The organism is Mycobacterium sp. Dal123C01, assembly GCF_052566995.1.
The window spans coordinates 739,505-796,610 of the sequence record NZ_CP199580.1; the positions used below are offsets into that span (position 1 = coordinate 739,505).

Consider the following 57,106-nt stretch of genomic DNA (forward strand, 5'->3'; position numbering starts at 1 on the left):
CGCGCCGGCGACCTACGCCCACTGATCGTCACATTCGCGAACTCATCAAAGACTGCTGCCGCCGAATCACGCACTACTGCAGAGCGTCTGGCTGAGATACCAGTTGAGTGGCGAAACATGGTCGGACCGATTAGGCGTCACAGCGCGACCGACAAACTACTCCTGCTATTGCCGTCGACGCCGATCGTTTCGTCCGACGACGTCGCATCACTTGTCGATGCACCTCGAAGCAGCGTGTTCGCCGCAATAAAACGACTGCACGACACCGGCGTTCTACGCCCATTGACTGACCGCAAACGAGACCAGGTATGGGGAGCAAGCCTTGTACTCGACGAACTAGACGACTTGGGGCACAGGATCGAGCGAGCGAGCACTTAACTCGGTCCCGGACAACTTGGCGATCGAACGACGAATCGCCGAGGACGCCCGTACCCGGCTTTCGAGCGGTCAGCAACGCCGTCGCTGAGACGTTCAACGGCGCGGCTGGATCAGGTGCCGTAGCGCAGCCAGATCGGCAGGCTTTCATTTAGGTCCCGCATGAACTTCTGCAGTCCGACGCGATACTCCCCGTAGCCCATCGGATCGATCCGATACCCAGGGAAGGCGATGCCGATCCCGAACAGCCCCGGAGCGATGATTCCGTTAGCTGCGTTGTGTTGCAGGCGACCCCACTGCGGCGTCAATGGAAGCGGCCGGCGTTCGAATCCGACGGTGTAGACCACTCGGTCGCATTGATTGAGCAGCTCGTCGCATCCCGCACTGCCAACCAGGCAGCGTTGGAGCCGGCGCGGCAGAGCCCCATCGATGTTCTCGCGGGCCCAACAGGCCGCCTGCCCTTTGAGGCCGCTGTCGTCGAACAGTGTCCAGTCCTCGAATTCAACTGCGTACTTATGGGGCTCGATGTAAAAGTTGACTACTTTCGCCGCCGGTGTCGCCAGTAGGTTTTGCAACACCAATATCGTTGAGTGCGATGAGCCGAAGACGGCAACCGTGGCCGCGTCCAGGGCTTGCCGGGCAAGCTTATTGGGATCCACGGCAACTTCGAGTGGGATTTCCTCAAGACCGGGGTGATCGAGCTTCTTGGGAGTCGCACCAACCGCGAGAACCACGTTTGACGACGTGAGACTGCCCTCCTCGGTGGTCACGATCCAATGGCGTTGGTGGAGACGCAACTCCGTCGCGAAAGTACGATGAGTCTTGACCTGCTCAGCGAGCCTGCCCAATACCCACATGAGCGGATCGGCCACCAGGCCGAGTTGGCATGTCAGCTCGGGATCGAGGTCATGGAGGTCGAAACGCGGCGCCTCGGCGAAACAAAAAGCTGGGGACGCGGCGAAGTAGTTGAGAAACCCCGCGACGCGGGTGTTGCTGGAAACCCCTCGCCAGCGGGTACCGAAGTCACCCACGGTGAACTCTGGATCAACCCAAGCGATTTCGTCAGGTTCGATGCCGTGGTCGAGCAGTCTGCCGACCGTCGCAATCCCGGCGGGTCCCGCACCGATAACAGTCCAGACATACTCGGTCATAATCAAACTCCTCATTGGTCGGCGTCGTTGATCGGCATCAACGCGCACCCTGCTCCTCACGGACGCTGGCACTCGCTGCCAAGTGACGTGAATATGTTGATATTTCTGATGATTCGCCGCTACGCAGCTATTCACTAGCGGCCTTGTCCTTGACGATCCACAAGATTGACTTGTGGCTGACTGCTTGCGAACGGCGCTGATACCCTGGGATGTCGTGCTGAGCGCGCGAATGCCTGAGTTTGGGGCTCTTGAGGTCCTGCTGGCCATTTCGCGCACCGGCAGCCTGGGGGCCGCAGGCCGCGAGTTGGGTCTGTCACAGCAGGCGGTCACGTCACGCCTTAGCTCGCTGGAGAGCCTGACTGGCCTGAGGTTGGTGACGCGCGGCGCTCGGGGATCGACCCTTACCTCGACAGGTTCAATGGTTGCCGAATGGGCCGAACAGCTTCTTGGCGTCGCTGAGCGTCTCGATGCGGGGATCGCGATGTTGCGCCAGGAAAGCCATCGGCGGCTCAAGGTCGCCGCCAGCCTCACCATCGCAGAACAACTCCTGCCGCGGTGGTTGGTGTCTATACGCGACGACGCGAAACAACACGGGACTCGCCCACCTGACATCGTCTTGGTCACGACGAACAGCGATCAGGTAATCCATGCGGTACGGGAAGGTGAGGCCGATCTGGGATTTATCGAAGGGCCGGACGCCCCAAAAGGGTTGCGTAATCGAGTGATAGCCCAGGACGAACTCGTGGTGATCGTCCCCCCGAGCCACAAATGGGCCCGCCGTTCGAGGCCATTGTCACCGGACGAACTCCGCCTCGCCCCATTGGTGTCGAGAGAACCCGGATCGGGGACTCGTGAGTCGCTGTCCGCCGCGCTGCAACGTGGCCTCGGGGCGGCCGCGGAGCAGGCTCCGCCCGCGATCGAATTGCCGTCAACGACCGCTATCCGCGCGGCCGTTCTCGCCGGTGCAGGCCCGGCGGTAGTGAGTCGCCTTTCTGTCGCCGATGACCTCACGCTGAACCGGTTGCGAGTCATACCCGTTGCCGGCCTGGATCTGAGGCGTGAGCTTAGGGCGATCTGGCTCGGTGGCCCGACACCGTCGCCAGGCGCAGCGCGAGACTTGTTGAACCACATCACCCGCCAGCGCATGATTGCGCGGATCTAGGGGCACCGGAAGTGTGAACCAATCGCCGAGGCTCTCGGTGGCTCCGCCGCCCATGCCTTTGTAGACCGGTGGGCGCCCGCAGACTCATCCCTCCGACTACGGCACCTCCCGACCTCGGTGGTGCCAAGATGTCGATATGGGCGACCAACGTGTTCGCTACGCACGCAACGGCTCGGTCCGGCTCGCGTACCGCGAGTTCGGAGAGGGTGAGACGACGCTGGTGTGGAACCCCGGTTGGTTCAGCAACGTCGACCTTGTCGACGAACCCGGAAGTCCCATCACAACCGTCGTCGAACAGCTGGCGGAGGTCACCCGAACCATAGTGTGGGACAAACGCGGCACCGGCCTCTCCGATCCGGCCACCCAGGTGCCTCCTCTCGACGAGCGAATGGACGATCTTCATGCCGTCCTCGACGCCGCGGAGGTCGATCGCCCGGTCCTTTTTGGTATGTCCGAGGGTGGGCCCATGAGCCTCTTATTCGCGGCGACGTACCCGGAACGCGTTCATTCACTGGTGATGTACGGCGTGGCGCCACGGTTTTCTCAGGAGTTGCCGGATTGGCCCTGGGGGTTTAGCGCCCAGGAGAAGGCCGAGCATCTGGAAGCTATCGAAAGTCATTGGGGTGAAGGTGTTCTCGCTGAGCTGTTCTTTGGCGAGATTGCTGACATTCCAGGATTTCACGAGCTCTACGGCCGGTATCAACGGGTGAGCGCGAGCCCAACGATGGCCGCCTGGCTCTGGCAGGCACTCCTCGAGATCGACGTTCGCGGCATTCTTGGTTCCATTCGCGCGCCCACTCTTGTCCTGGCCAGGCCAAATGATCGAATCGCGCCATTTGAGGGCGCGACGGCCTTGGCGGCTGCGATTCCCGGGGCCCAGATCAAGAGACTGCCCGAGGGGCCGCACGCGCTCGTGGATGACGTGGTGGGTTCGGCCATCCTAGAGTTCGTCTGCGGTACATCGAGCACCGCCGTCGACGAACGAATGGTCAAGACGGCGCTGTTCACCGACATAGTCAGTTCCACCGAACTGCTCAGTGCTGGCGGTGATGCACACTGGCGTCGCCAGCTCAATACACACGACAAAGTCGTCGACTGGTTGTTGGAGAAGTACGGCGGCCGCCGGGCAAAACACACGGGTGATGGGATCTTCGCGCTCTTCGACGGGCCGACCAAGGCCACCCGCTGTGCGCTGGAACTGATCCCAGCCCTCGCCACTAGTGGTATCCGGATCAGGGCGGGCGTCCACACCGGTGAATGCGAGCGGCGCGGCGATGAGTGGAGCGGCATGGCGGTGCACACCGGCGCTCGCATCGGCGCGTTGGCAGGTTCGGGTGAGGTTCTGGCCAGCCGCACGGTCCGCGATCTCTCTGCCGGATCGGGCCTGACCTTCGAGAGCCTTGGACCACAACGCCTCAAGGGCCTGCCCGAGGATGTCGAGGTCTACCGGGTCACTACGCCAACGAGCGGGCTAACCTCTTGACAATTCAAGCGAGCGTCAGACGACGATGTGCACGCCCCACCTGCCCAGCAGTGGCTGCACCATGACGAAGTACGTGGTGTTGGGGTCACCCGCGAGCGACGTGGACATCACGATGCCGACCGCTGTCACGGTGCCGTCCGCGTTCTTCACATAACCCGCACCACCGCTGTCACCGGGCTGGGCGAACACGTTGGCTTCGATGACTTCGTCGTCGATGCTTTTGACGGTGCCGCAGGTCTCACCGGTAAACGCGCCGAGCTTGCAGAACGGCATACCCGCCTTGATCTGCGAAGCGCTCAATACGCCCCGGACGCGCTGGCCACCGACATCACCCACCGGTACTCCGACGCCCGGGTCAAGGCGGATGATCGCGGCGTCTCGTCGGTCACCCTCTTCCTCGCTGGAGGTGACATTTCCGAGCGGGACATTCTCTTCGTAGGTGAATGGCGAGCCGTGGTTGCAATGTCCACTGGTAAATAGGTAGTAGCTACCGTCATTTCCTTGGGCCGCGAAACCCGCGGTGCACCTGGTGATTCCATCACTGACCTGGATCCCCGGTGCCGGAGGCGCCGCTGCCAGCGCCGTGCCCGCACAGGCCATCGCGCTCATCGTCATGGCAGCGGCCAGTCCAATCGGTCGAAACCAACGTGCGGCCACACCGTTCTCCTCTGCTGACGACAGACTTCTCCCCGCGCACCATCACGTTGACAGATCAGCCCGCTGTGGCCAAATCGTGACCGACACTTGATCAATTAGTCACGCGCCCTTGCGCTTCCGCAGCTCAGCGCACCTTTACGATCACTATTGCAACTCTGCCAGGTAAAAGGAATTGGGGCCATGAGCGCAGGATTTCGGTGTGCCGTTGCTGTCATCGGGATTGGCGCGAGCGTGGTCGCGGGCAGCGCCATCGTAAGTCTGCCGGTGCCGGCCGATGTGAGTCTGGCAGCGGCGAGCGAGTCGTACGCGTTTCCGATCGCGTCACTTCTACCATCGCGCGGCCAGGTGGTCGGTGTGGCGCACCCCCTGGTGGTGACCTTCCGCGCGCCCGTCGCCAACCGTCGCGCGGCCGAGCGCGCCCTCCAGATCAAGTCGACGCCCGCGATGACCGGCAAGTACGAATGGCTCGACAACAAAGTGGTGCAGTGGACTCCCGACCGGTACTGGCCAGCACACACCACGATCGCCCTAACGGTTGAAGGCCAGCCCACGGAAATCAAAACGGGTCCTGCCGTCATCGGTCTTGCCAGCATCTCGCAGCACACCTTCACCGTGAGCATCGACGGAGCCGAGGCCGGGCCGCCGGAGACACTGCCGGCGCCGCACCACCGCCCGCACTTTGGCGAACAGGGCGTGATGCCGGCCTCGTTGGGGAGGCCCGAGTACCCGACCCCGGTCGGCTCCTACACCGTTCTGTCCAAGGAACGCACAATCACCATGGATTCGAGCAGCGTCGGCATCCCCGTCGACGATCCCGATGGCTACTTGCTGACAGTCAATTACGCCGTCCGTATCAGCCACCACGGCCTCTTCGTGCACTCAGCTCCGTGGGCGGTCAATTCGCTCGGGTTGGACAATGTCAGCCACGGCTGCGTCAGCCTGAGCCCCGATGACGCCGAGTGGTACTACAACAAGGTCAGCGTCGGCGACCCGGTGGTTGTGCAGGACTAGCACCCACGGTCCACGTGCGTCGCAATACCGTTGTCGTAATACCGTTGTCGCACAGGCTTTTCCCTGACATTGATGATCGTGTTGAGATCGCCATAATCTCCTGCAGGGCCCGCGTAGGGCGATTGCGCGCAATGAGATACACACCCCCACAACGGGACAGGCCCGCTGGGTAAACCCAGCGGGCCTGTCAATCCGATCGGGAATCAGCCTCCGTGTACGGGCGAGGGACCGGGCGAAACCGGCTGACCAGCGACCGGCCCACCGGTGGGCGCCGGGCCGGTCGGCGCGTCCTTGACCCCAGACATGTCAATCAGGGGGGCGACCGGGACGCCATCCAGGGCAACCAGCGGAGCCCCGAGCGGCAACGGAGCACCGATTGGAGCACCCAACGGCAAGGGCGCACCCAGCGGCACCGGAGGCGGACCGAGCGCAATCAGCGGGGCGCCAGCCGGAATCGGTACAACTGCCGGCCCTGGCACCGCCATCGGAATACCGGCCATGTCAGTCAGTGGAGCACAGGCTGCCGCTCCCGCGGCTCCTACCGGTCCCCCGGCTGCCGGGGCGCCGGCCTCGCCAGCCTGCCCGTACATGCATGCCCCGCCGCCGGTCATATATGGGACGGCTGCCGCGTCCGGACTCAACGCTATGGCCGCACCGCATAACCCAACGCCAGCAACAACTCCGATGGTGAATCGATCGAAGATCGTCATCAACGTCCAACTCCTTCATTCGTGCAGCAGAACACCTAGCCAAAACCCCAGTCGCCCCTCGGCAACGCCCCCATTGTTAGTGGCGCATGTAGAACACGACGCGCGCCGCACCGCGCCGTGTCCAAACGGTGACGTTTGAAATCCCTTGAAACGGAAAGCGTCACGACGGTGTCACAAGCCGGTAGCGCGAAGACTGCGCCGCGCCAACGAGAACGTGAATCAGCGGGGCACTGGCTGTGAGGGCCGACTGTAGACACGGATCAGCGCCGTGATTCCCGTGAAGACAACGGTGAATAGCGCTGCTGACGCGCATGATTCGTATACATCGGCGATCACAATGGTCTTGCCGCCGCGAACCACGACGCCGTCGGTCGGATGGATCAGGCTGTCGAAGACCTGAGCTGTGGTGGAAAGCCAGAACAGGCAGGGCAGCAGCCAGTAGGCGCGGCTTTGGGTGACGGGGCGGCCGGGGAATCTGGGTTCGATGAGCGCGACGAGCTGAAAGATCACCCAGCCGGTCAGAAGCCAGCCGAGGTAGTTGGTCAGCGGTACCCCCAGCGCGCCGGTCGGATTGTCGTAGGAGTACCAGTTGTGCGCCGTCGCCCCGATCGGGTCGTTGACAAGGTCATAGCCGCCGAGAATGAACGTTGCCACGATGGGAGTCGTCAAGCGTTCGGCGCCACCGACAGCCACGGCGGCGACGGGCCGCATGATCAGCCGAGCCAGTGCCCAGGCCAGCCAGCTGAACATGATCCAGCCGGCGAGGGCCACGAGCGGGACGCCCAGGGGTTTCAGACCGGGCAGGTGGTGGGTGTAGGAGCCGAACGGGAAACCGGTGGCGATGCTGATTGCTTCCAAGGTGAAAGCGACAACGCCGGCGATGACGACGAATGCGGCCATGCCCCGGGCGGTGTAACCCAGCCACGCATGCAAGATGACGAACAGGAGGAGAAGCCCGGTTTGAGCGGCTCCGGCTTGAGTAGCCAGTGATGGCCGCAGCACCATCACCAGCACGGCAAGCAAGGTGAGCGCGAGCAGAATCCAACACAATGCCTTGAGCAGTTTCATGGCGTGCTGCAACCTCTCGCTTGGAATAAACGGCCGCTGCTAGTTTCCGGTGCGGTTGAGAACCTGTTGGAAATCCCCGCCTTTGCAGGAACTACCGGTTGTCTCTTTGTAGCCACGCCCGGTGAGTTGCGCTATCGGGTCTTGGGGTGGGGTGGGCGCGGGGAATACGGTGCTGATCTTGCGGTGCTCGGTGCCATCCCCGCACTTGTAGTCGTCTTCGTTGTTTCGCGTCCAAGCACCGTTGGCAAAAAATAGCAGGATGCCGCCACTGCCATCGGTGAGCACTAAACGGCTTATACAGCGGTCCCCCGTGCGCAGGCAGGCGGTGTCCACCCGGAAATCCTGGTCGGGTGGACTACCGCCACTCGGGAATTTGACCGACGAGTGGTAAACGCCGTGCAGCCCCTGTCCCGCGGATACCACCCGGCCGGGCTGGGCGGCTGGGTCCGGCAGGCTGGCGACGTCGGTGTCGCCATTCCGGGTGAAGGTGACACTTCGCTTGCTGTAACAGTCAATGGCATCCGATATCCATTCGCCGGACATGCTGCCGTCGGGACGTGGTTGGAGCCAGATGAAAGTCCACTCGTCGACGTCGCGGCCCAGACACTTCGTGGGTTGCAGGTATACCGCTACCCAGCGGCCCGCGATGTCATCGAAGGTCATGTCCGCCGCGTGGGCGGTAAAAGGGCCGGCAGTTTTCTTTGCGGTGGCCACGCAGCCGCCGGTGCCGCACGCTGACCGCAGATTCCACGTTTCTTTTCCGGGCGGCGGGGCGTTCGGCACCTCCTTACCCAGAACGTCGAGCTTCGGGCCGAAGTCTGCGGTGTAGGCGCCGGTGAAGGGGCCGCTGTTGGCCGGCTGGGCTTTCGGCGCGGCCGCGTTCGGACCAGGGTTTCCGGTGAGTTTGACCGCCGCGAAAATCCCACCAGCGATCAGCAACGCCACGGCCGCGGCGATGGCAACCACGACGCGGGTGCGCCGGGTCGCCGGCTTGGCGGCAGATGGCGGCGTCGGCGGTGCCGCGGGCATCGACAACGGCGCCAGCTGAGTGGCATCGGCGCCCCGCGGCGCCAGTCGCGTGGTGTCGACCCCCGCGTCCAGCGCACGCTGCAACTCGTGGGTGAAGTCCTGGCACCGGGCGAAGCGATCGGCCGGTTTCTTGGCCATCGCTTTGGCGAACACCGGGTCGAGTCGCGCCAACTCCGGAATGCGTTCGCCGATCGGCGGCGGCGGAGCCATCACATGCTTGCCGATGACGACCGCGGCGCTGGAGTGGTCGTAGGGTTGCGAACCCGTGAGCAAGTGGAATGCGGTGCAGGCCAACGCATATTGATCGGCGCGTCCATCGATCATCTCAATCGTCAACTGCTCGGGCGCCGCGTAGGCAACCGTGCCGACGGCAATGTTGGTCGCGGTCAGACCCGTGTCGTCGACATGCCGCGCAATCCCGAAGTCGGCCAAGAACACCCGCTGCGAGTCCGACCCCGGGTCAGCGATCAAGATGTTGGCCGGCTTGACGTCACGATGCAGCAGGCCCCGCTGGTGCGCGTAGTCCAGTGCGGATCCCACCGCATCGATGATCTGCATCGTCACGCCGACTGGTATCCCGCGCGGATAGTGTTCGTGCAGCAGTTTGGCCGCGTCGGTGCCACGGACGAAGTCGATGGCGATCCAGAACTGGTCGCCGGACACGCCCCGGTCGTGAATGCCAATGATGTTCGGATGCGACAGGGTGGCCGCGATATCGGCTTCGCGCAGGAACCGGGTTTGGAATTGCGGGTCGGTCGTCAGGTCGACCGAAAGCACCTTCAACGCGTCTTGGCGCGGCAACCGCGGGTGCTGCACCAGGTAGACGGTGCCCATCGCACCGGCACCGAGCACCTGCAGGACGGTGTATCCCGCGAATTCTTGGCCGACCGCGAGCGGCATGAGCAAATCCTAAGCCGACCTCGCAGCAAATTCCTGTCGTTTCGCCGAGCGGCGACTCTGGCCGAGCGGCGACGCCGGCTGCGGCCGCCAGACCTTACGGGCACAGCGCGGGACAGGTTAGATCTCCACCATGGGCGAACGTGTCACGTTCCAAAGCTCCACGGGCGCGAATCTGGCCGGGATCATCGAGGTGCCGGAAACCGCGGTGCGCGGCTGGGGGGTGTTCGCGCACGGCTTCACGCTCGGCAAGGACTGTCCGGCCGCGGCCCGGATCTGCAAGCAACTGGCCGCGGACGGCATCGGCATGCTGCGCTTCGACGCGCTGGGTCTCGGTGGCTCAGACGGGAACTGGGGTGACGGGTCGTTCACCGTCAAGGTCGACGACATCGTCCAGGCATGCGAGTTCATGGCCGACCACCAGACTCCGGCCGACATCCTGGTCGGGCATTCATGGGGCGGCTCGGCGGTGATCGCGGCGGCCATGCGGTCGCCGGGCGTGCGGTCGGTCGTCACGGTGGCGGCGCCCGTCGACCCCAGCCACGTCGAAAAGCACTACGACGCAGTGGTCGACCGCTGCTTATCCGAGGGCAGCGTCGAGTGGCTGGTCGGTGGGCGCAAGCTGACCCTCAAGCGGGCATTCGTCGAGGATGTCCGCACGGCTCACCTGCACGACAAGATCAAAAGCTTGCGCCTGCCGTTGCTCATCCTGCACTCGCCCACCGACAACACCGTCGGCATCGAGAATGCGAGTGAGATCTTCCGCTTGGCGCGTCACCCGCGCAGCTTCGTCTCGCTCGAGGGCTCCGATCACCTGCTCACCGCCCGCGGCCAAGCGCATCGGGCAGGCCGGATCATCGGCGCCTGGGCCGACGCCTACCTGGGAGTCGACACGGAAAGCTAGCGACGACTCATTACTAGGACCTCCGGCGACCGACGAACAGTTCGCAGATCCAGTGCTCGCGGATCTGCAATGTCATGTGCCAGCGTGCAACCTCGCCGCGAGAGTGTGATCGCGCGCGATGGCCAAGCCGCGTCCTCACCCGCCGATCAGCTCTGAGGCCCGTTCGGCGATCGCGTAGACCGTCGCGGCCGTGTTGGCCGACGGGATCGACGGCATGACGGATCCGTCGGCGACCCGCAGGCCGCTGATCCCGTGCACCCGCAATTCGCTGTCGACGACCGACATGTCGGTATCGCCCATCGCGCACGTTCCCACCGGATGGAAATACGACTGATACGCGGCCTTCGCGAAATTGCCCAAGGCTTCGTCGTCCTCGGCGTCGGGCCCGGGTGCGACTTCGGCGCCGCGCCACGGGTCGTATGCACTTGCGGCGCCGATCTTTCGGGCCACCCGCAGGCCGGCGACCAGGGTGCGCAGGTCGCGCTCGTCGCCGAAGTAGTTCGGGTCGACGATCGGCAACACGCCGGGATTCGGTCCCGACAGCCGTACGCTGCCGCGGCTGTATGGCTGTATGACCGAAGCCGCAATCACGTAGCCGGCCACGCTGCCGTCGTCGCCCGGCAAGCCGATGCCGGTGGAATCGATGAACAGCAGTTGGACGTCGGGACCCTCGCCGGCGTACTCGGTTTGGATCAATCCGATGGCCTCGCCGTGACCGCCGTGACCCGGCGCTAACGGCCGGGCGCCGCTGTACACCACCGGTGCCATGACGTGGTCGTGAAAATTGGACCCCACGCCGGGCAGGTCGAGCGTGACACCGACGCCGACGTCCCGAAGATGTTGCGCCGGGCCAACTCCGGACAGCATCAGTAGCTGAGCCGAGCCGATCGTGCCCGCGGCCAACACCACTTCACCCGAGCACGCGATCGAGATCGGCGTCCCGTCTGCCGTGCTGTATTCCACCCCGGTGCAGCGACCGTTCTCGATCCGGAGCCGGTGCACCGTGGCCTGGGCGACGAACTCCAGGTTTGGCCGGCTCAGCGCCGGCAGCAGGTAAGCGTCGGCGGCGCTGAGCCGCTTTCCGTCCGCGATGTTGTTGAAGGTGGGGCCGAAGCCGACTTCGGATCCCGCGCTGATGTCGGTAGCCCTGCGGTATCCGCACTGCGCCGCGGCGTCGAGGCCGGCGGCGATGACCGGATGCAGCGGATCGATCGGGGCGATTTTCATCGGGCCGCTATCGCCGCGCAGCGCCCGATCGCCGCCGACGGCGGTTTCACTGCGCTTGAAGTACGGCAGCAGGTCGTCGTATCCCCAGCTTTTGACGCCGACTTGCTCCCACGCGGCGTAGCTGGTCCGGTGTCCGCGGACGAACATCATGCCGTTGGTGGACGAGGACCCACCGATGCCCCGTCCTCGGACCAGCCGCACTGACGACCCGGTCGCCGATTGCACGGTGGTCCAGTCGCCCCAGTCGGCGGGGCCGCCGATCATCGTGGGCCACAACTGCGGAGTCGCGCTGGCCGGCGGCGGAGTCGCGCGGCCGGCTTCGAGCAGTAACACGCGGGTGCTGGGCTGGGCCGATAGTCGGCTGGCGATCACGGAGCCGGCGACGCCGGCGCCAACGACGACGACGTCGTAGGTGCTCGACGGTTTCGATGCTGACGACATGACGGTTCCTTTACGAAGTTCGATTGTTACCAGTGATATCCCAAAACACGATATCACCGATTCGAACCACTGCAACCGGAAATTTGTTAGCATTGGAAACATGCGTGGTGACAAGCCCCGGAACACCGGCGCCGAAGCGGCGGAGAAGGTGCTGGAAGCCGCCGCCGGACTGCTCGGCTCCGGTGGCGTCGACGCGGTCTCGACCAGAGCCGTTGCGTCGGCGGCCGGCGTGCAGCCGCCGACGATCTATCGGCAATTCGGCGACAAGCAGGGCCTGTTGGACGCCGTGACGGCGTACGTGCTGCAGAAGTACTTACAGGACAAGCGGCGCGCCGCCCTCACCGACGACCCCGTGCAGGACTTCCGCGACTCCTGGGACCTGCACGTCGGTTTCGGCCTCACCCACCCCGATTGCTACATCCTCGCCTACGTCCAGCCACATCCCGGCACGATGCCGGTGCTGGCCCGCGAATCGATCGAGATCCTGCAGCGGCTGGTCGCGCGCATCGGCGATCGCGGCCTGCTCAAGATGAGCGTCAAACGTGCCGTCGAATTCGTGCATGCCGCGGCGGTGGGCCACGTGCTGAGCCAGATTCGCGTGCCACCCGGGGAACGCGACCCGCAATTGTCGGCCGTCACGCGGGAGAACGCCATCGCCGCGATTGCGACCGACGGGTCGCGGAAGCCAGCCCCTGCAGACCTTCCCGGGCGGGCGGTTGCATTGCGAGAGGCGTTGCACAGCAACACTAATGGCGTCTTGACGATGGGCGAAAAGGCGATGATGGCGGAGTGGCTGGACCGCTTGGCCGATCAGACGGCCACGTAGCGCCGCCCCTCACCGAAGCGGACGGAACACCGACAGAATCCGGTATTTCGCGGTAAAGCTCGCATCGCGGTATTCGTCGCCGACCTCGCCGTCATGGGCGATGACCGTGGGTCCGTCAACAGCCGAGAAGCTGAATTCGGGCACCTGCAGCTCGTGGTAGAGGGGGCTGCGTTGCAGTCGCCCAAGGGCCAGCGCGGTCAGGATCCTGGCCGTGGTGAACCGGCGACCGGCTTCGAGAATGCGCACATCGATCAGACCGTCATCCATGCGACTACGACGAGACGGGGTGAACCCGGTCGGCAGATACACCGAGTTGCCGACAAAGAACAGCGACGTCAGCAGGGTCTTGTTGTCGTAGCGGATGCGGACGGGTTGGCCGCTGCGCAACGTGTGCAGCATTGCGTAGAAGCCGGCCAGCGGCTTGCCGATGCGTTTCTCGAGCTTTTCGCGCTGCCGCACGAACATCGGATACGCACCGATGCTGGCGGTGTTGATCACTATCTGAGTTTCGTTGAGGCACACCAGATCAACGCGGGCCACACTGCCGCGGCGGATCGCCTCCACCGTCTTGCCCACGGTGTCGCAGCCGATGTCCTTCGCGAAGTGGTTGAACGTTCCGGCGGGAAAGACCGCAAGCGGGAGCCCCGCTTCGACCGCCACCGCCGCGGCCGCGGCCACGGTGCCGTCGCCGCCACCCACCGCGAGCACCTCGGCCCGGGCGGCGGCGCTGCGCAACGCCTGCTCCGGGTCATCGTCGGGGCCGAGTTCGACGATCTCTGCCTGCGGCAGCTCGGCACGGACCTGATCGACAACCCGAGCGCCGTTACCGCTGCCCGATGCCGGGTTGACCACCAGGACCACCCCGGAGCCGTCGGGCCGTTCCGGCGTTTCGATGCGCAGCGGTTCCGATTGCGGCAGAGCGGTTTCCACGACCGGAGGGACGAGCCGGCCGCCCAGGACCGCGATCCCGGCGCCGATCCCCAAGCCCGCGACGACATCACCGGGGTAGTGCGCGCCGGTCGCCACCCGCGACAATCCGACCAGACCGGCCAGCAGCGCCAGCCCTAAGCCCAGCGGCGGATTCTCCAAACCCACGCCGACAGCGAAGGCGGCGGCGCTGGCGGAGTGTCCCGACGGTAGCGAGTTGGACGCCGGGCGGCGGTGGGCTCTTCTGACTACTGGCACCGAGTCGTAGAGCGGGCGCGGGCGCGGCCGAATTCGTTTGGCGATCTGGTTGGTGAACAAGCTGGTGACACCAAGCGTGACGAGGCCACGGGTCGCCCCGCGCTGCGCGGCGGGCTTGCGCGACGCAAGCAGGCCGGCGGCGATGACGAACCACAGCTTGGAATGGTCGGCCGCCCGAGTCAGCGGAGGCATCACGGTGTCGAGCAACGGGGTGGGGGTTTCGGCCACCGCGGTGAACAACTCGCGATCAAGGGTGCCCAGACCGCGGGTGATCTGCTTGATACCGCGCGCGCGTTGCCAGGGCCCCCTGCTCATTCGCTACACCCTAGCCCGAGCTAGCGGCGACTCCAGCAGGCGCGTGACGTAATCAGATGTGACTGATAAGAATTGACGCACCATGACCAGACGGGCGGCAGTGGACTATCACCAGCGGTGGCTGGCCAACGCCGAACGTCTGGGCGTGCCTTCGGCAGTCACCGACGCGATCGCCGCGCACCATGGCATCACCGCGCAGAGCTTTCGGGTCCTGGAAAATATGGCAGAGATCAACGACCCGGATGCCAAGTCGTTCTTCCTCATTCCGCCGGGCACCACCGGCGAGCAGGCGCGCAGCGCGACGCTGATGACCTACATCCTCAACGCGGACACCGGTTATGGCGGCCCGAGCCGGCCGCCCGCGGACTTCCCCCAGACGCCGTACACCGCCGACGAGGTCCAGCGGATTATCGATCGCCAGAACGCCAATAGCTGGAGTTACGACCAGGACGTCGGGTTCGTCGACCGCAATGGCGGGCGCCTGGTCACCACCCCGAACGGCATGCTGATGGGCCTCGGCGGCAACTGGATCCAGCTGCTGTTCAGCCAGCAGGGCGGCACGGCGTGGGGTGACATCTTCATGGTCAACGTCTCGGTTGACGACAAGGACTCCGCCGGCCCAGCCCGACGGCTCCGCCAAATCGTCGAGTCCGGGCATGCGTGGTACACCGACCGCACGGGCAGGTCTTTGGAAAGTAACCTCTCGCTTGATCGCGTGCTGCACCACGAGGAGCTGCATTCCCAGCAGTGGGCCGCCAAAGGCCACGCCCGCATGATCATCGCCTACCTCTGGGAAGCCCTCCGCGACAGGCTCTTTGGCAAGACAAACAGGCTCGAAGCGGAGGCCGGCCTGGCCGATGGGGGCTACCAGTGATCTACAGGGAACGAATTCCGTTGTGCAGCACCATCAAACCGATCAGCACCAAGATTCCCGCCAGCAACGCGGCGTTGTTCTTCTCCATCCAGGTCTTGACGCGTTCCAGAAGATCGTCGAGGCGATGACCCGCGGCCACGTAGGCCAAGATGGGGATCGCGACCGTTGACGCGGACACGGCGACGAAGAAGATGCCGGCCACCAGCTTGTCGACATCGTCGAGGTGGCTGGTACCGATGGCCAAGCCGCCCGCCAAGCACATCAGAAGTACCTCGAGCCGGATCACCGTGAGCACCAGTCCGGTGATGGCCGCGCGCCTGGGGCGCATGGTGGAAAAGGAACGCATCCAGGCCGGCGACTCGGTGTGACCGTGCCGCGTCAGCCACCGGTAAATGCCGAACAGGATCAGTGCGGACCCGAGGACCACCCGCAGCCAGGACGCCCACTTCGGTGGCGCATTGTGCATATCGCCGAGCGCGCCGGAGCCTTCGACGAAGAGCACGGTCTCCGCCACCAGGCCGAACAGCCAGCCGCCGAGGAAGGCCAGCCCAGCAGGCCGCGGCTGCGGCGCGTGCAGCACGAGGACAGCCGGGATGATCGACAGCGGAGAGACGGCGGTGACGAGCGCCAGCGGAATGAGCGTGGGTAACAGCGAGCTCCAGCTTCCTGCCACGGGCAGCAATCCTCTCTCATTAACATCGTCGCCGTGCCACCGAGCGCGAAGCACTCGCTGTCCGGGCGGTCGCCGAACGTCCCCAGGTGGTTGTATGTGAACTGCAGCGCAACCACATTCATCGAGCCCGCCTGGACAGCGGTCGGGTACCAGCAAAATTGGCATGACCGTCGAGGGAAACACTAGGGGAAGATCACGTGGCTCGGATTCACCTTGGGCACATTTTTCACCTTGCCGGCTCTCCGCTGGTGTCCGAAGCCGCCGACGCATTGGTGTCAATCCCGGAAGGCGCGCTGGTCGTCGAGGACGACGGCAAGATCGCGTTCTGCGGTGACCGCGCCGGCGTCCCGCTCAAGTATCGGTCGACGCCGGTGACCGATCACCGGCCCGCGTTTCTGCTCCCGGGCTTCGTGGATACCCACGTTCATTTCCCGCAGACCTTTGCGGGCGACTCGTACAACGGTGGGCAGCTGCTGGAATGGCTGAACTACTGCATCTACCCCTCCGAAGCCCGCTTCGCCGATCCGAACTTCGCGCGGCGGGCGGCGGTCGAGTTCTGCGACCGGCGCATCGCGAGCGGAACCACGGCCGCCATGGTCTTTGGATCCCCGTTTCCCGAGGCCCAGGACGCCTTGTTCACCGAGACGGCGCGCCGCGGGCTGCGGATCGTCAGCGGCCGCGGCATCCAGACCGTCGGACCGCAGCCGGCCAAGCCGTTGATGACGTCGGAAGACGACGCGATCCGGCTGGCCAGAGAAGAGATCAACAAGTGGCATGCGGCCGACACCGGCAATGTGAAGACCGCCCGGTTGCACGTGGCGCTGGTACCGCGATTCGCCATCGCGGTGACCACAGAGACCCTGAAAAAGCTTGGCGAACTGTATGATTCAGTGCGCGATCGCGGGGTTTACTTCCACACCCACCTCAACGAGAACAACCGCCCGGGCACCGGCGAAGTCGACCAAACCAAGCAGACCTATCAGGTCGACTCGTACCTGGACACCTATGACGGCAAATTCCTGCCCGGCTCAAAAGTCGGCGGCCCGAGCATGCTGGGGCGGCGCAGCATCATGGCGCATGCGGTGCACTGCCAGGACGTAGAGCTCGGTCGGATGTCGGAGACGGGCACGTCCATCGCGCACTGCCCCGTGTCGCAACAATTCCTCGGATCCGGCACCATGCCATGGCTTCGAACGGTCGCTTCCGGTGTAAACATCGCCGCCGGAACGGATTTTGGCGGCGGAGACGAGTGGCCGATTCCTCAGGTACTCGCCACGGCCTTCAAGGTGCACATCTCCGAACCGGGCGAAGGGGCCGTGTCCATGCATCCGGCCGAGATGCTGTTCCTCGGCACGCTCGGCGGTGCCCGCGCGCTCGATATGGAGGAGCGTTTCGGCAATTTCGATGTCGGCAAGGAGGCCGACTTCGTCGTCATCGACCCGAACCGCACCCCGGCGCTGCGGGCCGTGATCACCGAGGGCGTGCGATCCGACGACCCGGCCATGGCCCGGGACCAGACCCTGTTCGGGTTGCTGATGCGCACGCGCGAGACGTCCATCGCCGGCACGTACGTGCAAGGGCGCCGGCTTTAGGCCTAGCCCTTTCGGTGCAGCGTCCACGCCGGTATCCAGTGCGTCACGCTTCTTTGCTTGGACCCGTACACGATTGGATAGGTCACCAGTCCCCACCAGTCGCCCTGCTCGCAAAGACCCCAGCAGCTGAGCCGCCCCTCGACGACTTTGTGCAGCTGCAGACCGTTGGGCTGATACCGGCCCGAGCGATGCGGCTCGCGCGGGAAAAGCATGGTCAGGTCGACCAGCACCGCGATCGGCGGGCGCACCACTCGAAACGGGCTGCGGACCGGCTGGCCGTTGTACCCGATCGAAGCGAGCTCACCCATTGTTCGATCATACGTTCGAACGATGGCTCTGGCGGGGCGTGCCCACTTGCCGCCCGGCGGCAACGTCAGATCGATATAGTTCGCCTCGCAACCGACCGATACGACGGGGGAGATCGGCATGATCAGGGTTATCGCGGCCGGCTTGCTGGCCCTGGGCGGGGTGATGACCACCGCGGTGGGCGTGGCCAACGCTGATGAAATTCAGGTCGAGGGCGTCTACTCGACCCTGGACGCGTGCCAAGCCGACGGTCCGCAAGTCGAGCTCGCCCAGAACGATCACTTGTACACCCATTGGGACTGCCGCGAACACGCCGACGGGCTGTATTACCTGTACCTGACCAACTAGCCGATGCGCCCGGCGGAGCCCGGGCTTGCTTCTGGCACCATAACGGGGTGTCACGGCGTCGCGTGCTGGACCCGCTGATCGTTGCGGTGTTCGCTGTCGCGATAAGTCTTGGCGGCGCCGGGCGTCCCTCCTTCTGGTACGACGAGGCCGCGACCATCTCGGCCGCATACAGTCGGTCCCTTGGCCAGCTGTGGCAGATGTTGGGCAACGTCGACGCCGTCCACGGCCTGTACTACCTGCTGATGCACGGCTGGTTCCAGATCTTTCCGCCTACCGAGTTCTGGTCCCGTGCGCCAAGCGGTCTGGCCGTCGGAGGTGCCACGGCCGGAGTCGTGGTGCTGGGCAACCAGTTTTCGTCTCGCACCGTAGCGGTGGCCGCCGGGGTCATCTGCGCGGTCTTGCCGCGCTCGACATGGGCCGGCATCGAAGCTCGCCCGTACGCCGTTTCGATGATGGCCGCGGTGTGGCTGACCGTACTGTTCGTCTACGCCACGCGTCACGGCAAGGCCTGGGTCTGGCTGGCTTATGGTGTTGCCCAAGCAGTTTCGATTGTGCTCGACGTGTATCTCGTGCTGCTGGTGCTGGTCCACTTCGCTTTTGTCTGCGCCTTCCTGCGCAGGCGAATGATCGTAACCTCCTTCGTCATCACATCGGTTCTGGCGGGTTGCGCCGTGGCGCCGTTCTTGGTCGTGGCCGCGGGGCAAGTGCATCAGATCAGTTGGGTCGCGCCGATTGGGCACCGAACGATCGAGGATGTGACGGTTCAGCAATACTTCGAGCGCAGCCCACCGTTCGCGGTTTTGTCGGCGCTGGTGATCGTGGCCGCCATTGCCGTGTGGCGTTGGACATCCACGAAACTCGTTGCGGCAGATCGGCAACTGTTGACCGTGGCGGTCGCCTGGCTACTGATACCGACCGCCGTGATCGTGGTGTGGTCGGCGCTGGTTCACCCGATCTACACGCCGCGTTACTTGTGCTTCACCGCGCCCGCTATGGCACTGGTCCTAGGCATCTGTATCGGCGCACTGGCGGCCAGACCGTGGGTGGCGGCAGCCCTCATTGCTCTTTTCGCTGTCGCTGCGGCACCCAATTACCTTCGAGTGCAACACAATCCGTATGCCAAGTACGGGATGGACTACAGCCAGGTGGCGGATCTGGTCTCCGCGAAGGCAGCACCGGGTGATTGCCTGCTGATTAACGACACTGTGACGTTTATGCCCGCGCCGATGCGGCCGTTGCTGGCGGCGCGCCCCGACGCCTACCGGAAGCTGATCGACCTCACCCTGTGGCAACGGGCAGCGGACCGCCGGGAAGTCTTCGACACCAACCTCATCCCGGAAGTCGTCGCCACGCCGCTCGGCGATTGCCACGTGGTTTGGATCATCACCCAAGCCGACGAGTCGATGCCCGCCCACGAGCAGGGTTCGGCGCTGCCGCCCGGCCCGCGCTACGGCGCGACACCGGCCTTCGCGGTTCCGCACGACCTGGGCTTCCGGCTGGTCGAACGCTGGCAGTTCAACCTGGTTCAGGTGTTCAAAGCGACGCGGTGATCACCAGACGCGGAGGTAGTCGATCAGCATGGACGCCGGGAAGACGCCCGCGGCGGGGTCTCCGGCACCGACGCCGCCCACGGCAAGAGTGAACATCGGCGTCATCCAGTAGCCGGGATTGTTGAACGGCCACCGGAAATCGTCGGGAGCGCCGCCGGCGACGTGAATGGGTTTGTTGCCAACCTTGAAGTACTCGGAGCCGTCCCGCGAGAACTCAAATCCCTCTACACCCCAATGCATTCGCCAGGTGTGCCAGCCGCCGTCGACCAGGCCGGGGATCGATTTGCCTTCCCAGGTTTTGCCATTGGATGCCGCGTGCACCGTGGTACCCGGCGCCCAGGCGCCGTTGCCGTACCACTCGAAGATGTCGACCTCACCGTCAGGCAGCGGGTCTTCGTTGACACCCCAGAACGAGGGCCACAGGCCGGGGAACAGGCAGTCTAGTTTGATCTTCGCTTCCCAGGTCTGGTTGATCATGCTGCGGAAGTTGCCGCGCAGCTTGCCGGTGTAGTAGGTGTTGCTCAGCAAATCGTGGGTGGCACACAGGACGAGGTTGGAGTGGCCGTCCTGGAACACGTTTTGGCGGTCGTCCCGGTAGATGCCCTCGACCGGCGGATAGACGTCGTCCTGCCAAGTCTGGATCGTCCACTTGCCCGGGTCGGGAGGAGAGCCGGCCGGACCGTCGAACTCGTCGGCAAAGATGTACGGGCCGCCACCCCCGGCCGACGGCGGCGCCTCCGGCGATCCCGGGCGCGCCGCGGCTTCCGGGAGGGGCATCGACGCCGCCGCTGCCAGCATGCCGAGCCCGGTCGTCAACAACATGCTGCGACGATCCATATGCAACTACCACCCATCGCTAAAAGCCGGAGTTTCCGACTCGGCACGGTTCCCCCGGACCAACTCCCGCAAACGGTGTTATACAACCATGCGCCGGGATAGCGCGCATCCTGCACCCTGGGGCATCAGAAGACCCGCACCCAGTCGACCAGCATTTCCGCCGGGTAGGCGCCCGACGCGGGGTCGCCGCCTCCCGAACCGCCGACCGCGAGGTTCAGCATCGGGAACAACGTGTAGCCGACGTCGTTGAACGGCCACATCCGGATCTGGTCGTGGAGGTCCTCGATGCCGGTGGCCGGAACGCTGAAGTACGGTTCGGCGCCCTCGGCATAGTCTTCCCAGAAGTACATGCCGCCCGGATTCCAGGTCACTCGCCAGTTATGCCAAGCGCCGTCGACCGCGATGGGGCGGGTCTCGAATGCCGTGCCGTCCGGGTTGGCGTGCACGGTGGTGCCCGAGGGCCACTGCCCGTTGCCGTACCACTCCATCAGGTCGACTTCACCGCTGCGGCCGGGGTCGTCATTGGACAACCACCAGGCCGGCCAGCAACCGGCGGTCAGGCAGTTGAGTTTGATGCGCGCTTCCCAAGTGGTCCCGATTGCTCCCCGCCAGGTACCACTCACCAAACCGCCGAAGTAGCTGCCGCCATCTCGGGTGGCGCGCAGCACGAGATTGGATTTGCCGTCGACGAATACGTTTTGGCGGCTGTCGCGGTACTGCCCGAAGAACTCGGGCCGGTCGAATCCGGTCGGGTTATTGATCGGCGTACGGTGGCTCGCCACAACCCATTTCGACGGATCGGGAGCCGACCCGGCCGGGCCATCGAACTCATCGTGAAACAGGTACGCCCCGGCCGGGCGCGCCGGCGCGGCGCCCGACGTCGCAGAGGGAATGACCGCGGTGAGCGCACCGAATCCCGCCAGCATCATCATCCGGCGACGATCCATCTCAACCTTTCGGCTACGGGGTTCCCGCAGCATAAAGGAGTTGTTTGAGCTGGCTTTGCTGCTCGGCGGTGAGTCGGGTCAAGATCCGTTGGTCGGCCACCTCTACGGCGGTGTCCGCGCGCTTCAGCAAAGCCTTGCCGCGCCGCGTCAGCCGGGCCGGCATCGCCCGTCCGGCGGGAGCCGAGGTCACCCGGCTCAGTGCACCGCGGTCCTCGAGCGCATGCAGTACTTGGTTCATCGCCTGCGCGGAGACGTTGGTACCGCGAGCCAACTCCGCGCTGGTGAGCCCCGGATGCTTGGCGAGGATCCGCATGCACACGAATTCCGGCAGGCCGACCCCCAGCGGTTTCAGCTCCGCGGCGACCTGGGGCCGCAACGACGCCATCACTCGGTACAACAGGAACCCCAAAGGCTCGTCGTCGGATTGACTCATGCTCCACATGCTGGCATGCGCCGAGTCGTTCACCGCACCGAACCATCAACTTAGTTGACATTGCCGGAGTCAGTGGTATCAAGGAGCTTGATGGTCCGATGTGGACTTCATGATCCGATAGGAAAGGAACGACAAGGATGTCTGGTGACGGATTCTTTGGTGGCTTCGGTGGTTTCGGTGGTCCCGGCGGTGGTCCCGGGTTCGGCGGCCCCGGCGGTTTCGGCGGCGGCTTCGGCGGCGGCGGCGGTTTCGGCGGCGGTTTCGGCGGCGGCGGCGGTTGGGGCAATCACGGCTGGGGTCATGGTGGGCCCGGCGGTCCCGGTTTCGGCGGCGGGTTCGGTCCGGGCGGTCGGCCTCCGCTCAAGCGCGCGGCCTTTGTCACCGCGGCGCTGCTGCTCGACGGTCCGGCCGACGCCGCGCAGGTTGTCCAGCGGGTGTCTGATGCGACCGACGGCGCGATAACTCCCCCGCAGGAAATCGCGGAGCTGGCCATCGGCCTGCTCGCCGGCCGCGGCGTGGTGACGGTCGACAACGGCGTGGCAACCCTGACCGAGCTCGGCAACAACCTGCTGGCCTGGCGGGGTGTCAGCAGCGAGACCGCACACGCTTTCCTGGCGCGCGCGGGTCAGTTCGGCGACGTCTTCAAGATCCGCCGGGAACTGTTCGAGATCGCCGGTCTGGCGCGCACGATCACCTGGACCGGCACCGACGAGCAGAAGCAACAGCTCGCCGAGGCGCGGACCAAGGTGCTGGACGCCCTGCGCGAGGCCAAGAAGACGCTGCACCGAGTTCTCGGCGAGGACTAGCCGAAGGCCCGCGGGGCACACTTTGCGCCCGCCTCCGAGCGACAAGCCGTGCCAATAGGCACCCGGCGCATTTGTCGCTCGGAGGTGGGCAAAAGGACAGTCCTAGGCGGGCCCGGGCTCGCTGAGCTTGACCAATGTCTTGCCGATGTTGGCCCCGGTGAACAACCCATTGAGGGCGTCGACGCACGACTCGATGCCATCGAAAATCGTTTGCCGGTGCTGGAGCCCGCCCTCGGCCTCCCACCGACGTAGCGCGGCGAAGGCTTCGTCGAAGCGGCCCCACTGATCGAGCGAGTTGAATCCCTGCATCATCGCGGTCTTCGACAGCAGGTTCACGTAATTGGCCGGACCCGGGTGCTCCCCGGTGAGGTAGCTGGAGATCACGCCGCAGAGCACGACGCGTGCGTTGGTGGCCAGGCGGCCCAGCACCGCATTGAGGATTGGTCCGCCGACGTTGTCGAAGTAGACGTCGACCCGCTTGGGGCAGTGCTGTTTGAGTGCGGCCGGCAGGTCGTCGTTTTTGTAGTCGATGCACGCGTCGAAACCGAAGTCCTCGACCACCGCCCGGCATTTCTCCGGCCCGCCCGCGATGCCTACCACCCGAGCACCGGCGATCTTGGCGATCTGCCCGGCCACCGATCCGGTGGCGCCCGCCGCCGCCGAGACCACCACCGTCTCACCCGCCTGCGGTTTACCGATGTCGGTCATGCCGAAGTAGGCGGTGGCACCGGTCGGGCCGTAGACCGACATGATCGCCAGCTGGTCGTCCTCACCCGGGATGGGTGTGCTGAACAGGTCATCGCGGATGATCACGTACTCCTGGAACCCGGTCAGCGTGGTGATCACGTCGCCGACGGCGTAGGCGTCGCACCGCGACGCGACGACTTCGCCGATCCCGGCCGCCCGGATCACCTCGCCGAGCTGCACCGGCGGAAGGTAGCCCGGCTGGTCGTTCAGCCAGGTCCGGACCGCCGCGTCGAGCCCGACGTAAGTGGTTCGGACCAGCGCTTCGCCGTCGGCGGGCTCGGGTGCCGGCCGGGTGATCAGCTCGGTGTCATCGGGCTGGACCAGCCCGGTCGGGCGGCGACGCAACAGGATCTGGCGATTCGGCATGTCGGGCACGGTGCTGAAACTACCCATTAGACGCCGTGCAGTGGGAGCATCTGTCCATGGAATCGCAGGACGACCCGGAAAAACGGATCCGGGATCTCGAGCGCCCGCTTGCCGATGCCGCGCGCGCGTCCGAAATGGGCGACGCTCCGCAGGGCGGTCATGGCTACCCGCCGCCGCCACCGGGCGCAGTCCCACCACCGCCACCGCCCATGTACGGCTACGGCGGCCCGTACGCCGGACCCGCACCCAAACCTCCCTCGGGCAACCGCATGTGGTGGATCCTGGGAACGATCATCGTCATCGGCGTGCTGGTTCTTGCAGGAGGCATCGCAGCCTTTGCCGCACACCAACTTTCCGGTGTTCGGTCGATCATCAACTCCTCCGGCGTGACCACTACGCCGGTGACGACGTCGCCGCGGACAATCACGCGCACCCCGAGGTCGTCAACCAGTCCGATCCCCAGTTCTGGTCCATCGACGCTGCCGCTGCCGCCGCAGGGCGCGCCGATCGACGTGTCGGGCATCAGCGAGAACCAGACGATTGCCTGCAACGACAACGCGGTCACCGTCAGCGGGATTTCCAACACGATCGTGCTCACCGGCCACTGCGCGAGCCTGACGGTATCCGGCATGAAGAACTCGGTCACCGTCGATGCCGTCGACACCATCGATGCATCCGGCCTCAACAACCAGGTGACGTATCACTCCGGTGCGCCGAAGATCTCCAAGTCCGGGGTCGACAACGTCGTCACGCAGGGCTGAGGTGCGTCAGTCGGCGTCCATCGCTTCGGCCTGCGCCAGATAGCCCTCGAATTGGACGTCTTGCGCCCTGGCCCGAAATCCTTGCAGGAACTGCCGATAGCCGGACTCGTCGCCACGGACTCGGGCCAGCAGCGCCCGCAGCCGCAGCACCGGGATCTCGTGCAACACGAATCCGGGCTCGGTCGGGACGTCCTCGAGTCTGTCGATCGCGCGTTCGGCTGCCTCGACATCGCCGGGGCCGCCGCGCGCTAGCAGTGTTTCGACAAGCGCGGTGGTGGCGGGCGCCCGGAACATCATCGTCCCGGCTTTGAACTGCGCGTTGAGAACCCGAGAAACCAGGTCGATCGCGCCGTCAAGATCACCGGATCGGGCACGCCCACGAGCGATTTCGACGTCGGTCATTCGACGAATCGCGACGATCAGCTTCTCGTCGACGAGCATCTCGCGCGCCTTGGCCAGATATTCGAAGCCCACCCCCGCGCTTTCGTCGTCGCGGTGGATCAGTGCGGTGGCCCGATTCACCAGCGCGTACGCCAGCGCGGCGTTGTCACCCGACCGTCGCGCGATTTCCAGTGACTCGGCCGTCTGCGCCACGTCGTCGGCGTTGGGCAGCACCCCGCCGTTCTGCACAGCGGCCGCGTATTTGTACAGCTGCGCGAACGGGTGGGTGGTCGGGTCGAACGACCGGGCCATCGCGATGCCCTCCTCGAGGTCCTGTCGCCAGCCGGGCCGTCCCAAAAACATTCCGGCTGCGCCCTTTAACGTGATCGCCCAGGCCAGCGGGGAGCCGATCACGAAGTTGCCCATGGTGGGATCGCCGTGTGCGACGTCGATAATCCGTTGCGCCAGCTGCAGGCATTCGGTCGCCTCGCCGACCTCCCACTTGGCCTGGGCGGCGGCGTAGAACAGCCCGGCGGTCATTGCCGGGTCGCCGATCGACTCAACGAGCGTGGCGAACTCCATCGCCATGGCGGCCGCCTCCCGATGCTGGGAGTTGAACGTCAGCGTGGTGAGGTGGCCCGCCATGCCGACCGCCAATGACCTCTTGTCGCCTGCCTGCGTGGTCAGAGCGCGTAATTCGTCGAATCCAGTCTCGTCGGGCGTGCCGCCCACCTGAAACACGCTGCCGCACAGCAGGGCTCGCGGCGCGATGCGCATGGCCAGCCGGTCCGAGTGATCGTCGGGGAGCCGGTCGGCGAATCGCTCGGCCTGTTGCCAACTGGCCCGGGCCGCGCGGATATCCCGTCCGCCATACCAAGTTCCGGCCTGCATGTACCAGTCGTAGGCCTCACGCAAATCCCCGGCCGCCGCGTACTGGGTGGCGACGATCGAGGCCTCCTGGCCGGTGAACTCGCCGTAGGTGCGCTGCAACACCGCCGCCACCCGGCGGTGCAATTCCGCTCTGCCGGCCTTCAATTGGGATTCGTACGCCACCGCCTGAATAAGCGGATGGCAGAAGGCGTACGTCGCGTGTGGTGTGAAGCCGACCTGTTCGACCAGTGCCGCCTGCACCAGTGGCGCCACGTCGACAGCGCCCAGCAGACATTTCAGCAATTCGGTGTCGAACTGCGCGCCGATGACGGCTGCGGCGTTCAGGGTGCGCTTCGCTGTGGCATTGAGCCGATCGATGCGCGCCCCGATGATGCCCTGCAGGCTGGCCGGAACGTGGATTTCGCGTACTTCGCGCACACATGCGTAGGCGCCGGGCGCGCCCTCGAGCTCGCCCCGCTCGGCAAGGTCGCGCACGATCTCCTCGGCGGCGAACGGCAGGCCGGCCGCCCGGTCGGCGATCACTGTCGACAATCCGGCAACCGAAGGGTCGGCCCCCAGCAGCTCGTCGATCAATTCGGCGATGTGCGAATCACACAGTGGCTCAAGGGCGAACAGCTGGGCGCCCGGGATCCGTGCCAGCGGCCCCGAGTATTCGGGCCGATAGGCGACGAGCAGCGTCGCCCGCATTCCGGGTATCGCCCCGGCGAAGTCGACGAGCAGCGATTCGCTCACGTTGTCGATCCACTGGGCATCGTCGATGACGTAGAGCGCGGCCTCGGGCCGCGCCAGCGAAATGGTGTTGATCAGGTCGACCAGCCGGCGACGCCGGGCGTCCGGGGTGATGTCCGGGCAGGGCACATCGGGGTCGCGGATGCCCAGCAGGTCGTCGAGCAGCACCAGGTCCTCGGCACCCGCGCCGGGGATTTCGGCGCGCACCCGTGCGCGTGCCACCTCGAGCGTGAGACCGCCGAGGCCGAACACCGCGCGCAACAGCCGGGAGATCACGTGGAAGGGAATGGCGCGGGTATGGGATTCGCAGTAGGTGACGGACACCTCGAACCCGGCGCTGCGCGCGGTGGCCAGCGATTCACGGACCAGGCGGGTCTTTCCCACGCCCGGACGGCCGGTCACGGTGATCACGGTTCCCGCACCGCGGCTGGCTTGGTCCAGCAATTCGGCGACGGCGTCCTTCTCCCGCTGCCGCCCGACGAGCCGGGACTGCCGGCGCGGCTTGCGGCGTTCACCGTCGGCGGCCAGCAGGCGCCGCGCCGGCACGGTGGTGGCGAAACCCTTGATGTGCACGGTCTCGGGCTCGCCCAGCACGGCCCGGTCCTCGACGAGCCGTGCGGTCGATTCGCTGAGCATCACACCGCCGGGCGGCGCCACCGTCTCCATCCGCTGGGCCATGCCCACCTGTTCGCCCACCGCGGTGTACCCGAGGTGAGTCGCCCCGAGATCGCCGGCGATCACCCGCCCGGAATTCAGTCCGACCCGCAACCGCAGGTCGATCCCGTCCCGGCGGCCCACCTCGACCGCCAGTTGGCGGACCACCTCCTGGATGTCCAGCGCCGCCAGGCACGCGCGAAACGCGTGATCCTCCAACGTGATCGGTGCGCCGAAAAGCGCCATGATGCCGTCGCCGGTGAACTTGTCGACGGTGCCGCCGTAACGCTGGACCACGGTTGCCGACTCATTGACAAGCTCGGTCATCACCTCGCGCAGCCGCTCGGGGCCCAACGACGCGGCGATGTCCATCGAGCGCACCACGTCCGCGAAGAGTACGGTCACCTGCTTGTATTCGGCCCGCTCGACGTCGGGCGCCAGTGGGGCGCCGCAGGCATCGCAGAACCGCGCGCCCTGACGCGGCTCCGTGCCGCATACCTGGCACAGCAACGATGCTGGCGTCACGTCTGAAACCCTAGGCGGATTCCCTGCTAGAGGGAACGCACGGCGATCGGCGGATTACGCCTGTTCTTCCGAATCATCGTCGAGGACGCCGACCGCAATGCCGTAGGGCAGAAAGCGCACCTTGCGCTTCGGATCGACATTGTTCTTGTTGGCCCGCAGCGCGTCGAGCTCGCTGGCATACACCTGTTCGACCTGAGCCCCACCCGCAGCGTCCACGGTGTAGATCGCCCACACGCCGTCGCCGGCCTCGCCGGCGGTCTCCGGGGCGGAACGGGGCCGCCGTGACAGGTCGTCGAAGAGCGTCGACCAACCCGCCCGGGTCCCCGGAGTGACCGCGAACCTGCCGAGCCGCTCGAAGACGTCGCGCAGTCCCTCGCTGCCCTCCCTGATCACCCGATCGAGGTCCTCGGGATCAAATCCGAACCCTCCGTGCTCGCCCACGTGGCCTCCTTGCAGCTCGTAGCGTTACTGACCAGTGTGCGCCCGCGCGCGGTGATCCGCCACGAAGTTTGCTCCGAGCCGAACATCTCCCCTAATAGCCGGGGCCCAGAAACGGGTTCTGGGAGTAACCGCCGCCGGGATACCCACCGCCGTAGCCCGGATACTGCCCGGGATATTGCTGGGGATACTGCGGCGCCGGGTTCGCGGGTGCCTGACTGGCTGGCACTTGGATCGGGATCGGCACCGGCAGCAGCGGAACGTGGATCCACTGCGTGGTCATCGGCGTTTGCGTCGACGTGGTCGGCGGCGGCGGAGGCGTCGTGGGTGGCGGCGGTGGCGGCGGTGGCGGCGTGGTCGGCGTGGTCATCACCGGCGCCGGCGGCTGCGTCGTCTGCGGCGGGCGCGGACGCGGATGCGTGACGACCGGCGGCGGCTCCGGGGCCACCACGACCGGTGGTGGCGGTGGTGGCGGTGGCGGCGGCGGTTCAGGCGGCGGAGGCGGGGGCGGGGGTTCCGAGCTGGGAACCGGCGCCGCGGTGGGCGGCGGCGGGACGGCCGTAGGAGGCGGCGGGACGGGGCTGGGCACCAGGGAGCTGACCGGCGGCAGCGGGATGGGTGCGACGGAGGGCACCGGAGGAGCCTGGTGGCTTTCTATGCCCGTCAACGTGTACGCCACGCCGCCGATCGCCGTCATGGCGATCAGTGCGCACATCCCGACCACCAACTGTGACAGCCGCACACTCCGCCACGCCCGTGCCCGGGGTGGGTCGATCACGTTCAGGCGCATCGACCAGCCGGCGGGATTGTCTTCGTCGAAGGCCTCGGGGGTGTAAGGCACCCGGATGTCGCCGGGGTATTCGGTTTGCGACCAGGCCAGCTCGCGATCGGTGAGTGCTTCCTCGTCGATCACCAGCAGGTCACCGGCGGGAAGTTCGATGACGTCGCTTCCCGACGACGCGGCGAGCACGCTGATGGACGTGCGGGTGCGGATGTCGACGTCTTCGCCACGGGAGGCCAGCAGCAGCGCGCCGGCAGCGGCGGCGGATGCGGGTTGCGATGGCGACACGACCGGTCTACGGCTGTGTACCGAAAGGCGTTCGTTGACAAGCGGAATGCTGGCACCGCCGCCGACGGTGACCACCGCGGCAAGGTCGCACCAACCCTTACGGTGCCGGGACAGCAAGTCGTCGAAGGCGTAGATGAAGCCGGTTAACCGGTCCTGTATCAGGTCGCCCAGCTCGTCACGAGTGAATTTCATGGTGGCGCGGCGTCCGCCGAGCTCGGCGGCGAATTCTGTTGCCTTTTCCGTGGATAGCTGTTCTTTGGCGGTGCGGCACTGCTCCCGCAGCCGCGCGAGTTGCCCGACCGCGGCGGTGCTGGCCGGATCGATACCGCTGCCGTGTCCCAGCTCCTCGAAGACGCAGAGCAACAATGCCTGGTCGATCTCGTCGCCGGAGAAATCCGCGTAACGCATTGTGGCGCTGAGCGGTTTGAAATCGCCCGCGAGGTCGACCAGCGTGGCAGAAGTACCTGAGCCGCCGAAATCAAGCAATCCAACGACTCCGGTTGCCGCGAGGCACAGCTCCGCGTTCGCCGCGGTCAGCGAGGCGATCGCATCCGAAACCAGGCGCGGCGCCATGCCACTTCGAACGAACCCCAGATGTGTTCGCAATCCGTTGCGCAATGCCTGTGTGGTACCGGGTTTCCAGTACGACGGCACGGCGATCGAGATCTCCGAGGAACCCGCGTCCGAACCCGCGGCCAGCACCATCGCATCCAGCGCTTCGACCATCAGCAGTTCCGGGTCGTGAGCGGAGCCGTCGCCCGAGACCAGCGCTACCGAGTCGCCGATGCGCTCGACAAAGCCGCCCAGCCGCATGCCGGGTTCGGTCGGGTTCGGGTCTTCGTCGGGCAGACCAATTTTCGGTGCGCAGTGCGGGTACAGCGTCAGTACCGCACGACGTGAAACCGGGGGGTTTCCGTCGCGCGCAGCGACCAGGTTCGTGGTCCCGATCGACAACCCAAGGGGGTCGTACATAGAGCGAATGCTTCCGTCTATAGGGGTCTTGGCCAGCGTTAACGATAGCCGCGGACACGCGGAAAGCCGATGGCTTGCAATGCCATTGGTATCGCGCCGATGCGGTTGTGTCACCGAAGCGGTATCAAAAACCCCTTGACAAACGCCCTGAGATCACACGACGGTCAGCGGCAGCGAACGCCTCGGCTCGAACTGAAAAGACGCGCCGCCACTGAACTTGACCACTTCCACCTCAGGTAGTTCGGTTGCGGTGGCATCGGTTTCGGTGAGCTCTGCGGTCCAGTCGGTGTCTGTCCCGCTAACACGGACCTCGATATGCGGATCCACCGCGGTAGCGATCGCTTGCAGCGGCTGCACAGAGTCCGGCGAGCACAACGAGATCCAGGACCCGTCGTCGTGCGCCGGCGACCGGTGGACCAGCAGCCGGTTCGATTCGATCTCTGCGGCAACGTAACCCAGCGGATTCAGCAGCGGGTGCAATTCCAGCACCCGCAGCACTCCTTCGATGCCGCCCGGAAGTCGTAGTGCGTGGTGAATGCGCTCGGCGGCCACGCCGGCGATGCCGATCAAGCCGCGGGTGCACACCGAAACGGCTTGGGCCTCGTCGGCGGCACGCGCCCGGACCGCAATGGCGAACGACAGATACAACAGGTGCATCTGCAGGCACACCTCGTCGGCCATCCGGACCAGTGCCGAGTGTGAAAAGGCGGCGAAGTCGAAATCGGACAGCAACGGACCCGAGTAGTCCGCCTGCCCCTCGTCGGAACGGTCGATCGGACCGAGTTCCCATGTTGCGGCCCGGGTTTGGCGAACGATGTCGAACGCCGGGATGCTCTGGGCCTCGGGATAGGACTCGTCGATGATGACGGTCCATGCGCAGTGCGGATGGCGACCGGTGGGCACCCGCGGCGGCCGGTGAATGGGCCGCACCTGGGCGCGTGCGTTGGTCGCCACCGCGGTGGCGTCAAACGTCGGATCCTCGATGGTGTGGCACATCCCGAACACGTACTGTTCGCCCATCGGCTCGACATCGAGCAGGGCGCCGCAGTGGTCGAGGTGGAATTCGCCGTGCCATCGGTCGTGGACGGTGTACCGGAAATCCATGAATTGCGGTGGGGCGCCGATGTCGAGCTGCAGGCCCTTGAAAATGGTGAGCACATCGGTGCCCTCGTACTTCAGCGCCTGCTGCATGCGCCTGGTGTAGATCGGGCTGGCGCCCGCCCACTCTTCGATGGCGATCTGCACCATCTCGTCTCTGCCGAACGAGCTGATACACCAGGCCATTCCGGACCGGTCGATCAGCTGCCCGATCAACAGCAGTTCGGGAACCAATACGGCCAGCTGCTCGCGGGACAATTGCGCATAACGTGAAGGGCTGCTCACAGTATAAAAATAAACTTGACTATGTTATAAAGTCAATAATGTCTATTGCTGCAGGCCAGACGTCCGGGCGCTCCGCCAGCCCGACCCGGCGTACCAGCGCGCCGCGCAAACGCGGTGACGACACCCGGGCAAAGATCATCGACGAGACCGTCCGCTGTATCACCGAGGAAGGTTTCGCCGCCGCGACCGCCAAGCACGTGGCCGAGCGCGCCGGCGTCACGTGGGGCGTCATCCAGTACCACTTCGGCGATCGCAACGGCCTGCTGATGGCCGTCGTCGACGACGGGGTGGACAGGCTGATCGAGAGCCTGTCGTCGGCCGACGTCAGCGAGCTAGCGCCGCAAGAGCGCATCGAAGTCGTCATCGACACCGCGTGGAGTTGCTATAGCAGTCCCACGTCGATGGCCGCCTTCGAAATCCTGCGGGCAACCCGCGGCGGCCTGGGTGAATCGTCGCGGCGGCACCTGCTCGAAATGAACTCCGCGATCGGCCAGCTCGGCCGGCTGATCACTACCGATTCAGCGAATGCAGGTGTGGCCGAGGTGATTTGGGCAACACTGCGAGGGGTGGTGCTGGCGCAGATGGTCACCGGCACGGCCATCGATTGGAGCCTGGAGCGACGTGCCCTGATCGACATGGTCACCCTCTACTTGTCCAACGGTCGCGGATACCGCGACACTTAGACCACGCACACGACACGCCGTAGAACGTGACCGAGGTTTATGTCTCGGCGATGTCGGTCGTCTGATGCGACCGCAGTTGGTACATCACTATGTGTTGCAATGACGGGATGACCCCCCAAGATCTCGCCGACATCGAAGCAATCAAGCAAGTCAAATACCGGTATCTGCGCTCGCTGGACACCAAGCGCTGGGACGACTTCGCCGACACGCTGGCCGAGGACATCAAGGCCGACTACGGACCATCGATCGGTAACGAGCTGCACTTCACCACCCGCGCCGACCTGGTCGAGTACATGCGCACCTCGCTTCCGGCGAACGTCATCACCGAACACCGAGTGACGCATCCGGAGATCATCGTGACCGGCGATACCGCAACGGGCAGTTGGTATCTGCAGGACCGCGTCATCGTCGCCGAGCTCGACTTCATGCTGATCGGTGCGGCCTTCTACCGCGACCAGTATCGGCGCACCGACAACGGGTGGAAGATCAGCGGCACCGGTTACGACCGGACCTACGACGCCACAATGTCGTTGAAGGGCATGGACTTCAACGTCAAGCCCGGTCGCGCCATCCACGGCGTCGACTGAAGACTATTTGCCGATCGCGATGACCGCGCCGGGCCGCAGCCATTTCATGATCGACACCAGCTGAGCATCGTCGACCGCCACACAGCCCTCGGTGGGCGCGCCGTCGGTGGTGTGGAAGAAGAACGCCGCTCCCCCACCGGGGGTCTTGTTCTTGTTGACGCCCATCACCACGGCGTGCTTGTACTGCGGGATCTGCAGGTTCTCACTGTCGGCCGTGTTGAACGGGCACTGCGCCTTCGGGCACACCTGCATCGAGTTGAAGGTGGGGCTGTGGTCGTCGCCGCTCCACCAGTAATTCGAGCCGCCGACTTGGGTGTAGGGCAGCCCGGTACCGGGATTCGGCGCCGTGCCGAACGCGGAGTCGAGGCTGTAGACGCCCATCGGCGTGGCCGGAACCCCACTCTTGGCCTGCGGTGCCATGCCCGCCGAACCGACGTGCGTCGGAACACCGGTGCGCAGCGCCTGCCAGCCGGCGGCGGTGTGCTGGTAGATATCCATGGTCGCGTTCGAGCCGCCAGTGCTGACAACCGAAACCACTTGTGTGGCATTGCCAACCGCGTTGGCAAACCATGGAGTGCCGGGCGTGGTGCCTGCCGGAGCGGCGCTTCCCATCGGTGCGAGCACAAGCGATACCCAAGCGAAGCACGCCACGGCACATACTGAAATTAGCAGTCGGCGCATACATTCCATCGTCCGGTGACACCGGCCTCAGGGTCAAGTCAAGCTTTAGCGCCAGTTGGGTCACAGCACCGTGATCAACGGAAAACCCAGCGCGGCAAGGGTTTAGGCCGAAGTACCCACAGGCACCCGAGGGCGTAGAGGTATCCCAGCGACCAGCCGGCCAACACATCGGACGGGTAATGCACGTTCAGGGCGACCCGGGAAACCCCGACCAAGACCAGGATCAGCGCGCTCACCGCGATCGCGACACGGCCCATCGCCCGACTCATCATCGGCAATACGAAGGCCAGCAGGGCGAGCAAGGCAGCCGTCGTCTCGAGCGCATGCCCCGAGGGAAACGACGTCTGGGGTGTGGCCACCAGCATGGTCGGCGGTCGCGGCCGATTGGCCAGCGCCTTGGCACCCAGCGTCACGAATCCGTTCAGCAGCCCGCAGGCCAACAACAGCAGCGCCACGCGCACATTGCGTCTCACCAACGCGGCCACCGCCGCCACCGTGTCCAGTAGCCGCAGTGGGTTGGGGCCCAGCACAACCGACAACACCTCCCAGAATCGCACCCACACCGGATGCTTGACCGCAATGTCGTGGGAGGCATTCAGCAACGACCAATCGAGGCCATGCAGCCAACCCCAATTCTGGCGGTAACCCACCCACATCACGGCATAGACGACGGCGGCCACCAAAGCGACGTAAACAGCCGCGGTGGGCCGGGGGCGGGTCATCCCCTAAGCGATACCAGGACCGCCAGCCCCGACACTCGACGCCCCCAGGAAGGGCCATACTGGCGTCATGGCGGTCTTTGTCCGCAGATTGCTCGGCATCGGCAAGTTACCCGAGGATCTGCATACTCAGGTCGAGGCGGAGGGCCTGCTCTATCTCGCCGATTACGTCGCGGTGACCAGGCGGTTCAGCGGCGTCGTCCCCGGTGTGCGGTTGCCGCACAGTGTCGCCTACTACACCGGTTCGCTGGTGCTCACCAAGCACCGGGTGCTGGCGACGCTGTCGATGCTGCCGAAGCTGGCCGGCGTGACCGTCGACGCGCGCTGGGATGCACAGGCCGGCGCGGCCAGGGCCGAGATCTCGTCGGCGGGTTTAACGGTCGACGTCGACGTCTCGCAGGTCGACGACAAGTTCAGCGGCGAACTCTCGCTGCTCTACAAGGCCACCATCCCGGCAGATGTGCTCAGCGGGCTACCCGCGCGGTCCTTGAGTTTCGACATGGCGCCGGACTGCGTGGTCCGCGCGGTCGGCGTTACCTATAGTCCGTGATCGTGATCCGCGGCCACGGTGGCTGCCGGAGCACCGCCAGGCTGCCGATCACCGCCGCGAGCAGGCCGGTGAGCACTCCGATCAGCGCGACGCGATTGGAGTCGACGGCAGGGACCCAGGACGCCTCGCCCGCGCTGATCACGAAGACGCCGACCGGTTTTTCGACCGGGATCACGGTGGCACCGCCCGCGGTCTCGTAGGGCTCGCCGTAGACACGCCGGGGGCCGCGGTCGATGGGCAGCTGGTCGAGCACGTCGGAATACTTCACTACACGCTCCCTTTGCTCGTGTTGTGGGCCTGCACCGTTGATAGATTGACGTTAATGCCATTCTCCTCCGGCGAGTTCTCCGACGGCGCTGTGAGCGAACATGCGTTCAGCTCATCGGACCGCCGCGTCGTCTACCGGGTGATCGCCGAACGGCGAGACATGCGCCAATTCGTGCCCGGCAGCGTCGTGCCCGAGGAGGTGCTGGCCCGCTTGTTACAGGCCGCGCACGCCGCGCCCAGCGTCGGCCTGATGCAACCGTGGCGTTTCATCCGGGTCACCGATGACGGGCTGCGCCGGCGCATCCACGCGCTCGTCGACGAAGAACGCCCGCGCACCGCGCAGGCACTGGGGCAGCGGGGCGAGGAGTTTCTGCGGCTGAAGGTCGAGGGCATTCTCGAATGCGCCGAACTCCTCGTGGTGGCGCTGGCCGACAATCGCGACGCCCACATTTTCGGCCGGCGCACGTTACCGCAGATGGATCTGGCGTCGGTGTCCTGCGCGATCCAGAACCTGTGGCTGGCCGCCCGGGCCGAAGGACTCGGGGTCGGCTGGGTTTCGCTGTTCGATCCGCAACCCCTGGCGGACCTGCTGGCAATGCCCGCCGGCGCTGAGCCGGTGGCCATCCTGTGCGTCGGCCCGGTGCCCGAATTTCCGGATCGGCCGGCGTTGGAGCTGGACGGGTGGACCTCCGCGCGGCCCCTGTCGGAGTTCGTCTCGGAAAACCGCTGGGCTCAGCCGCCGGACCCCCGGCCCGGCCAGCCCGCGCCGGGAACCAGCACCGGAACGGCCAGCACGGTGCCATCCCATTCGGTGTGATGCATCAAGTTCTGCGGGCCGGGCCAATGCGCGGCAACCACGAACAGGGTGCGGCGATCGTTCCCGCCCAGCATGCAGGCGAATGCCGCGCGGTCGAGTTGAACCCGATCCAGCACCTCGCCGCCCTCGCGGACTCGCACGCAGCAGCGATCGGCGACGTCGGCGTACCAGGCCGCGCCGTCGCGGTCGAGGCAGATGCCGTCGGGTGAGTGATCCCCGACGTCCGCCCACACCCGGCGGTTCGACAGCGACCCGTCGGCGCCGATGTCGAAGGCGGTCAGCCGGTGCCGGTACGACTCGGCCACGATCAGCGTGGCGTTGTCCGCGGTAACCGCCATCCCGTTGGGAAACGCCAGGTCGTCGGCGACCACCCGGGCGCTTCCCGCACTGGCCAGGGCCACGAACCCGGGAGCCGGGTCACCGGCGGGCGGCCCCGCGGCGAAGTCGAAGTTGACGTTGTTGACGTAGGTGTTGCCGCGACCGTCGATCACGACGTCGTTGGGGCCGTGCGGCGACAGCACCGACAGGTCGGCATATTGCGACAGCGTGCCGTCTGCGGACAACCGAAGCAGCGCCCGCTGCGAACTCGATGTCAGCACCAGCCCGCCGGCTGCCGGCAGGAAGTCGAAACACATTGGCAACGACTGGTGTTCGAGCACGACGTCGGCCCGTCCCGCCGGGTCAATGGCGCGGATCAGGCCGGCAGTCCAGTCAGCCACCCACAATCGCCCGCTCTGCCAGCGCGGCGACTCCAGCAAACCCAACCCGGTGATCAGAGCATCCATAGCGCGTGCCTCCCGACTTCTGTTCGCGGAGATCGTTTCCACCAGCCGGCCATCTGCTGTTGTCTGACTGGGCGACACACCCAGATTCATCGCAGGTAGCTGCGGTATCGTCGCCGGTCGCAAGGCAACGTGAATAAGGTGACGGAAATGACCGGCGACAACGTACTGATCGTGCACTGGCACGACCTCGGGCGCTATCTCGGTGCCTACGGTCATCCGGACGTCTGTAGCCCGCGACTGGACCGGCTCGCCGCCGATTCCATCCAGTTCACCCGGGCCCATGCCACCGCACCGCTGTGCACGCCGTCGCGGGGATCGTTGTTCACCGGCCGCTACCCGCAAAGCAACGGGCTCGTCGGCCTGGCCCACCATGGCTGGGAGTACCGGGCCGGTGTCCAGACCCTCCCCCAGATATTATCCGAATCTGGCTGGCATTCAGCACTTTTCGGTATGCAGCACGAGACGTCCTACCCAAAACGGCTGGGCTTCGACGAGTTCGACGTGTCGAACTCGTACTGCGACTACGTGGTGGACAAGGTCGGAGACTGGCTACGGGCGCAAGCCCCGCAATCCGACGGGCAACCGTTTCTGTTGACGGCGGGATTTTTCGAAACCCACCGTCCCTATCCGCGGGACCGCTACGAGCCGGCCGACAGCGCGGCCGTCGAGCTGCCCGACTACCTGCCCGACACTCCGGAGGTACGCGGCGATCTCGCCGACTTCTACGGGGCCATCACCACGGCCGACGCCGCGGTCGGCCAGATACTGGACACGCTGGCCGAGAGCGGGCTGGATGCCAGCACCTGGGTGGTGTTCTTCACCGATCACGGTCCCGCCCTCCCCCGCGCGAAATCCACCTTGTACGACGCCGGAACCGGCATTGCACTGCTCATCCGCCCACCCACCGGCCGGGCCACGGGGCCCCAGGTCTACGACGAATTGTTCAGCGGCGTCGACCTGGTCCCGACGTTGCTGGAGCTGTTGGGCCTCGAGGTGCCGGGCGACATCGAGGGTGTGTCCCACGCGCACGCCCTGCTCGCAGCGGATACACCGCCAGCCGATCCGGTGCGTGAGCAGGTGTACACGATGAAGACCTACCACGACTCGTTCGATCCGATTCGGGCAATTCGCACAAAGGAATACAGCTACATCGAGAACTACGTGCCGCGGCCGTTACTGGACCTGCCCTGGGACATCGAGCAGAGCCCGTCGGGTTTGGCGGTCGCGCCATTCGTCAAGTCGCCACGTCCGGAGCGCGAACTCTACGATCTGCGAACCGATCCCACCGAGACCACCAATCTGCTGGCCGACGGCGACCCCCGCATGGATGCGATCGCGGCAGATCTCGCTGTCCGCCTTAATGATTGGCGACAACGCACCGGCGACGTCATCCCGTCGGACTTCGCCGGCAGTCGCGTCGCGATGCGCTATACCGAAACCTATCTACAGATCCATCACACGACGCCGACAAGCCGGTCGGCGATCGCCGCCGACCGCGGCGTCGAAGAGTAAGCAATCCCCGGCTACCCACCGGTGCGGCGGGCACCGCCGACCTCGGCGACGATGAACACCCGCCGGAACGGGAAGATCGTCGTACCGTCGGCCCGGGCCGGGTAGGCATCGTCCAGCAGCGGGATGAGCTCCTCGCGGAACTGCGCCCAGCCCGCGTCATCGAGCCGCTCGCGCACCGGAACCAGCGCGGTGCCGGTGATCCATTCCAGCACCGGATGCTCCCCGGTCAGTTGGTGCAGGTACGTCGTCTCCCAGGCATCGACCCGGCAGCCCGCGTCCATCAGTAGATTGGCGTAATGCGCCGGCGGCTGGACCACAGCACCGACTCGAAACGGTATGTCCTTCAGCGTCTTTGCGTAATGCTCGCGGCGTGCCACCGCCCGCACGGCGGCGTGCGACGGCGTTTCGAAGTTGCCCGGGATCTGAACCGCGATCCAAGACCTTTCCGGTAGTTCGCCGGCCCAGCGGAGCAGCAGGTCGGCGTGTTCGGGGACCCAATGCAGGGCCGCGTTGCTGACTACCACGTCGGTGTCGGGTTGCGGCTTCCAGTCGCGCAAGTCGCTGACGGAGGCATCGATCCCGCGTTCCCGGGCGGCGGCGACCATCTCCGGCGAGGTGTCCATCGCCTCGATGACCGAGCCGGGCCAGCGCTTCTCCAGGTACTTCGTCAAGTTGCCGGGTCCGCAGCCCAGGTCGACCACCCGGCGCGCCCGTTCGGCCCCCACCCTCGACACCAAATCGTAAAACGGCCGGCTGCGATGGTCTGCAAATGCCAGGTAGACGTCGGGATCCCACATGTCGGTCCTCCTGATCAACATCGCCGCTAGTCGGCCATCTAGACAAAACCGTATTACCGCATGCTGTCAAACGCGCGAGATCGGCCGGTCCGGCGGGATAACATCGGCATTCGTGGCGACCGACACAGATCCCATCGATCCGCCCATTCCCGTTCCCGACGTTCCCGGTGCCGACGTAGCGGCCGGTGCAGACGGATTGCCACCACTCTCGACGTTGTCGCCGCATGAGCGCAGAGTGGTCGCGGCATCGGCGGTCGGTGATCTCGCGTTGCGCACCTGGGTCTCGTCGCTGCTGGCCGCGACGGCGGCGCCCGCCGTTGTCGCCACCTCGTTGCGGCACACCAAATCCGGCACCGAGCGCAGCAACCTGAACTTCTACGCCGAGCTGGCGGCCGAGCACGACCCGGCAAAGTCGTTTCCGGCTCCCACCGAGCTGCCCCGGGTGTCGTCGCGGCCGGCGGGACCGCTCGCGAGATGGATCGCGCGCGGCACCGTCGACAACATCTCGTTCGACAGCAGCTTCGCGGCGATCAATCCCGCGATGCGCCAACGGTGGAATGCGTGGGGATCCAATAACATCGTGCGCGCTCAGCATTGGCGCCACGACGACGGACCGCGTCCCACGCTGTGCGTCATCCATGGGTTCATGGGGTCGTCGTATCTGGCCAACGGTCGCTTCTTCTCGCTGCCGTGGTACTACCGGTCCGGCTACGACGTCTTGATGTACACCTTGCCGTTCCACGGCCAGCGCGCCGAAAAGTACTCACCGTTCAGTGGTTTCGGCTACTTCGCCGGTGGGCTCAGCGGTTTCGCCGAATCGATGGCCCAGGCCGTGCACGACTTCCGGTCCATCGTCGACTATTTGCGTCACACCGGTGTTGACCGTATTGCGCTGACCGGTATTTCGCTGGGCGGCTACACCTCCGCGCTGGTGGCCTCGGTCGACGACCGGCTTGCGGCCGTCATTCCCAACTGCCCGGTCGTCACGCCGGCGACGATGTTCGACCAGTGGTTTCCGGCCAACAAATTGGTCGGCCTGGGGCTGCTGTTGTCCAATATCAACCACGACGAATTAAACGCCGGGCTGGCCTACCACTGCCCGCTGAACTACCAGCCCCTGCTTTCCCAGGACCGCCGGATGATCATCACCGGCCTCGCCGACCGGATGGCTCCCCCGGGGCAGGCCGAAATGCTGTGGGAGCACTGGGATCGCTGCGCGCTGCACTGGTTCCCCGGCAGTCACGTGCTGCACGTCAGTCAACTGGACTATCTGCGCCGGATGACCAGCTTCCTGCACGGATTTATGCTGGAGTAGCCGCCTCGGTTCGCGCCGTCCGATGGGCCCCCGCCACTGGAGTCGGCCAGTCCAGGCTCGCCAGCACGTTGGCGGGCGCGTCGGTGTGACCGTCAAGTCGTTGCGTAGACAACAGATCCAACGCCGCCAGCGCCGGCCCCTGGTTGCCGCGCTGCGGAATCAGTCCGCCTACTGGCGGCGCAGCTTCCGGCGGCGCATCGGTGAGGAATGCGCACGCGGCCGCGATCGTGTTCTGGTCTCCCGATCGCGGGGCGGCGATCTCGAGTGCGGTGCACGTCTCGCGCGCCGGATGCGACCGGATGGCCTCCAACGTCTCGGCCAAGGCCGAGTCGACGACGATCTGGTATGCCGCAACATAATCCGAGGTGCCGCGCTGCACAGCACCCCACGTCTCGCGGGCCTTGGCAGTAAGCCAGCGCGGCACGTCGTCGGATGCGACCGCAGTGGCTTCCCAGCCGATCTCGCGAAGGTGGTCGGCAAGCCGCCGCGCGGCGACCTGGGCCGTCTCCTGCAGCGGGATCGCCGACGTGCGCGCCTGCAGCGCCGGCAGGTTGTCGGCGGCCGACACCGTAATGCCGATCCATGTCTCGCGTCGCGAGGCGTCAGATGCGTTGTCGCGGCTCGTGATACGGACCCTGTCGGCGCGGATGCCGTAGCGGTCCAGGTACCCGGCGATCAACTCCAGGGGGAGCACCGCGCCGTCGGTGGTGGACGGCCCGATCCGCACCAACGCGGTTGTCTTTACGGCAATAGCGGATTCAGTGACGGGTTCGTTGGCACGGTTGGAGCCGCGGCCCATGATGGCCAGCCGACGCCTCAGGATCGTGGTGAAGTGCAATCCACGCCACCAGCCGAACAACACGATCACCACCACACCGGCGATGCCGAGCAGCCAGTAGTCGCGAGTCGAGTGCCAGGGGTAGGCCAGCGCCGCGGGCACCACCGCCAGCGCCGCCAAGGTAATTCGGGCACTCCCTGGGATCGGGATCGAGCTCACGAGGTGGTCTCCTTCCGTCGGCGCGCGGCGATTGCGGCCGACGCGGCAGCAGCCGCGACAACCAAAGCCAGCGCGGCAGTCCCGGCGAACGCGACGGTTCGCGGGGTGTTGTCTTTCGGCGCCGGTGCCGGGGGAACGGCGACCGGCTTCGCCGGCGTTCCGGCCGGTCCGGTACTAGCGGGCAGTTCCCAAGTCAGGGCTGCCAGTGGGTCCACGCTGCCGGTGCCGACGATGTTGGAGGGCGCGCGGGCGCCGTTGTGCGCGGTCGCGGTGATCCGGCGCACCACCTCGGTCGCGGACAGGGTGGGGTACTTACTGCGCACCAGTGCCGCTACTCCCGACACGTAACCCGCCGCGTAGCTGGTCCCGCTGAGCGCCGCCAGTTGCTGATGCTCGTCGGGCAGGCCGTTGGCGAGACCGCCGCCGTCGCGATTGCTCACCGACACGATCCTTTCGCCCGGGGCGGCGATACCGACCCACGGCCCCGACATGGTGAATTTCGACGGCTGCCCATCCGGTGTCAAGGACGCCGCCGACAGCACGTAGGGCTGCCACCACGACGGGGTGGAGACCGAGGTGACGCCGGCCCAATTCCGCGCATCGTCGGGGTGGCCGAGATCCGTGAGCGCGTTTGACTCACAGGACGTTCCGCCGCCAACCGTTCCGGTCGACCCGGTGTTGCCCGCCGCCGCCACGATCACCGCGTCCTTCTCCACCGCCGCGTAGCGGATCGCCGCGCCGAGCGCGGCCTGATCGACAGGCCGATCGGCGGGCACACAGGTGACGTCCGAGATATCGATCACCCGGGCACCCAGATCGGCCGCGTGCACGATTGCCCGACCCAGCGTCGCGACCTCGAGGGACACCCGCGCGACCATCGGATCGCCACCCGGCGTGCGTGGGGAGAACTTGCCCGACGCCGTGCGGATCGACAACACGCGCGCCGCGGGCGCGACCCCCGAGAAACCGTCCTCACCGGACGGCTGGCCGGCGACGATTCCGGCGACCAGCGTTCCGTGCCCGTCACAGTCGGTCAGGCCGTCGGTCGTCTCCACAAAATCGCCACCGGGATCGACATTGGGTAGCCGAGGCCCCGGCCGCACGCCGGTGTCGAGCACCGCGACCAGCTGCCCTTCACCGCGGGAAAACTGCCACGCCGCAGGAAGATTCAGTGTTCCCTGGCTTGGCGTCACCGCCGCGGGATCGCTACCGGGGATCACACCGGAGGTAGTACAGGGCCCGCGCTGCTCCATCGGCTGCACCGGTCCCGCCGTCCCGCTTGGCGGTTGCACGCCCGGGTCGACCACCGGCTGGGTGATCGCGGACGCCGGCGGACAAGCCCACGGCGCAACGGCCTGCGAGAAAATCAAAGCCGCTGTGAGGCAGGCGAATCCGACACGGATCATCGATTGAGCACCCAGGCGAACAGACCGACCAGATAGGCGATGACCGGAATCAGCGAAGCATCCAGTCCGGTCGCCACGAAACCCAACAGCCGGCGCAGCGGCAACGAATAGGTTTCCGGCGAAGCGATGCCCGGGTTCAGCGCCACCATGGCCCACGCCAACACCAGCACGACGAGCACCGCCGCCGCGATGAGTGCGGCGAGGTAGCGCCCGGTCGAGGCGTAGAACACCAGCAGGACACCGGCGCCCAGGTAGGGCTGAGCCAGCAGCCAGGCCTTGCACGCGGCCGAATCCCACACGCGGGCCCGCAAGACGGACGTAGCCGCAGTTGCCGCTACCACATACCATCCCCAACCGCTCAGCGACTCGGGGCGCAGCCCGATCGCCACCGATCCCAGGACACTGAGCAGCACGGCACCGGCGATGAAGCCACTCTGATGGGCGTCGCCGATGCGCACCCGCCGGGGCAGGTCCTCGAGCACCCGAAGCGCCGGCGCCGATGGGGTCGGATCACCGGGTGCCGGAATGACCGGCAACGGGAAGCGCGCCCACAGTGCAGAAAGCTGCGCGGCCTCGATGGTCACTAGCAGGGCCGCCACGATCAGACCAGCACCAATGCTCAATATCGGTAGCTGCCAAAGCAATTCGGCACCAGCGGCCAACAACACCCCAGCCCCGACCACTGCGGTCGCGGTGAAGATACCGACAATCCGCTCGCGCTCGGTGCTCGGCACCATCAGGGCGATCAGCGACCAAGCGGTGACGCCGGCAGCGGCCAGCACCAGCTGCGCCGCCCCGAACTTCCCGGGCACCGCCAACGCCAGGGCGGCGGCAATGGGCACCAGCGCCGCCACCGACAGCGCCATCCCGCTGCGTTCGGAACGCAGCGTGACGAACAAGCCGGCGATCGCGGTCACCGCCGCGATCACGCTGACCGCGACCAGTCCGGTCAGTCCACCGGTGGCTACCCGGTAGGTAACTCCCAGGCCCGTCGCCAGGAAAGCCACGACGATCGCGGCGACCAGCGCCCCGCGCTGGATCTGCGCTATGCCCCATGGCTTCAGACGGGAGGTCGAGAAGATCATCGCGGCGTCAGCGATGTCCTCCACGATGCCGGGCGCGGCCGGGCCGATCGGAACCGGCTGCAACGCAAGCAGATCCCCGTCGACGACGCCGACGGTGTCCAGGCTGGCATCCAGGCTGAACGGCGCTCCCCCGATGGGTGCCAGGCTCAGGTGCGAAACTCCGCCGGTGCCCACTGCGCCGTCATTGAGGTCACCACCATCGCCGTTCTGGGCCGTCGGGACCACCAATCGCTGTACCGCGGGCAGGATTTCGCGCAGCGGCAGTTCGGCGGGCAGCGCAATTTCAGTCAGCCTGCTGTGCGCGAGGATAGCCACGCGAACGATGGGCATGACGGCGCCGGAGGTCACCGGACCCTCGAATTGGACTGGGGCCGTTCCTGGGACATCGTGCTCTCTCTCTATCTCGTTGCGGTTACGCGTATTGGGTGGACAAATCTCGGGACAGCCGCTGGGTGGGGAACCAGTGGCCGTCGGGCAGGGAGGCGGTCAAGTGCTCGATGGCGACGCCAATTGCGAACGGGGTTCCCGGGCGAAACGTCGAGACCCATTCGCCGTCGAACGCGCGGGACGGGCTGACCAGGATCCGGCCGGCGGCGGTGTCCACGATGCTCACTCCGACTTCGGTGGTGGCATGCTGCCCGTCGCGATGGCAGCCGGCGACGACTTCGACGTAGCTGCGTGGACCCGTGAAAACCGATTCCACCACCGATCGCGCTGATTCCGGAATCCCCAGGTAGTCAAGGACTTCCGCCAGCGACGCACCGGAGCGCAGTCGCTCGTCGGCCCGGGCTCCGACGCGTGTCGGCATGCTGAATTCCGCGAACTGAGCGGGCGGCCGCTGGGCCAGCCCGGCACCGAGGACCGGAACCAGCGCCCGGGCGTCATCGATGTTCATCGCGGTAAACGTGACCAGCTGCGCGCTGCGCAGCGCGACGATGGTCACCGACGACTTGCCGGTGGTCCCGGCCCGCCGCGCGACCACGCCGCGCAGCAGCTCGCCGGCACCGCTGGCCGCGTCGGAGCCCACGTAGCGCAGATCAAGCCATTGGCCGGGGAAACACACCACTTTGATCCAGTCGGCGACCGCCGGATTGACGACACCGTCTGGCGACATCAGACCCATCCGGGTCAGTTCTTCCTTCTGATCTTGGAAGAACGCGGCGCGTTGCGCGGCGTCGCGGTAAGGCGTCGTGATCGCCAAAACCCATGGGAAGCTGCCCGCTCCAATGGTTTCGGCGATGAACCACGCGTTTTCGACCGTCAGCTCGACGGCATTGGGCTCGACACTCATCGAGGAGGGACTAGCCGCCCCACTTGGCGGCTTCGGCCGTGTCGCGGGCATACATGGCCAGAGTGTTGGAGTCGTGCGTGCTGGCCATCGACTGGTAGGACCGCACCAATGCCTCCATGGCCTGGTTCCACTGGGCCTGCCAGAGCTGGTAGCTCATACCGGTGTCACCCTGCCAGCCGTTCTGCAACGCGGCCTGCTCGGTGGCGATATCGGCGCCCAGCCCCTGCATCGTGCCGGCGTAGCCCGACATGTCGGCGGCGTGGCTCAGCATCGCCGGGTAGTTGTACATAATCTGTGACATCACAAGTCCTTTCGCGGTTATTGGTGGTCGGCTCAGAACCCGTTGTAGCCGGACGCGGCAGCGGCGTCGGCGGCCACATAGGTACCCGCTGCATCACCGAGGTTGGCCTGGGCGATATCGAGCAGGGTGTTGACTCGTGCGGCCATCTCCACGAACCGGGCGTGCGCGGCCTGAAACGCCGCCGAGGACTCACCCTGGTGGAATGCCTGGGCCGACATCGCTTCCTGCTCGGCTTGGTTGATCGTGCTGCGCAACACCGCCGCCTTGGCGCTGAACGCCGACTGCGAGGCCACCAACTGTGGAATGTGAGCATCCAGAAGACTCATAACGTTTCCTTTCTCTTCTGTCCCTTATGATTTCGATTACTGGCTGACATGTGGCTAACTGTCTTGCTAACTTTCGGGACCCCCTCCCCCCGCTTCACCGGGCTCGCCCGCGGTCTCGCCGTTGTGATCCCAGGTGCCCGGCACCATGGGCATCCTTGGGCCGCTGCCGAACTCATCGCCGGCCAGCTTGGTCAACCCCGAGGCCTGTAGATCCGCGTCTTTGTGCGCGGTTCCGGCGAATCCGAGCCTTCCGGCCCCACTGCCCGAAGCCGTCGCGGCGGCCAATAGCGCCTCTTCATCGGCCGGGCCGCCCCAGTCCGGGTCGACGTCGACATTCATGTCCAGGAACTCATCGCCGTGGTCATGCATGTCGGCCCGCCGGCGCCGCCGCGCCGCAGCCGCCCGACCCGGCACCGCCGCGGCCGCCGCCGGGATGGTCGCGGCCGGGGCTTTGAGCCCACTACGGCCACCCACCGTCGGCGAGAAGCCACCTTCTGGGCCACCGCCGAGGGCCACGGCATAGGGAAAGGCCCATGGCGCCGGCGCCGGTGCCGCAGCGGCGGCCGCACTGGCAGCCGGGGCCGGGGCAGTCGCCGGAGCCGAAGCGGGCGCCGGCGCCGGCGCCGGCGGGGCCATGGCGGCTACCGGTGGCATCGAGGGAGCTTGAGTCGCGAGAGCGGGTGCCGGTGGCAGCTCCACATCCGGTAGATCCCCGAGAGTCTGCAAAAGGAAGTAGGCACCGAGGCCGATAACGAGCGGTATCAGCAGGAACGGTGCGGTCAACAGCACGGTCCAGAACGTAGTACCGAACGGAATGAAAAACGCCTCGTAGGCGATGAAGAACAGCAGCGGGCCGTTGGCAACCAGCCAGGGCCCCAAGGCCTCCATGAACTGCTGAAGCATGTTGGACAGGTTCTGGAAGAACTGCTGCAGTTGCTGGAGCAGGTTGTCCCACCAGTTGCCGGAGTCAGAGTCGTTCGACGCGGCCAGGGTCGAGAAGTTGTTCGTTTCGGCACCGGGACGCAGCACGTTGGGCGCCGGGTCCGTCTGTGGCGCCGACATCAGCGCCGCATCGGAGACGACCTGATACGTGCTCATTGTGGTGGCGGCCTGGACCCACATCCGCGCGTAGTCGGCTTCGTTGACCGCGATCGGAATTGTGTTGATACCAAAGAAATTCGTTCCCACCAGCACCCCGTGGATGGTGTGGTTGGCGGCCAACTCGCCAAGCGTCGGCATTGCCGCCAGGGCGCCGGTGTAGGCCGCCGCCGCGACCTCATGTTGTGCAGCCACACCCGCGCTGTTGGCACTGGCCTGCATCAGCCACGCCAGATACGGCACGTGCGCGGCCGCATACTGCGCAGCGCTGGGCCCTTCCCAGACCCCCGCTTGCACTTCCCCCAGAAGCCCACTGAGTTCGGCTGCCGCGTCGGCGTATTCGGTGCTGAGCGCGGTCCATGCGCCGGCGGCCGCCAACAGCGGCCCCGGTCCCGGACCGGCGGTCAGCAACGCCGAATGCACTTCCGGCGGAGCAGCCATCCAGATGGGCGCGGTCATTATCAGGCGCCGCCTACTCCGTACGTCGCGGCCGCCGCGGTGTCACCCACGAGATAGCTTGCCCCGCCCTGGCCCACGCCTACACCGGCACGGCCCAGTTCCTCCACGCCTTCGGCGGCCACCGCGGCGTGCATCTGGCCTTGGGCGCTGAACCCGGCGGCCGTCGTCAGCGACACCGGATCCGCCGCGGGCGGCACCACTGCGGTGATCGCCGGAGCGGCCGCCGCATGCACGGCCGCCAGCCGCGCCGTCAGCGCCTCTACCGCAGCACTGGTCGCCACCAGTCCTTCAGGAACTACTCGCAACGTCATAACCCCTCCTTCTGTGGTCCTTCAGTTGCTGTTTCACTAACCATCAGCGGGCGAAACCATCGTCGGCTCCCCCTACAACAGACTCGCCAACCAACGGGTTGACCAACTGCACGTACGTCGGGCTTTCACTGTCTCCCAACAGAATTGCCCGTCCGGCAGGCAACCGGCCAAATCGTTGTCCCCGGATCTTGCCGCTGTCTTGCGGATTACCCGCCAGCATCAACGTGGTTGCCTGCAAGTCGTTGAAGCGGCGCAGCAACGGACTGGTCATCAGCGCGTGCCCCGACCCCGTGGCGCGGGCCGTGACGATCACCCGCAGCCCCAGATCAGCAGCCTGGCTGAGTTCCGGGATCAGGCTGGTCCATGGGCGCTGTCCAATGTACGGGCCGCTCATCGCCGGTGCATCCGGAATCTGGTCCACGTCGTCGATGATCAGGTAATGGGTGTGGCCCTCGTAGCTCCACCGGGCCAACTCCGCTGCCGACAGGCCCGCCGGCGGGCGCCGCGATTCGATGATGTTGGACAACCCGAGCATCGCCGGGAAGATCCGGTCGATGTTGGCGGTGTATTCGTTGTCGGCGAAGAGTGGCTCCTCGACGAGATGTAGCCGACGATCCAGCACCGTGAAGGCCACCTGGTCCGCGGTGGAATGCTCGCGGATGGTGCGGATGATGTGGCGCAGCAGCGTGGTCTTGCCCGACTTGCTGTCACCGAACACCATCAGCAACGGGTTCTCGGTGAAGTCGAGCACGACCGGTGCCAGGTCCTCTTCGCGCTGACCGATGACCACTTGCTCCAGTCCCCGATACAACGGCCCGAGAGCATCGGGTGCCAGGTTTTTCGGCAGCAGCCGAACCGGCGGTGCGGCCACGTCCGGGTAACGGGCGTTGATCGCGGCCACTGGGTTTGTTTCCGCGTCCAGCTCGGGAGCCGCGAACAGGAAGTGCTCGGCGGCCATGGTCAACCCGCGACCCGGCTGGTCGGCCGGCACGGAATCGGCCGGACGGCGCAGGGCCCCGACCACCCGCACATTGCTGTCCCGCGCGTCGTGCAGCTTGAGCTCGAGTCGCAGCCCGAGGCCGTCACGCATTGCCAGCGGCACCTCCAGCCAGCTCGGGGTGGTGACGATCACGTGGATGCCGTATGCGAGACCGACATTGACGAGTTCAGTCACTTTGGCCAGCAATGGGTTACGCGTATTGAACTGGTCGGTGTTGTCCCGGGCGAATGCGTAGAGGTTGTCGACGACCAGGAACACCTCGCCGAAGCCGTCGTCGTGAGTCGAACCATGCTTGTCCCGGAAGGCCTCGCGCTGCTGCCGGGAAAGCAGCAGCTGCTCCAGCTCGCCGAAGGTGCGGCGAATGCGTTCGGGCTCCAGCGGCGACGCGACGCTGCCGACGTGCGCCAGATCTTCCAGCGCGCGTAGCTGCCCGCCGCCGTAGTCCAGGCAGTAGAACGTCACATCACGCGGCGAGTGCAGGCTGGCTGCCGACAGGATAAATGTCTGCAGCGCAGACGATTTGCCGGACTTGGCGCCCCCGTGAATCACCATATTGCCGGACGCCGACGTGGCGTCGAACACCAGCGGGTCGCGGCGCATCTCGAATGGCTTGTCGATCTCACCGAGCGGCCAGCGCCACTGCCGGTCCGGCACTCCGGCGTGGGCCAGCACCGTGGTCAACGGGATCGGCTCGTCCAGCGGCGGCAGCCACAGCTGCGGCGCCCGCGGCCCGTAGCCGGCGAGCTGCTCGCCGATGGTGGCGATCAGCTTGCGCGGCGGTCCGGCCAGGTCTTGTTCGTCGGCTCCGGTGATCACCGTGCCCTGATCGGGCTCCACCCTGCCGGCAGTGAACAGCTTCGGCTGCGGGACAGAGTGCACCACAAGGGTTTTAGCGGTCTGCGGCGGCTCGTAGATGCCGTCGACATAGGTGCTGCGGAACTTGATCGGGGCCGCACCGGGAGCGGGGACCAGGAAGCCGATGCCCTTGTGCTCTTTGCCCGATTCGATGTGGTAGGCGTCGTCCACGCCGATGATCTGGCGAGACACGCTGGCACTGGCCACCTTCAACCCGATGCGGTACGAGGTGTTCTTGTCGATGTCCTTGATCTTTCCGACATCCAGCGTCTGGGACGCGAACAGAATGTGGATGCGGAACGAGCGGCCCTTGCGCGCCACGTAGTCGAACAGTTCCGCGTACTCCGGGTAGTCGGCCAGCATCAGCGTGAATTCGTCGGCCACCACGAACAGTGTCGGGATCGGCGGTAGATCATGCCCGGCGGCGATGGCGTTCTCGTACTCGACCACTGAGTTGAACGCACTGCCCTGAACCCGGCGGCCGGCCTCGCGGAGCAGCGTTTCGCGTCGGGCCACCTCGCCACGCAGCGTGTCGGCGAACCGGTCGGCCAGCGACTTCTTCTCGGCCATGTTCGAGATCACCGCGACGACCTGCGGGAAGTTCCGGAAGCTGTCGGCACCGGCCTCACCCTTGAAGTCGGCGTAAATGACGATCAGCCGATCCGCCGAATGAGTTGTCAACAGCGACAACAGAATCGACATCAGGGTCTGCGACTTGCCGGAACCGGTCATACCGATCATCAGGCCGTGCGGACCCATGCCGCCCTCGGCTTCGTCCTTGAGGTCGAAGAACAGCGGCTCGCCGGTGGCGGTGACACCGATCGGCACCCGCAACTCGTCGTCGCGGCGACGCGGTGCCCACAGCGTCGGCACATCAAGCTGCGATGCGTCCGGTACACCCAGCAGCGTCGTAAACGTGGCGCCACGAGTTGCCGCCGAGCGCAGCCCGGTGTGGGTGGGGTTGGAGTCCCAGCGCGACAACTGACGGGCCAGGTGGGCGGCCTCGTCGACGCCGAACTGATCCGCGTTGTCAATGTAGGGCTGCCAGCCGCCGGTCTGCCAGCGTTGGATGGCCCCGTCCGCAATGCGCAGAATCGGCTTTTCCGGGTCCGAATACTGTTCGCGGTTCGGCGCCGTGCTGCTGCGATGCACGACGGTGACTCCGGCCCGGCCGATCGCCAGCGCCGAGGCGTTCACGTCGTAGTCCGGGTCGTCGACGATGATCAACAGGTGCCGCAACGCATCTGACGGCCCCCCGGTGAATACCGGGCGGTCGGCCAGCGCGGGGCCCAGCATCAAGACCAGCTCATCGGGGTTGGCGGCCAGGAACCGGGCCGGCCCCACGCCATCCACCTCGCCGGGAATGTCGATGTGGGGCAACCACTTCAGCCAGGACCAGTCGTGGTTCTCCACATCGCGGGTAGCGAGCGCCACCCCCAGCACCGTCGGGTCGTGCCAGGTCACCGCCTGAGCGACCCAGGCCCGCAACGCCCCTTGCACCTCATCCGGCTCGCCGAGGACGGTGATCCGGGAGACCTTGGTCAAATCGATTCCGGTGGGCACATCACGCACCGTGCGCTGGGTGTCGAGCAGGCTGCGTAATGCGCTGTGCGACACCGGTTCCAGATCGATCTCGTCGGCGGCATCCTGGACCCGCACCGCGGTGGCCAGTGGAACCTGGTGACGCCCGGCCCGCAACACCAAGAAGTCGGGGTCGCGCGGGTCACGTTCCCACTGACGGCGAGATCCGGGCACCGTGGCCAGTGCGGCCGGCTCGGGATGGGACCACTGCGCGGCAGCCCGCTGCTGGGCGGCCTGGGTGCGGATGTTGTCCCGAACCACCGACAGGTAGCGCAGGTAGTCGGCGCGTTCGGCGTCGACGTCCTCGGTGCGCATCTTGTTGTCGTTGCCGCGATAGAGCGCGGTTGCCGCCAACAGCAACACGAATGGGAAGAACAGGGTCTGCGGGGAAATCACCTTCATCCCGGTGGCGACCAGCGCGACGATCATGCCGACGATCAGGATCACGATCACAAAGGGCATCGCGCGCCGCAGAAATGACGGCGGAATCACCCGGGGCAGTTCGGGAGGCGCCTCGATGCTGATGGTGCCCTGGCGGGTGCTCGGTGGCGCCAGCCGCCGGCGCGCTTCGAAGATCAGTCGGCTCATCGGGGTCCTCCTTCGGCCGACACCGGACGACCGGGCCTGCTGTCGGGCGCCAAGCCGTCGTGTGCGAGCAGCGCGTCGGCGCGCGATAGCGTCGGGCCCGCCGCGAACAGCGACAGGATCGACCAGGGAATAGGAACGGGGGTTGGGGTTAGGCCAAGGGCCTCAACGGTTTTGCCGCGTCCGGCGGCTCCGTTCTCGGCCTCGTTGTCGATGCCGTAGCGCACTCCAGTGTCGGAGACCCAAAACAGCGAGCCGGTGCCGGGCGAGGTCGCACTACCGCCCACGGTCTGGGTGAAATAGCCGGTGCCCGGTGCCAGGGCGACGCGGGTGGCTATCCCTTGGGAGCCAGCGCCGATCAGGTTCACGGTGCGAACCGCGTCGGGTACCGGCAGCCCCGAGCCGGCCAGCAGGCTCAGCGAGCTGCTCGCGGCACCGGCCGGCTTGCCCCAGTAGGCACACGTGACGGGATCTTTGGCCGCGTCGACGAGGGACACCTGGCGGTCGGGAAAGCGCGTGGTGTCCAGCATCCGTGACACCGGCAGCTTGGCCACCTCGTCGGCGCCGAGCCGCGGCGGCTGGTCCAAGCCATAGGAATTGGTGTTCCGCAGGATTGCGGCGAGCACCGGCGAGATCGGTTGCAGGCCGTCCGGCAACACCGCGTAGTGCCGCAGGCTGCCCGGATCGACGGCGTAGGAGGTCACCACCGCCCCGATCGGGGCTGGGACTCCGTAGTTCGCCGGGGTGCCGGCGTTCGGAATGCCCGGCGCGGTCAGCGACGGCGCTTCGGGTATCGCATTGAACAGCCCCGCTGCGATGGGCCGCGGTGTGGGCACGTCGGCACCGAGGCCAAGTGCGGTGGTGACCGCGTGGTTGGTCAGGTCGATCTGGCTGCGCTTGCCATCCCACAGCAGCCAGGTGCTGGGGCCCTTGTCGCCGGTGAACTCGACCAGGATCGCCTGGCCGGACGCGATCGCGGCGGCACGGGCGCCGCTGCTGTCGGGCGTGCCGGCGATCACGGTGACACCGGTGCTGTGCACAGCGTGCGAACCCTGGGCGGCCTCGTTGACCGCATCGCATACCGTCCAGTTCGCGTCATGAGAGGTGTTCTGCACCATGCGTTCTGGCGCGCCCGGAATGCCGATCAGGTTGCCACGCGGAAACCGGTCCAGCTCACTGCTTTTCACCGTGGCGGGGTTGACCGGCTTGCCGACGATCAACCGGGCCGAGGTCAGATTCAACACGGGGTGCAGGTCGTCACCCACCCGCACGTACAGTGCGGCGGTCGACCGATCGGCAAGCACCGCGTTGCTGCCCGCCTGCCCGTTGGGCCGGATCATGGAGAACACGAAGCAACCCGCCAAGCCCGTGATCAGAATGACCGCGCCCATCAGCACCGCACGCGACTGGGTACGCAGCGGGTCGACCAGCATCCTGGTGTCGTGCAAGGCGATTCCCGCAGCGATACGCCGCATCACGAAGCGCCAGCCGGTCACTTGGTGCCGGGTGACGAAACCGCGGCGATAGACCACCTGGTCGGGATTGTCGTTCACAGGGGTGCGTGAGGAAAACGAACGTCGTTCGTCCTGCGGCTCCGGGTTGGTCATGCCGGCACCGAGAGCCCCAGGCCGCGCAGCAGCGGCTCTACCGAATTACTGACGTCCCGGTCGGTGATCGTCATCAGCTCCTCATCGGTGAACGCACCGGTCCCCGCGTGTTCGGAATGGTCCAAACGGAATTCGCGCTCCTCCTCGGAGCGCTCGACGATGTTTCGGACGAAACGGCCGTTACCGGCAATGTCGAGGTTGCGACGCTCGATTCCGTTGGAGTCGGGAGTGCTGGCCGTGGCCAATTTGGCGAACAGCGCCTCCATGTGGTCGAGCGCGGATTTTTCGAAGATGCTGTCTCGCTGCTCGGCCATCGTGTGCGCGATCTCCACCAACTCGTGGGAGTTGTACGACGGGAAGGTGATGTTGCGGGTGAACCGCGACCGCAAACCCTCGTTGGTGTCCAGGAACTTGTCGAGGTCTGCCCGGTAGCCGGCGATGATCACCACCAGCCGGTCGCGGTCATTTTCCATGCGGGCCAGCAGCGTGTCGATGGCCACCAGCCCGAAGTCGTTCTTGGCGCCGGTGGCCACCAGGGCGTAGGCCTCGTCGAGGAACAACACCCCGTCCAGCGCGCTGTCGATGATCGCGTTGGTCTTGGCTTCGGTCTCGCCGATGTGCTGACCGATGAGGTCGGCGCGGTGCACCTCTCGGATGTTTTCCCGCTTCAATAAGCCGAGGCCGCAATAGATTTTGGCGACCACACGCGCAATGGTGGTCTTACCGGTCCCGGGTGGTCCGGCGAAGACCAGGTGATGGGCGCGCTGCGCAACCTGGAGCCCGCGCTGCTTGCGCACCAGCTCCATGGCCACCGAGCTCTTGAGCCGAGAAACCTGGTTTTTCACTTCGTCGAGGCCGATGAACTCGGTGAGCTGGCGTTCGGCCTCGTGCAGCAACACGGCCTTGCGTTCGTGGGCAGCAGGGTCGACAAAGTCCTCCGCGCTGGGCTCGGTTTCTACGTCCCACGGATCGGTGCGGGCCTCGATGCGGGCCGCATTCGTGGTCACAATCCCAAAACTGGTGTCGGACAGCGCCTTTTCGACCTGTTCGTTCTCGGGGTGTGCGGCATACAAGTCCTGCAGGACTTCACTCGCCGAGTCTTCGTCGACGTGCACGCGCAGGACGAGCGCCTTCGCCAGCGCCCCATCGATCGCGGCCACCTCGACCGGGCCGTCGGGTTCCTCGAGATACGACAGCGCGGGGGCGAACATGCCCAGCCGGGCCAGCGCAGTGCCCAGAGCGATCTTGGCCGCGTGCGCGTAGGCCTCGTCGAGATCGGAGTCGTTGACGATCGGGGTCAGCAGTTTGACGACGTCGGACCACCGCTCGGCGCGATAGTTGATGACGACCGAGATCCACCGCGCCTCACGCCAGCTCGGGCGGCGCGCGGTGAGCTCGGTGACGATCTCGTCCGCTTCGACAAACCGCCCCTCCGTCGCCAGCGCCGCGGCATAGGCGAGATGGAAATCGTCGGGGTTGGTGGCGCGAAACTGCAGATACAACCCGCTGTCGTAGCGGAAGCCCAAGGCGCCGGGCGCCAAGTCGACCTGCCGCTGCAGCACGCCCGAGTTGGCCGCGGTGCGCGAAACCGCCTCGAGTACCCGGAAGGACGCATCGCCGGCGGCCGCGAGCCCGGTCCATGCGTCGCACTGGTCATGGGCGACTCGGGTCAGCGCCGTGAAGCCGGAACGGGCGGCGGCGAGATCGGCGGGACGCTGGCGTTGGTAAACCGAGATACCCAGTGCCCGCAGACACGTAGCAAATCGGCTGACGACGTCGCCGTCGACTCTGCTGTCCAAGCGCGAAGTGCCCGGCTGGACTGCGAGGGCACCACTATCACCGCGTTCCACGGCCGCCAATTTCCATGAAGATAGTCTCCCCTAACTTAATTTGCTGAAGTTAGCATTGCATAAGCTAACTGTCGAGGTTCTCGGGCCCGTGCGACGGACCACTCGGCGGCCCTCGCGGGGGCTCTGACCACGGTTTTCTGCGTGATCACCGGCCCACCTCTCCAGTTATGGCGTTGGCCGCACTCCCCTTGGCGGCGAAGCCGACTGAAATCAGTTTCATGAGAAAACTTGTCGCTGCGCAGCTGAGCGGAGTGGCCTCCATACCCGGCGCGGTCATCGCAACGACTCCTTACCGATCGGGGTGAACGTGTGATACCCGCCGAGACTGGCGGACGGCTCAGCAAGCACGCACGTACTAGTCGGCTACTGGAGCGGAAAAGTTCCCGGCCAGCAGGTTTCGCCACCGCTACGGATCCCCCAAACACGCTCAATATTGCTTTCATTCAGAAAACTAGTCGGGCTCGGTGTGGTGCGCACGGCCCTTGGCAGATTCGTCACCGGGCTGCCAAGTGCCAGGCAGCATCGGGACAGCCGGTCCGCCGCCGAACTCGTCACCGGCTAGCGTGGCCAACCCCGCGGCCTCGGCGGCGCCCTTGTGGACCGTCCCAGCAAACCCCAGACCACCCGCCCCCCGGTCGGAGGCTGCGGTCGTTGCGGGCTCGGCGACTGACGGGCCGGCCCCTGCCCCAACGTCGGCGTCCAGGAATTCGTAACGGTAGCCGGGCTGGTGGCCCCTCATCGCCGTCCGGCGGCGCCGGCGCGCCCTACTCTCGTCCCTCGCTGCTGCCGCTGCTCCTGCGAGGGCCGCGGCCGAATCGGGCTCCGAAGCCTTGCGCTGTGCGCCGCTGCTCATCCCCTCGCCGGTGCCAATGCCGGGCCCTCCTGCCAGGTATGGGTATGCGGCTGCCTCGATACCGGCGGGCGGCGGTGGGGATCCGGCTGTCGGCGTCGAGGCCGGCGCGGATGCCGGAGTCGAAGCTGGGGCAGAAGACGGCGTCGGGGCCGCGGCGCTCGCCGCAGGAGGGCCACTTGTCACCGCCAGTGCCCTGGGCGCCTCGGGCAGTGGTGCGGCCGCCACGGCCGGGGCCGCGGGTTGGATCGCGGCCAGCGATGCCAGGCTCGCGAGGGCTCCAGCAAACCCCAGGGTGGAGGTCGCGACGAGGATCGCGATTTGGGGCGCAAAGGCTTGAATGGCCTCGAGGGCGTGGCCGAGCTCATCAGCGATGAGGGGCCCGATGTCGGCCAACAGGTGGGTGATCGCCCCGATCGGGTCCGTCTGAAAATCCTTGAGGTCGCGCGCGAAAGTCTTGAATATCTCCAGGAATCGGTTTATCCACCAACTCAGTTGGTAGGGGTTACCGGAGTCATCGTCGACGATGTCGTCATCGCCGCCGTCGCCGCCACTGTCGTCGTCGGCGTGCAGGATCACCGGCGCCGGATCAGCCTGCGGTGCCGCGGCCAGTGCCGTCGCGGAGACCGCTTGATAGGTGGACATCGTGGCGGCGGCCTGGACCCACATCCGCGCATAGTCGACCTCGTTGACCGCAATCGGGATGGTGTTGATCCCGAAGAAGTTGGTCGCCGTCAACACGCCGTGGACGACGTGGTTGGTGGCCAGCTCCGGCAGGGTCGGCATTGCGGCCAATGCAACGGTGTAGGCGGCGGCGGCCGTCGCGTGCTCGGCAGCCATCGACGCGCTGTCGGCGCTGGCCTTCATCAGCCACGCCAGGTAGGGCGCGTGTGCGCTCACATACGCCTCGGCGCTCGGACCCTCCCACGCGCCGCCCTGTACCGCCGACAACGTCGCACTGAGTTCGTCTGCGGTGTCGGCATATTCGGCACTCAATGAACTCCATGCACCGCTGGCCGCCAACAGGCTTCCGGGCCCCGGCCCGCTGCTTAGCAACGCGGAGTGAAC

At 66.0% G+C, this 57,106-nt stretch carries 52 protein-coding genes (2 of these 52 cut by a window edge); 18 read left to right on the top strand and 34 right to left on the bottom strand.

The window, feature by feature from the left end:
* Positions 1-378, top strand: the final stretch of a protein-coding gene (locus ACTXG5_RS03565) for a Fic family protein (protein WP_445162384.1). 717 nt of this gene lie to the left of the window's left edge; 378 of the gene's 1,095 nt are visible here — the last part of the coding sequence; the start codon falls outside the window, past its left edge; it ends in the stop codon at positions 376-378.
* A gap of 110 nt (positions 379-488) precedes the next feature.
* Here ACTXG5_RS03565 and ACTXG5_RS03570 read toward each other — a convergent pair whose 3' ends face one another.
* Positions 489-1,526, bottom strand: a complete 1,038-nt coding sequence (locus tag ACTXG5_RS03570; RefSeq protein WP_445164244.1) for an FAD/NAD(P)-binding protein — start codon at positions 1,524-1,526, stop codon at positions 489-491.
* Positions 1,527-1,755: 229 nt separating this feature from the next.
* Here ACTXG5_RS03570 and ACTXG5_RS03575 point away from each other — a divergent pair, with 229 nt between their 5' ends.
* Positions 1,756-2,688: a LysR family transcriptional regulator gene (locus tag ACTXG5_RS03575; RefSeq protein ID WP_445162385.1), complete on the top strand. Its 933-nt coding sequence runs from the start codon at positions 1,756-1,758 to the stop codon at positions 2,686-2,688.
* Between the two features lie 136 nt (positions 2,689-2,824).
* Positions 2,825-4,171, top strand: coding sequence for an alpha/beta fold hydrolase (locus tag ACTXG5_RS03580; RefSeq protein WP_445162386.1), 1,347 nt, complete (start codon positions 2,825-2,827; stop codon positions 4,169-4,171).
* Between the two features lie 15 nt (positions 4,172-4,186).
* Here the strand turns inward: ACTXG5_RS03580 and ACTXG5_RS03585 are convergent, their stop codons facing one another.
* The gene (locus ACTXG5_RS03585; protein WP_445164245.1) at positions 4,187-4,786 is read right to left on the bottom strand and encodes a S1 family peptidase; all 600 of its coding nucleotides are present in this window, start codon (positions 4,784-4,786) and stop codon (positions 4,187-4,189) included.
* 222 nt (positions 4,787-5,008) lie between these two features.
* Between ACTXG5_RS03585 and ACTXG5_RS03590 the strand changes: the two genes are divergently transcribed.
* Positions 5,009-5,839 (top strand): L,D-transpeptidase, encoded by an 831-nt coding sequence (locus tag ACTXG5_RS03590; protein ID WP_445162387.1) that lies wholly within the window; start codon positions 5,009-5,011, stop codon positions 5,837-5,839.
* Between the two features lie 203 nt (positions 5,840-6,042).
* On the opposite strand, the gene ACTXG5_RS03595 is transcribed toward ACTXG5_RS03590, so the two are convergent.
* The 3 genes from ACTXG5_RS03595 to ACTXG5_RS03605 all read right to left on the bottom strand — a co-directional run bounded on the left by ACTXG5_RS03595 (position 6,043) and on the right by ACTXG5_RS03605 (position 9,546).
* Positions 6,043-6,549 carry a hypothetical protein gene (locus ACTXG5_RS03595; RefSeq protein WP_445162388.1) on the bottom strand — a complete coding sequence of 169 codons (507 nt, stop codon included), beginning with the start codon at positions 6,547-6,549 and terminating at the stop codon, positions 6,043-6,045.
* Between the two features lie 219 nt (positions 6,550-6,768).
* Positions 6,769-7,617, bottom strand: coding sequence for a carotenoid biosynthesis protein (locus ACTXG5_RS03600; RefSeq protein ID WP_445162389.1), 849 nt, complete (start codon positions 7,615-7,617; stop codon positions 6,769-6,771).
* A 39-nt stretch (positions 7,618-7,656) separates the two neighbouring features.
* Positions 7,657-9,546, bottom strand: a complete 1,890-nt coding sequence (locus tag ACTXG5_RS03605; RefSeq protein WP_445162390.1) for a serine/threonine-protein kinase — start codon at positions 9,544-9,546, stop codon at positions 7,657-7,659.
* A 130-nt stretch (positions 9,547-9,676) separates the two neighbouring features.
* Here ACTXG5_RS03605 and ACTXG5_RS03610 point away from each other — a divergent pair, with 130 nt between their 5' ends.
* Complete coding sequence (locus tag ACTXG5_RS03610) at positions 9,677-10,447, top strand: alpha/beta hydrolase family protein (protein WP_445162391.1); 771 nt, start codon at positions 9,677-9,679, stop codon at positions 10,445-10,447.
* 135 nt (positions 10,448-10,582) lie between these two features.
* Here ACTXG5_RS03610 and ACTXG5_RS03615 read toward each other — a convergent pair whose 3' ends face one another.
* Positions 10,583-12,115: a GMC family oxidoreductase gene (locus tag ACTXG5_RS03615; RefSeq protein WP_445162392.1), complete on the bottom strand. Its 1,533-nt coding sequence runs from the start codon at positions 12,113-12,115 to the stop codon at positions 10,583-10,585.
* A gap of 100 nt (positions 12,116-12,215) precedes the next feature.
* Here ACTXG5_RS03615 and ACTXG5_RS03620 point away from each other — a divergent pair, with 100 nt between their 5' ends.
* The gene (locus ACTXG5_RS03620) at positions 12,216-12,941 is read left to right on the top strand and encodes a TetR/AcrR family transcriptional regulator (RefSeq protein WP_445162393.1); all 726 of its coding nucleotides are present in this window, start codon (positions 12,216-12,218) and stop codon (positions 12,939-12,941) included.
* Positions 12,942-12,950: 9 nt separating this feature from the next.
* Here ACTXG5_RS03620 and ACTXG5_RS03625 read toward each other — a convergent pair whose 3' ends face one another.
* Positions 12,951-14,441, bottom strand: a complete 1,491-nt coding sequence (locus tag ACTXG5_RS03625) for a bifunctional phosphatase PAP2/diacylglycerol kinase family protein (protein WP_445162394.1) — start codon at positions 14,439-14,441, stop codon at positions 12,951-12,953.
* Between the two features lie 82 nt (positions 14,442-14,523).
* On the opposite strand from ACTXG5_RS03625, the gene ACTXG5_RS03630 reads away from it, so the two are divergent.
* Positions 14,524-15,315 (top strand): hypothetical protein, encoded by a 792-nt coding sequence (locus ACTXG5_RS03630; RefSeq protein WP_445162395.1) that lies wholly within the window; start codon positions 14,524-14,526, stop codon positions 15,313-15,315.
* 1 nt (position 15,316) lies between these two features.
* Here ACTXG5_RS03630 and ACTXG5_RS03635 read toward each other — a convergent pair whose 3' ends face one another.
* Positions 15,317-15,988 (bottom strand): GAP family protein, encoded by a 672-nt coding sequence (locus ACTXG5_RS03635; protein ID WP_445162396.1) that lies wholly within the window; start codon positions 15,986-15,988, stop codon positions 15,317-15,319.
* Between the two features lie 197 nt (positions 15,989-16,185).
* Between ACTXG5_RS03635 and ACTXG5_RS03640 the strand changes: the two genes are divergently transcribed.
* Positions 16,186-17,580 (top strand): amidohydrolase family protein, encoded by a 1,395-nt coding sequence (locus tag ACTXG5_RS03640; RefSeq protein ID WP_445162397.1) that lies wholly within the window; start codon positions 16,186-16,188, stop codon positions 17,578-17,580.
* A 2-nt stretch (positions 17,581-17,582) separates the two neighbouring features.
* Here the strand turns inward: ACTXG5_RS03640 and ACTXG5_RS03645 are convergent, their stop codons facing one another.
* On the bottom strand, positions 17,583-17,888 hold the full coding sequence (locus tag ACTXG5_RS03645; protein ID WP_445162398.1) for a hypothetical protein: 306 nt from the start codon (positions 17,886-17,888) through the stop codon (positions 17,583-17,585).
* 118 nt (positions 17,889-18,006) lie between these two features.
* On the opposite strand from ACTXG5_RS03645, the gene ACTXG5_RS03650 reads away from it, so the two are divergent.
* Both ACTXG5_RS03650 and ACTXG5_RS03655 read left to right on the top strand, forming a co-directional pair.
* Entirely contained in the window at positions 18,007-18,234 is a 228-nt protein-coding gene (locus ACTXG5_RS03650; RefSeq protein WP_445162399.1) for a hypothetical protein, read from the top strand.
* Between the two features lie 47 nt (positions 18,235-18,281).
* Positions 18,282-19,784, top strand: coding sequence for a glycosyltransferase family 39 protein (locus ACTXG5_RS03655; protein WP_445162400.1), 1,503 nt, complete (start codon positions 18,282-18,284; stop codon positions 19,782-19,784).
* Here the strand turns inward: ACTXG5_RS03655 and ACTXG5_RS03660 are convergent, their stop codons facing one another.
* From ACTXG5_RS03660 to ACTXG5_RS03670, 3 genes are all read right to left on the bottom strand, one after another.
* Positions 19,785-20,621, bottom strand: coding sequence for a glycoside hydrolase family 16 protein (locus tag ACTXG5_RS03660; RefSeq protein ID WP_445162401.1), 837 nt, complete (start codon positions 20,619-20,621; stop codon positions 19,785-19,787).
* 125 nt (positions 20,622-20,746) lie between these two features.
* Positions 20,747-21,601 carry a glycoside hydrolase family 16 protein gene (locus ACTXG5_RS03665; protein WP_445162402.1) on the bottom strand — a complete coding sequence of 285 codons (855 nt, stop codon included), beginning with the start codon at positions 21,599-21,601 and terminating at the stop codon, positions 20,747-20,749.
* Positions 21,582-22,001 carry a MarR family winged helix-turn-helix transcriptional regulator gene (locus ACTXG5_RS03670; protein ID WP_445162403.1) on the bottom strand — a complete coding sequence of 140 codons (420 nt, stop codon included), beginning with the start codon at positions 21,999-22,001 and terminating at the stop codon, positions 21,582-21,584. Before ACTXG5_RS03670 ends, ACTXG5_RS03665 begins: the two co-directional genes overlap by 20 nt.
* Before the next feature lie 137 nt (positions 22,002-22,138).
* On the opposite strand from ACTXG5_RS03670, the gene ACTXG5_RS03675 reads away from it, so the two are divergent.
* Positions 22,139-22,807 (top strand): hypothetical protein, encoded by a 669-nt coding sequence (locus ACTXG5_RS03675; protein ID WP_445162404.1) that lies wholly within the window; start codon positions 22,139-22,141, stop codon positions 22,805-22,807.
* A gap of 102 nt (positions 22,808-22,909) precedes the next feature.
* Here the strand turns inward: ACTXG5_RS03675 and ACTXG5_RS03680 are convergent, their stop codons facing one another.
* Entirely contained in the window at positions 22,910-23,929 is a 1,020-nt protein-coding gene (locus ACTXG5_RS03680) for an NADP-dependent oxidoreductase (protein ID WP_445164246.1), read from the bottom strand.
* A gap of 47 nt (positions 23,930-23,976) precedes the next feature.
* On the opposite strand from ACTXG5_RS03680, the gene ACTXG5_RS03685 reads away from it, so the two are divergent.
* Positions 23,977-24,681, top strand: a complete 705-nt coding sequence (locus ACTXG5_RS03685) for a DUF3060 domain-containing protein (protein WP_445162405.1) — start codon at positions 23,977-23,979, stop codon at positions 24,679-24,681.
* A 6-nt stretch (positions 24,682-24,687) separates the two neighbouring features.
* Here ACTXG5_RS03685 and ACTXG5_RS03690 read toward each other — a convergent pair whose 3' ends face one another.
* From ACTXG5_RS03690 to ACTXG5_RS03705, 4 genes are all read right to left on the bottom strand, one after another.
* Complete coding sequence (locus ACTXG5_RS03690; RefSeq protein ID WP_445162406.1) at positions 24,688-27,861, bottom strand: adenylate/guanylate cyclase domain-containing protein; 3,174 nt, start codon at positions 27,859-27,861, stop codon at positions 24,688-24,690.
* A gap of 54 nt (positions 27,862-27,915) precedes the next feature.
* Positions 27,916-28,302 carry a hypothetical protein gene (locus ACTXG5_RS03695; RefSeq protein WP_445162407.1) on the bottom strand — a complete coding sequence of 129 codons (387 nt, stop codon included), beginning with the start codon at positions 28,300-28,302 and terminating at the stop codon, positions 27,916-27,918.
* Between the two features lie 91 nt (positions 28,303-28,393).
* The gene (locus tag ACTXG5_RS03700; RefSeq protein WP_445162408.1) at positions 28,394-30,340 is read right to left on the bottom strand and encodes an Hsp70 family protein; all 1,947 of its coding nucleotides are present in this window, start codon (positions 30,338-30,340) and stop codon (positions 28,394-28,396) included.
* A gap of 153 nt (positions 30,341-30,493) precedes the next feature.
* On the bottom strand, positions 30,494-31,723 hold the full coding sequence (locus ACTXG5_RS03705) for a hypothetical protein (RefSeq protein WP_445162409.1): 1,230 nt from the start codon (positions 31,721-31,723) through the stop codon (positions 30,494-30,496).
* Positions 31,724-31,761: 38 nt separating this feature from the next.
* On the opposite strand from ACTXG5_RS03705, the gene ACTXG5_RS03710 reads away from it, so the two are divergent.
* On the top strand, positions 31,762-32,406 hold the full coding sequence (locus tag ACTXG5_RS03710; RefSeq protein WP_445162410.1) for a TetR/AcrR family transcriptional regulator: 645 nt from the start codon (positions 31,762-31,764) through the stop codon (positions 32,404-32,406).
* Positions 32,407-32,495: 89 nt separating this feature from the next.
* A complete protein-coding gene (locus tag ACTXG5_RS03715; protein ID WP_445162411.1) occupies positions 32,496-32,993 on the top strand; it encodes a nuclear transport factor 2 family protein in 498 nt (165 codons plus the stop codon).
* 3 nt (positions 32,994-32,996) lie between these two features.
* Here the strand turns inward: ACTXG5_RS03715 and ACTXG5_RS03720 are convergent, their stop codons facing one another.
* The gene (locus tag ACTXG5_RS03720; RefSeq protein WP_445162412.1) at positions 32,997-33,674 is read right to left on the bottom strand and encodes a L,D-transpeptidase family protein; all 678 of its coding nucleotides are present in this window, start codon (positions 33,672-33,674) and stop codon (positions 32,997-32,999) included.
* Between the two features lie 74 nt (positions 33,675-33,748).
* The gene (locus tag ACTXG5_RS03725; RefSeq protein ID WP_445162413.1) at positions 33,749-34,396 is read right to left on the bottom strand and encodes a phosphatase PAP2 family protein; all 648 of its coding nucleotides are present in this window, start codon (positions 34,394-34,396) and stop codon (positions 33,749-33,751) included.
* Positions 34,397-34,463: 67 nt separating this feature from the next.
* Between ACTXG5_RS03725 and ACTXG5_RS03730 the strand changes: the two genes are divergently transcribed.
* Positions 34,464-34,943, top strand: a complete 480-nt coding sequence (locus ACTXG5_RS03730) for a hypothetical protein (RefSeq protein ID WP_445162414.1) — start codon at positions 34,464-34,466, stop codon at positions 34,941-34,943.
* On the opposite strand, the gene ACTXG5_RS03735 is transcribed toward ACTXG5_RS03730, so the two are convergent.
* Positions 34,927-35,211, bottom strand: coding sequence for a hypothetical protein (locus ACTXG5_RS03735; RefSeq protein WP_445162415.1), 285 nt, complete (start codon positions 35,209-35,211; stop codon positions 34,927-34,929). The genes ACTXG5_RS03730 and ACTXG5_RS03735 overlap by 17 nt on opposite strands.
* Before the next feature lie 54 nt (positions 35,212-35,265).
* Between ACTXG5_RS03735 and bluB the strand changes: the two genes are divergently transcribed.
* A complete protein-coding gene (gene bluB, locus ACTXG5_RS03740; RefSeq protein ID WP_445162416.1) occupies positions 35,266-36,027 on the top strand; it encodes a 5,6-dimethylbenzimidazole synthase in 762 nt (253 codons plus the stop codon).
* On the opposite strand, the gene ACTXG5_RS03745 is transcribed toward bluB, so the two are convergent.
* On the bottom strand, positions 35,943-36,812 hold the full coding sequence (locus ACTXG5_RS03745) for an SMP-30/gluconolactonase/LRE family protein (protein ID WP_445162417.1): 870 nt from the start codon (positions 36,810-36,812) through the stop codon (positions 35,943-35,945). The genes bluB and ACTXG5_RS03745 overlap by 85 nt on opposite strands.
* Before the next feature lie 147 nt (positions 36,813-36,959).
* Here ACTXG5_RS03745 and ACTXG5_RS03750 point away from each other — a divergent pair, with 147 nt between their 5' ends.
* Positions 36,960-38,324: a sulfatase family protein gene (locus tag ACTXG5_RS03750; RefSeq protein WP_445162418.1), complete on the top strand. Its 1,365-nt coding sequence runs from the start codon at positions 36,960-36,962 to the stop codon at positions 38,322-38,324.
* A gap of 11 nt (positions 38,325-38,335) precedes the next feature.
* On the opposite strand, the gene ACTXG5_RS03755 is transcribed toward ACTXG5_RS03750, so the two are convergent.
* Entirely contained in the window at positions 38,336-39,121 is a 786-nt protein-coding gene (locus ACTXG5_RS03755; protein ID WP_445162419.1) for a trans-aconitate 2-methyltransferase, read from the bottom strand.
* Positions 39,122-39,233: 112 nt separating this feature from the next.
* Between ACTXG5_RS03755 and ACTXG5_RS03760 the strand changes: the two genes are divergently transcribed.
* Positions 39,234-40,436, top strand: coding sequence for an alpha/beta hydrolase family protein (locus ACTXG5_RS03760; protein WP_445162420.1), 1,203 nt, complete (start codon positions 39,234-39,236; stop codon positions 40,434-40,436).
* Here the strand turns inward: ACTXG5_RS03760 and eccE are convergent.
* From eccE to ACTXG5_RS03820, 12 genes are all read right to left on the bottom strand, one after another.
* A complete protein-coding gene (eccE, locus tag ACTXG5_RS03765) occupies positions 40,423-41,433 on the bottom strand; it encodes a type VII secretion protein EccE (protein ID WP_445162421.1) in 1,011 nt (336 codons plus the stop codon). The two genes, ACTXG5_RS03760 and eccE, sit on opposite strands and share 14 nt — an antisense overlap.
* The gene (gene mycP, locus ACTXG5_RS03770) at positions 41,430-42,839 is read right to left on the bottom strand and encodes a type VII secretion-associated serine protease mycosin (protein WP_445162422.1); all 1,410 of its coding nucleotides are present in this window, start codon (positions 42,837-42,839) and stop codon (positions 41,430-41,432) included. Before mycP ends, eccE begins: the two co-directional genes overlap by 4 nt.
* The gene (eccD, locus tag ACTXG5_RS03775) at positions 42,836-44,254 is read right to left on the bottom strand and encodes a type VII secretion integral membrane protein EccD (protein ID WP_445162423.1); all 1,419 of its coding nucleotides are present in this window, start codon (positions 44,252-44,254) and stop codon (positions 42,836-42,838) included. The genes mycP and eccD overlap by 4 nt, the downstream gene beginning before the upstream one ends.
* Positions 44,255-44,336: 82 nt before the next feature.
* Positions 44,337-45,215, bottom strand: coding sequence for an ESX secretion-associated protein EspG (locus ACTXG5_RS03780; RefSeq protein ID WP_445162424.1), 879 nt, complete (start codon positions 45,213-45,215; stop codon positions 44,337-44,339).
* A gap of 10 nt (positions 45,216-45,225) precedes the next feature.
* Positions 45,226-45,516: a WXG100 family type VII secretion target gene (locus ACTXG5_RS03785; RefSeq protein WP_313861646.1), complete on the bottom strand. Its 291-nt coding sequence runs from the start codon at positions 45,514-45,516 to the stop codon at positions 45,226-45,228.
* A gap of 32 nt (positions 45,517-45,548) precedes the next feature.
* A complete protein-coding gene (gene esxG, locus ACTXG5_RS03790) occupies positions 45,549-45,842 on the bottom strand; it encodes a type VII secretion system protein EsxG (protein WP_313861645.1) in 294 nt (97 codons plus the stop codon).
* Positions 45,843-45,908: 66 nt separating this feature from the next.
* Positions 45,909-47,399, bottom strand: coding sequence for a PPE family protein (locus tag ACTXG5_RS03795; RefSeq protein ID WP_445162425.1), 1,491 nt, complete (start codon positions 47,397-47,399; stop codon positions 45,909-45,911).
* A gap of 2 nt (positions 47,400-47,401) precedes the next feature.
* On the bottom strand, positions 47,402-47,710 hold the full coding sequence (locus ACTXG5_RS03800; RefSeq protein ID WP_445162426.1) for a PE family protein: 309 nt from the start codon (positions 47,708-47,710) through the stop codon (positions 47,402-47,404).
* A 43-nt stretch (positions 47,711-47,753) separates the two neighbouring features.
* The gene (eccCa, locus tag ACTXG5_RS03805) at positions 47,754-51,734 is read right to left on the bottom strand and encodes a type VII secretion protein EccCa (RefSeq protein WP_445162427.1); all 3,981 of its coding nucleotides are present in this window, start codon (positions 51,732-51,734) and stop codon (positions 47,754-47,756) included.
* A complete protein-coding gene (eccB, locus tag ACTXG5_RS03810) occupies positions 51,731-53,338 on the bottom strand; it encodes a type VII secretion protein EccB (RefSeq protein ID WP_445162428.1) in 1,608 nt (535 codons plus the stop codon). Before eccB ends, eccCa begins: the two co-directional genes overlap by 4 nt.
* A complete protein-coding gene (gene eccA, locus ACTXG5_RS03815) occupies positions 53,335-55,188 on the bottom strand; it encodes a type VII secretion AAA-ATPase EccA (protein ID WP_445162429.1) in 1,854 nt (617 codons plus the stop codon). The genes eccB and eccA overlap by 4 nt, the downstream gene beginning before the upstream one ends.
* Before the next feature lie 451 nt (positions 55,189-55,639).
* Positions 55,640-57,106, bottom strand: partial view of a PPE family protein gene (locus ACTXG5_RS03820; RefSeq protein WP_445162430.1) — the 3' portion only. Its footprint extends 36 nt past the window's final position; the window shows 1,467 of its 1,503 coding nt (coding positions 37-1,503); its start codon lies beyond the right edge, outside the window; the stop codon is at positions 55,640-55,642.

Coding starts and splice junctions, on each gene's coding strand:
- ACTXG5_RS03570 (WP_445164244.1), bottom strand. CDS start 1,526: ATGACCGAGTATGTCTGGACTGTTATCGGTGCGGGACCCGCCGGGATT.
- ACTXG5_RS03575 (WP_445162385.1), top strand. CDS start 1,756: ATGCCTGAGTTTGGGGCTCTTGAGGTCCTGCTGGCCATTTCGCGCACC.
- ACTXG5_RS03580 (WP_445162386.1), top strand. CDS start 2,825: ATGGGCGACCAACGTGTTCGCTACGCACGCAACGGCTCGGTCCGGCTC.
- ACTXG5_RS03585 (WP_445164245.1), bottom strand. CDS start 4,786: ATGACGATGAGCGCGATGGCCTGTGCGGGCACGGCGCTGGCAGCGGCG.
- ACTXG5_RS03590 (WP_445162387.1), top strand. CDS start 5,009: ATGAGCGCAGGATTTCGGTGTGCCGTTGCTGTCATCGGGATTGGCGCG.
- ACTXG5_RS03595 (WP_445162388.1), bottom strand. CDS start 6,549: ATGACGATCTTCGATCGATTCACCATCGGAGTTGTTGCTGGCGTTGGG.
- ACTXG5_RS03600 (WP_445162389.1), bottom strand. CDS start 7,617: ATGAAACTGCTCAAGGCATTGTGTTGGATTCTGCTCGCGCTCACCTTG.
- ACTXG5_RS03605 (WP_445162390.1), bottom strand. CDS start 9,546: ATGCCGCTCGCGGTCGGCCAAGAATTCGCGGGATACACCGTCCTGCAG.
- ACTXG5_RS03610 (WP_445162391.1), top strand. CDS start 9,677: ATGGGCGAACGTGTCACGTTCCAAAGCTCCACGGGCGCGAATCTGGCC.
- ACTXG5_RS03615 (WP_445162392.1), bottom strand. CDS start 12,115: ATGTCGTCAGCATCGAAACCGTCGAGCACCTACGACGTCGTCGTCGTT.
- ACTXG5_RS03620 (WP_445162393.1), top strand. CDS start 12,216: ATGCGTGGTGACAAGCCCCGGAACACCGGCGCCGAAGCGGCGGAGAAG.
- ACTXG5_RS03625 (WP_445162394.1), bottom strand. CDS start 14,441: ATGAGCAGGGGGCCCTGGCAACGCGCGCGCGGTATCAAGCAGATCACC.
- ACTXG5_RS03630 (WP_445162395.1), top strand. CDS start 14,524: ATGACCAGACGGGCGGCAGTGGACTATCACCAGCGGTGGCTGGCCAAC.
- ACTXG5_RS03645 (WP_445162398.1), bottom strand. CDS start 17,888: ATGGGTGAGCTCGCTTCGATCGGGTACAACGGCCAGCCGGTCCGCAGC.
- ACTXG5_RS03650 (WP_445162399.1), top strand. CDS start 18,007: ATGATCAGGGTTATCGCGGCCGGCTTGCTGGCCCTGGGCGGGGTGATG.
- ACTXG5_RS03660 (WP_445162401.1), bottom strand. CDS start 20,621: ATGGATCGTCGCAGCATGTTGTTGACGACCGGGCTCGGCATGCTGGCA.
- ACTXG5_RS03665 (WP_445162402.1), bottom strand. CDS start 21,601: ATGCTGCGGGAACCCCGTAGCCGAAAGGTTGAGATGGATCGTCGCCGG.
- ACTXG5_RS03670 (WP_445162403.1), bottom strand. CDS start 22,001: ATGAGTCAATCCGACGACGAGCCTTTGGGGTTCCTGTTGTACCGAGTG.
- ACTXG5_RS03675 (WP_445162404.1), top strand. CDS start 22,139: ATGTCTGGTGACGGATTCTTTGGTGGCTTCGGTGGTTTCGGTGGTCCC.
- ACTXG5_RS03685 (WP_445162405.1), top strand. CDS start 23,977: ATGGAATCGCAGGACGACCCGGAAAAACGGATCCGGGATCTCGAGCGC.
- ACTXG5_RS03700 (WP_445162408.1), bottom strand. CDS start 30,340: ATGTACGACCCCCTTGGGTTGTCGATCGGGACCACGAACCTGGTCGCT.
- ACTXG5_RS03710 (WP_445162410.1), top strand. CDS start 31,762: ATGTCTATTGCTGCAGGCCAGACGTCCGGGCGCTCCGCCAGCCCGACC.
- ACTXG5_RS03715 (WP_445162411.1), top strand. CDS start 32,496: ATGTGTTGCAATGACGGGATGACCCCCCAAGATCTCGCCGACATCGAA.
- ACTXG5_RS03720 (WP_445162412.1), bottom strand. CDS start 33,674: ATGCGCCGACTGCTAATTTCAGTATGTGCCGTGGCGTGCTTCGCTTGG.
- ACTXG5_RS03725 (WP_445162413.1), bottom strand. CDS start 34,396: ATGACCCGCCCCCGGCCCACCGCGGCTGTTTACGTCGCTTTGGTGGCC.
- ACTXG5_RS03730 (WP_445162414.1), top strand. CDS start 34,464: ATGGCGGTCTTTGTCCGCAGATTGCTCGGCATCGGCAAGTTACCCGAG.
- bluB (WP_445162416.1), top strand. CDS start 35,266: ATGCCATTCTCCTCCGGCGAGTTCTCCGACGGCGCTGTGAGCGAACAT.
- ACTXG5_RS03745 (WP_445162417.1), bottom strand. CDS start 36,812: ATGGATGCTCTGATCACCGGGTTGGGTTTGCTGGAGTCGCCGCGCTGG.
- ACTXG5_RS03750 (WP_445162418.1), top strand. CDS start 36,960: ATGACCGGCGACAACGTACTGATCGTGCACTGGCACGACCTCGGGCGC.
- ACTXG5_RS03755 (WP_445162419.1), bottom strand. CDS start 39,121: ATGTGGGATCCCGACGTCTACCTGGCATTTGCAGACCATCGCAGCCGG.
- mycP (WP_445162422.1), bottom strand. CDS start 42,839: ATGATCCGTGTCGGATTCGCCTGCCTCACAGCGGCTTTGATTTTCTCG.
- eccD (WP_445162423.1), bottom strand. CDS start 44,254: ATGCCCATCGTTCGCGTGGCTATCCTCGCGCACAGCAGGCTGACTGAA.
- ACTXG5_RS03780 (WP_445162424.1), bottom strand. CDS start 45,215: ATGAGTGTCGAGCCCAATGCCGTCGAGCTGACGGTCGAAAACGCGTGG.
- ACTXG5_RS03785 (WP_313861646.1), bottom strand. CDS start 45,516: ATGTCACAGATTATGTACAACTACCCGGCGATGCTGAGCCACGCCGCC.
- esxG (WP_313861645.1), bottom strand. CDS start 45,842: ATGAGTCTTCTGGATGCTCACATTCCACAGTTGGTGGCCTCGCAGTCG.
- ACTXG5_RS03795 (WP_445162425.1), bottom strand. CDS start 47,399: ATGACCGCGCCCATCTGGATGGCTGCTCCGCCGGAAGTGCATTCGGCG.
- ACTXG5_RS03800 (WP_445162426.1), bottom strand. CDS start 47,710: ATGACGTTGCGAGTAGTTCCTGAAGGACTGGTGGCGACCAGTGCTGCG.
- eccCa (WP_445162427.1), bottom strand. CDS start 51,734: ATGAGCCGACTGATCTTCGAAGCGCGCCGGCGGCTGGCGCCACCGAGC.
- eccB (WP_445162428.1), bottom strand. CDS start 53,338: ATGACCAACCCGGAGCCGCAGGACGAACGACGTTCGTTTTCCTCACGC.